Origin of the sequence: Bradyrhizobium cytisi (assembly GCF_008123515.1) — a bacterium.
In the GTDB taxonomy this organism is placed as follows: domain Bacteria; phylum Pseudomonadota; class Alphaproteobacteria; order Rhizobiales; family Xanthobacteraceae; genus Bradyrhizobium; species Bradyrhizobium cytisi.
On record NZ_VSSR01000064.1, the window covers coordinates 1 to 44562 of the forward strand.

The 44562-nt window shown below is 64.7% G+C and carries 46 protein-coding genes and 1 pseudogene; 27 read left to right on the forward strand and 20 right to left on the reverse strand.

Going from position 1 to position 44562, the window contains the following annotated elements:
* Positions 1-180 (forward strand): annotated as a pseudogene (locus FXB38_RS32505) (hypothetical protein); the annotation flags it as partial.
* Positions 181-305: 125 nt separating this feature from the next.
* The gene (locus tag FXB38_RS32510) at positions 306-566 is read left to right on the forward strand and encodes a hypothetical protein (RefSeq protein WP_148755058.1); all 261 of its coding nucleotides are present in this window, start codon (positions 306-308) and stop codon (positions 564-566) included.
* Positions 567-569: 3 nt separating this feature from the next.
* On the opposite strand, the gene FXB38_RS32515 is transcribed toward FXB38_RS32510, so the two are convergent.
* On the reverse strand, positions 570-752 hold the full coding sequence (locus tag FXB38_RS32515) for a hypothetical protein (RefSeq protein ID WP_148755059.1): 183 nt from the start codon (positions 750-752) through the stop codon (positions 570-572).
* Positions 753-1083: 331 nt separating this feature from the next.
* Between FXB38_RS32515 and FXB38_RS32520 the strand changes: the two genes are divergently transcribed.
* On the forward strand, positions 1084-2040 hold the full coding sequence (locus tag FXB38_RS32520; RefSeq protein WP_187435299.1) for an alpha/beta fold hydrolase: 957 nt from the start codon (positions 1084-1086) through the stop codon (positions 2038-2040).
* 18 nt (positions 2041-2058) lie between these two features.
* On the opposite strand, the gene cycA is transcribed toward FXB38_RS32520, so the two are convergent.
* On the reverse strand, positions 2059-2454 hold the full coding sequence (gene cycA, locus FXB38_RS32525; protein WP_148755061.1) for a cytochrome c-550 CycA: 396 nt from the start codon (positions 2452-2454) through the stop codon (positions 2059-2061).
* Between the two features lie 254 nt (positions 2455-2708).
* Between cycA and FXB38_RS32530 the strand changes: the two genes are divergently transcribed.
* A complete protein-coding gene (locus tag FXB38_RS32530; RefSeq protein ID WP_148755062.1) occupies positions 2709-4202 on the forward strand; it encodes an FAD-linked oxidase C-terminal domain-containing protein in 1494 nt (497 codons plus the stop codon).
* 51 nt (positions 4203-4253) lie between these two features.
* Here the strand turns inward: FXB38_RS32530 and FXB38_RS32535 are convergent, their stop codons facing one another.
* Complete coding sequence (locus FXB38_RS32535; protein ID WP_187435300.1) at positions 4254-4589, reverse strand: putative quinol monooxygenase; 336 nt, start codon at positions 4587-4589, stop codon at positions 4254-4256.
* A 334-nt stretch (positions 4590-4923) separates the two neighbouring features.
* Here FXB38_RS32535 and FXB38_RS32540 point away from each other — a divergent pair, with 334 nt between their 5' ends.
* The 5 genes from FXB38_RS32540 to FXB38_RS32560 all read left to right on the forward strand — a co-directional run bounded on the left by FXB38_RS32540 (position 4924) and on the right by FXB38_RS32560 (position 10123).
* Entirely contained in the window at positions 4924-5613 is a 690-nt protein-coding gene (locus FXB38_RS32540; RefSeq protein WP_148755064.1) for an ArsR/SmtB family transcription factor, read from the forward strand.
* Between the two features lie 33 nt (positions 5614-5646).
* Complete coding sequence (locus tag FXB38_RS32545; protein ID WP_148755065.1) at positions 5647-6885, forward strand: FAD-binding protein; 1239 nt, start codon at positions 5647-5649, stop codon at positions 6883-6885.
* A complete protein-coding gene (gene glcF, locus FXB38_RS32550) occupies positions 6882-8204 on the forward strand; it encodes a glycolate oxidase subunit GlcF (RefSeq protein ID WP_148755066.1) in 1323 nt (440 codons plus the stop codon). Before FXB38_RS32545 ends, glcF begins: the two co-directional genes overlap by 4 nt.
* 70 nt (positions 8205-8274) lie before the next feature.
* Positions 8275-8667: a histone gene (locus FXB38_RS32555; protein ID WP_148755067.1), complete on the forward strand. Its 393-nt coding sequence runs from the start codon at positions 8275-8277 to the stop codon at positions 8665-8667.
* 430 nt (positions 8668-9097) lie between these two features.
* Entirely contained in the window at positions 9098-10123 is a 1026-nt protein-coding gene (locus FXB38_RS32560; RefSeq protein WP_187435301.1) for a TorF family putative porin, read from the forward strand.
* Positions 10124-10199: 76 nt separating this feature from the next.
* Here the strand turns inward: FXB38_RS32560 and FXB38_RS32565 are convergent, their stop codons facing one another.
* Positions 10200-11963 carry an ABC transporter ATP-binding protein/permease gene (locus FXB38_RS32565; protein WP_148755069.1) on the reverse strand — a complete coding sequence of 588 codons (1764 nt, stop codon included), beginning with the start codon at positions 11961-11963 and terminating at the stop codon, positions 10200-10202.
* Positions 11964-12277: 314 nt separating this feature from the next.
* Here FXB38_RS32565 and FXB38_RS32570 point away from each other — a divergent pair, with 314 nt between their 5' ends.
* The gene (locus tag FXB38_RS32570) at positions 12278-13942 is read left to right on the forward strand and encodes an L-lactate permease (protein ID WP_148755070.1); all 1665 of its coding nucleotides are present in this window, start codon (positions 12278-12280) and stop codon (positions 13940-13942) included.
* Positions 13943-14077: 135 nt separating this feature from the next.
* The gene (locus tag FXB38_RS32575) at positions 14078-14476 is read left to right on the forward strand and encodes an META domain-containing protein (RefSeq protein ID WP_148755071.1); all 399 of its coding nucleotides are present in this window, start codon (positions 14078-14080) and stop codon (positions 14474-14476) included.
* Between the two features lie 132 nt (positions 14477-14608).
* Here the strand turns inward: FXB38_RS32575 and FXB38_RS32580 are convergent, their stop codons facing one another.
* The 3 genes from FXB38_RS32580 to FXB38_RS32590 form a co-directional block, all read right to left on the reverse strand.
* Entirely contained in the window at positions 14609-15820 is a 1212-nt protein-coding gene (locus tag FXB38_RS32580; RefSeq protein WP_187435302.1) for a hypothetical protein, read from the reverse strand.
* Between the two features lie 143 nt (positions 15821-15963).
* On the reverse strand, positions 15964-17592 hold the full coding sequence (gene groL, locus FXB38_RS32585; protein ID WP_148755073.1) for a chaperonin GroEL: 1629 nt from the start codon (positions 17590-17592) through the stop codon (positions 15964-15966).
* A 117-nt stretch (positions 17593-17709) separates the two neighbouring features.
* Positions 17710-18006, reverse strand: coding sequence for a co-chaperone GroES (locus tag FXB38_RS32590; protein ID WP_014491914.1), 297 nt, complete (start codon positions 18004-18006; stop codon positions 17710-17712).
* Positions 18007-18325: 319 nt separating this feature from the next.
* Here FXB38_RS32590 and FXB38_RS32595 point away from each other — a divergent pair, with 319 nt between their 5' ends.
* Positions 18326-18847, forward strand: a complete 522-nt coding sequence (locus FXB38_RS32595) for a hypothetical protein (protein ID WP_187435303.1) — start codon at positions 18326-18328, stop codon at positions 18845-18847.
* Between the two features lie 188 nt (positions 18848-19035).
* On the opposite strand, the gene FXB38_RS32600 is transcribed toward FXB38_RS32595, so the two are convergent.
* Positions 19036-19815 carry a protein phosphatase CheZ gene (locus FXB38_RS32600; protein WP_148755075.1) on the reverse strand — a complete coding sequence of 260 codons (780 nt, stop codon included), beginning with the start codon at positions 19813-19815 and terminating at the stop codon, positions 19036-19038.
* Between the two features lie 311 nt (positions 19816-20126).
* Here FXB38_RS32600 and FXB38_RS32605 point away from each other — a divergent pair, with 311 nt between their 5' ends.
* Positions 20127-20942 carry a L,D-transpeptidase gene (locus FXB38_RS32605; RefSeq protein WP_148755076.1) on the forward strand — a complete coding sequence of 272 codons (816 nt, stop codon included), beginning with the start codon at positions 20127-20129 and terminating at the stop codon, positions 20940-20942.
* Between the two features lie 65 nt (positions 20943-21007).
* Here FXB38_RS32605 and FXB38_RS32610 read toward each other — a convergent pair whose 3' ends face one another.
* The 9 genes from FXB38_RS32610 to FXB38_RS32650 all read right to left on the reverse strand — a co-directional run bounded on the left by FXB38_RS32610 (position 21008) and on the right by FXB38_RS32650 (position 30864).
* Complete coding sequence (locus FXB38_RS32610; RefSeq protein ID WP_148755077.1) at positions 21008-21826, reverse strand: DUF2076 domain-containing protein; 819 nt, start codon at positions 21824-21826, stop codon at positions 21008-21010.
* A gap of 125 nt (positions 21827-21951) precedes the next feature.
* Positions 21952-22797 (reverse strand): ChbG/HpnK family deacetylase, encoded by an 846-nt coding sequence (locus FXB38_RS32615; RefSeq protein ID WP_148755078.1) that lies wholly within the window; start codon positions 22795-22797, stop codon positions 21952-21954.
* Entirely contained in the window at positions 22794-23840 is a 1047-nt protein-coding gene (locus FXB38_RS32620) for a glycosyltransferase family 2 protein (protein WP_148755079.1), read from the reverse strand. Before FXB38_RS32620 ends, FXB38_RS32615 begins: the two co-directional genes overlap by 4 nt.
* Before the next feature lie 88 nt (positions 23841-23928).
* Positions 23929-24906: an ATP phosphoribosyltransferase gene (gene hisG / locus FXB38_RS32625; protein ID WP_148755080.1), complete on the reverse strand. Its 978-nt coding sequence runs from the start codon at positions 24904-24906 to the stop codon at positions 23929-23931.
* A 3-nt stretch (positions 24907-24909) separates the two neighbouring features.
* The gene (locus FXB38_RS32630; protein WP_148755081.1) at positions 24910-26061 is read right to left on the reverse strand and encodes an ATP phosphoribosyltransferase regulatory subunit; all 1152 of its coding nucleotides are present in this window, start codon (positions 26059-26061) and stop codon (positions 24910-24912) included.
* 205 nt (positions 26062-26266) lie between these two features.
* A complete protein-coding gene (locus FXB38_RS32635; protein WP_148755082.1) occupies positions 26267-26860 on the reverse strand; it encodes a DUF1349 domain-containing protein in 594 nt (197 codons plus the stop codon).
* A gap of 134 nt (positions 26861-26994) precedes the next feature.
* Complete coding sequence (locus FXB38_RS32640) at positions 26995-27918, reverse strand: substrate-binding domain-containing protein (RefSeq protein ID WP_430640200.1); 924 nt, start codon at positions 27916-27918, stop codon at positions 26995-26997.
* A 37-nt stretch (positions 27919-27955) separates the two neighbouring features.
* The gene (locus tag FXB38_RS32645) at positions 27956-29293 is read right to left on the reverse strand and encodes an ABC transporter permease (RefSeq protein WP_148755084.1); all 1338 of its coding nucleotides are present in this window, start codon (positions 29291-29293) and stop codon (positions 27956-27958) included.
* Complete coding sequence (locus FXB38_RS32650) at positions 29290-30864, reverse strand: sugar ABC transporter ATP-binding protein (RefSeq protein ID WP_148755101.1); 1575 nt, start codon at positions 30862-30864, stop codon at positions 29290-29292. Before FXB38_RS32650 ends, FXB38_RS32645 begins: the two co-directional genes overlap by 4 nt.
* A gap of 237 nt (positions 30865-31101) precedes the next feature.
* Here FXB38_RS32650 and FXB38_RS32655 point away from each other — a divergent pair, with 237 nt between their 5' ends.
* The 3 genes from FXB38_RS32655 (at position 31102) to FXB38_RS32665 (ending at position 33494) form a co-directional block, all read left to right on the forward strand.
* A complete protein-coding gene (locus tag FXB38_RS32655) occupies positions 31102-31809 on the forward strand; it encodes a GntR family transcriptional regulator (protein ID WP_148755085.1) in 708 nt (235 codons plus the stop codon).
* Positions 31810-31969: 160 nt separating this feature from the next.
* Entirely contained in the window at positions 31970-32476 is a 507-nt protein-coding gene (locus FXB38_RS32660; protein WP_148755086.1) for a hypothetical protein, read from the forward strand.
* Between the two features lie 172 nt (positions 32477-32648).
* Positions 32649-33494 carry a helix-turn-helix domain-containing protein gene (locus FXB38_RS32665; RefSeq protein ID WP_246230307.1) on the forward strand — a complete coding sequence of 282 codons (846 nt, stop codon included), beginning with the start codon at positions 32649-32651 and terminating at the stop codon, positions 33492-33494.
* A gap of 15 nt (positions 33495-33509) precedes the next feature.
* Here FXB38_RS32665 and FXB38_RS32670 read toward each other — a convergent pair whose 3' ends face one another.
* Complete coding sequence (locus FXB38_RS32670; protein ID WP_148755088.1) at positions 33510-34265, reverse strand: 16S rRNA (uracil(1498)-N(3))-methyltransferase; 756 nt, start codon at positions 34263-34265, stop codon at positions 33510-33512.
* A 211-nt stretch (positions 34266-34476) separates the two neighbouring features.
* Between FXB38_RS32670 and FXB38_RS32675 the strand changes: the two genes are divergently transcribed.
* Together FXB38_RS32675 and ubiA are read left to right on the forward strand one after the other, a co-directional pair.
* Complete coding sequence (locus FXB38_RS32675) at positions 34477-35136, forward strand: hypothetical protein (RefSeq protein ID WP_148755089.1); 660 nt, start codon at positions 34477-34479, stop codon at positions 35134-35136.
* A complete protein-coding gene (ubiA, locus tag FXB38_RS32680) occupies positions 35133-36065 on the forward strand; it encodes a 4-hydroxybenzoate octaprenyltransferase (protein ID WP_148755090.1) in 933 nt (310 codons plus the stop codon). Before FXB38_RS32675 ends, ubiA begins: the two co-directional genes overlap by 4 nt.
* Here ubiA and FXB38_RS32685 read toward each other — a convergent pair.
* A complete protein-coding gene (locus FXB38_RS32685; RefSeq protein WP_148755091.1) occupies positions 36062-36580 on the reverse strand; it encodes a DUF6101 family protein in 519 nt (172 codons plus the stop codon). The two genes, ubiA and FXB38_RS32685, sit on opposite strands and share 4 nt — an antisense overlap.
* Positions 36581-36858: 278 nt before the next feature.
* Between FXB38_RS32685 and FXB38_RS32690 the strand changes: the two genes are divergently transcribed.
* The 7 genes from FXB38_RS32690 to FXB38_RS32720 all read left to right on the forward strand — a co-directional run bounded on the left by FXB38_RS32690 (position 36859) and on the right by FXB38_RS32720 (position 42879).
* The gene (locus FXB38_RS32690; protein ID WP_148755092.1) at positions 36859-38262 is read left to right on the forward strand and encodes a TldD/PmbA family protein; all 1404 of its coding nucleotides are present in this window, start codon (positions 36859-36861) and stop codon (positions 38260-38262) included.
* The gene (locus tag FXB38_RS32695) at positions 38249-39061 is read left to right on the forward strand and encodes a 3'(2'),5'-bisphosphate nucleotidase CysQ (RefSeq protein WP_148755093.1); all 813 of its coding nucleotides are present in this window, start codon (positions 38249-38251) and stop codon (positions 39059-39061) included. The genes FXB38_RS32690 and FXB38_RS32695 overlap by 14 nt, the downstream gene beginning before the upstream one ends.
* Before the next feature lie 57 nt (positions 39062-39118).
* On the forward strand, positions 39119-39364 hold the full coding sequence (locus tag FXB38_RS32700) for a DUF4170 domain-containing protein (protein ID WP_128953976.1): 246 nt from the start codon (positions 39119-39121) through the stop codon (positions 39362-39364).
* A complete protein-coding gene (locus tag FXB38_RS32705) occupies positions 39361-40074 on the forward strand; it encodes a lysophospholipid acyltransferase family protein (RefSeq protein WP_148755094.1) in 714 nt (237 codons plus the stop codon). Before FXB38_RS32700 ends, FXB38_RS32705 begins: the two co-directional genes overlap by 4 nt.
* Entirely contained in the window at positions 40067-41383 is a 1317-nt protein-coding gene (locus FXB38_RS32710; RefSeq protein WP_246230309.1) for a 3-deoxy-D-manno-octulosonic acid transferase, read from the forward strand. The genes FXB38_RS32705 and FXB38_RS32710 overlap by 8 nt, the downstream gene beginning before the upstream one ends.
* On the forward strand, positions 41376-42392 hold the full coding sequence (gene lpxK / locus FXB38_RS32715) for a tetraacyldisaccharide 4'-kinase (RefSeq protein WP_148755096.1): 1017 nt from the start codon (positions 41376-41378) through the stop codon (positions 42390-42392). The genes FXB38_RS32710 and lpxK overlap by 8 nt, the downstream gene beginning before the upstream one ends.
* A 178-nt stretch (positions 42393-42570) precedes the next feature.
* On the forward strand, positions 42571-42879 hold the full coding sequence (locus FXB38_RS32720; protein ID WP_148755097.1) for a hypothetical protein: 309 nt from the start codon (positions 42571-42573) through the stop codon (positions 42877-42879).
* A 16-nt stretch (positions 42880-42895) separates the two neighbouring features.
* On the opposite strand, the gene FXB38_RS32725 is transcribed toward FXB38_RS32720, so the two are convergent.
* A complete protein-coding gene (locus FXB38_RS32725; protein ID WP_148755098.1) occupies positions 42896-43123 on the reverse strand; it encodes a DUF2093 domain-containing protein in 228 nt (75 codons plus the stop codon).
* A gap of 181 nt (positions 43124-43304) precedes the next feature.
* Between FXB38_RS32725 and FXB38_RS32730 the strand changes: the two genes are divergently transcribed.
* Both FXB38_RS32730 and FXB38_RS32735 read left to right on the forward strand, forming a co-directional pair.
* Complete coding sequence (locus tag FXB38_RS32730; RefSeq protein WP_187435304.1) at positions 43305-44135, forward strand: dienelactone hydrolase family protein; 831 nt, start codon at positions 43305-43307, stop codon at positions 44133-44135.
* A gap of 43 nt (positions 44136-44178) precedes the next feature.
* Complete coding sequence (locus FXB38_RS32735; protein ID WP_148755100.1) at positions 44179-44328, forward strand: hypothetical protein; 150 nt, start codon at positions 44179-44181, stop codon at positions 44326-44328.
* Positions 44329-44562 lie beyond the last annotated feature (234 nt).

Below are 44562 nucleotides of genomic sequence, written 5' to 3' on the forward strand. Positions count from 1 at the left end.
CTCAACCCGATCGAGAATGCATTCGCCAAGCTCAAAGCAAATTTGCGAAAGGCAGCCGAACGTACGGTCAATGGTCTCTGGGACGCTATTGGTCGCATCGTCGACACCTACACGCCCGCAGAATCCACAAACTACTTCGTGGCCGCAGGGTACTTGCAACCTGATCGGCTAACGCTCTAGCCTCTAACTCGATCATTTCTTGAGCGGTTGTGGCGCCCGCCGATTAACCACGATCGGAGGCGCAACGTCGCAAGGACTATTGCCGGCGCCGCCGCAGGCCTACCTGCATGGCAGGAGCAAAAGCCATGAAGCGTTTGATCTTTGCTTGCAGCTTGCTGCTGGCGTCAGGAACGATGGGCCTTGCCGACGGACTGTTCTGGGTGGTCGGCAATCGCGCCACCGGCAAATGCAACATCGTGACCAGCAATCCGGTCATCAACGGCGACATCTGGTTCGGCGACGGTCCTTACAAATCCAAGGACGATGCCAAGCTGGCACGCTCGACCATTCGCGCCTGTCCCGCACTCACGCCCGATGAGCAAAAGGCCGAGGACGGCGCAGGCTAGGCCTTAGTGCAGAACGCTGCCGCCGCGTTCGGCAAGACCGCGATCAACGGCCGCTGCGTAAGCCTTTGCAAGCTCCGTCTCGAGATGCTCATTGATCAGGAGCAGCGCCCGCACGGCACCGCGCAGGTCGCCGTTGCAGCTCGCGACGATCTCGTCGATTGCAGTATCGTTCGATCTCAAGCTCATCGAAAAATCCTCCGGTTCAAGCCAGGACAAATCCTGCCGGCCTTTCCCGCAGCCGTGAGGTTGCGAGGAGGATCGGCGCCCACCCGCGCCTAGATGGCGGAACCGACCGTGGCGATTATAAGGAAGCCGCCATGACGACTGCATGAAGCTGATCCGAGGCTTGTGGGTCGCCTGCGAAGGCCATTGATTTCATTCCGTTTTTGTAGATTGAGATTATGCACATATCCACAGCCCCGGCATTTCCGGTGGAAGCGCTGACGCCCACCGGGCGAAACTGCCGTGTGCTAAGACCCGTAGCTGCCATGTGCCCTGGATTGCCCGGACTTTCTCCATGATCGCGATGTCAATTGCGACCGCGCTGGTTCTGCTGGCGGTGGTCACGCAGGCCGGAATCGTCGCCGTGCAGCGTAGCTTTCCGCCGCAGGGCCGGATGATCGAGGTCGACGGTGCGACGCTCCATGTCGTCGACATCGGCCCGCGCGATGCCGGCCCTCCGATCGTGATGCTGCATGGCGCGAGCTCCAACCTCGAAGTGATGCGGCATCCGCTCGGCGACCTCCTGGCCAAGCAGCATCGCGTCATCCTGATCGACCGTCCTGGCCATGGCTGGAGCACGCGCGCGCGACGGCAGGATTCGACGCCGGACATCCAGGCGCGGATGATCGACGAGGCGCTTGGCAAGCTCGGGATCGATCGCGCCGTCTTCGTCGCGCATTCATGGAGCGGGGCGCTCGGCGCGCGGCTGGCGCTCGATCACGCAAGCCGCGTCGCCGGCCTCGTGATGCTGGCGCCGGTGACCCATCCCTGGCGCGGCGGCGTCGGCCGCTACAACGAGATCATCGCAATGCCGGTGATTGGGCCGCTGCTCGCCTACACCATCACGCTGCCACTGGGCTATTTCGTCGCCGAGTCTGGCGCGCGCAGCGTCTTCCTGCCGCAGACGATGCCGGACGGTTTCGTGAAGGAGTCCGCGACGCCGCTGTTGCTGCGTCCGCGCGAATTCATCGCCAATGCCTATGATCTGGTGACGCTGAAGGCGTCGGTGGCCGAGCAGGCTCCACGCTACGGCAAGATCAGGGTGCCGGTCACGATCATCGCCGGCGAGCCCGACAAGACGGTAAAGACCGACATCCACGCGCGCCCCTTCGCAGCGGCGGTGCCGAACGCAAAGCTGATCGTGCTGCCCGATCTCGGCCACATGGTGCAGAACGCGGTGCCGGATCTCGTGAAGACGGAGATCGAGACAATGATCGGTCAAGTCGCCGCGGCGCAGGCGGCCGCGGATTAGCGGCCGCCGCTCACCCGCTTACTGCTTGATCTTCCCGTCCTTGTCGAACTGCGACACATAGGTCCACAGATTGTTGATCTCGGTCTCGTTCTTGATGCCGGCGAACGCCATCTTGGTGCCGGGGATCTTGGCCTTGGGGTCCTTGATGTATTCCTTGAATTGCGCCTCGTTCCAGGTGATGCCGGAATTCTTGTTCGCGTCCGAATAGCTGTAATCCGGCGCGGTGCCGGACTTGCGGCCGTCGAGGCCGTTGAGCTCGGGGCCGACCTTGTTCTTGGCGCCTTCGCCGATGGCGTGGCAGGCCAGGCATTTGTTGAACGACGATTTGCCGGCCGCGGCATCCTGCGCCATCGCGCTGGTGGCCGTGGCAGTGACGGTGAGGATCATCAGCGCGCCAAAAGTCAGTTTTTTCATAGGGTGCTCTTCGTCTCTTTCCCGGTGGGGTCTTATTCGGTCGGCGATCGTCGAACCCTGCCGGTTTTGGCACGGCCCGCTCGGCTTGGACAAGCCGCGAAACCATGACAGGTTTCATGATTTCCCACTTGTCCCAGAGCGAACTCGCCGGAAGATCGTTGCTCCGACTTTCGGATGGCCTACCCAAACGGCCCCGGACGTGGTTGATTTGTCGCGACAAATCGACACTGCGGCGTGAGCCGGAAGGACAAGTCATGGCCATCATGATGCCTGCGAGCGATCAGGCCGTGCTCGCGCGCCGCGCCGAGATCGTTACTGCACTGCGCGCGATCGTGCCCGGCGAGGGCGTGATCGATACGCCTGCCGAGATGCGGGCCTATGAATCCGACGGGCTGACCGCCTATCGGCAGCCGCCGATGGTCGTGGTGCTGCCCGATACCACCGAGCAGGTCTCGCTCGTCCTGAAATATTGTGCCGCCCACGGCATCAAGGTGGTGCCGCGCGGCTCCGGCACCTCGCTATCCGGCGGCGCGTTGCCGCTGGAGGACGGCGTGCTGCTGGGTCTCGGCAAGTTCAAGCGCATCCGCGAGATCGATTTCGACAATCGCGTCGTCGTCACCGAGCCCGGTGTCACCAATCTCGCGATCAGCCAGGCGGTCGCGCATGCCGGCTTCTATTACGCGCCCGATCCGTCCTCGCAGATCGCCTGCTCGATCGGTGGCAATGTCGCGGAAAATTCCGGCGGCGTGCATTGCCTCAAATACGGCATGACCACCAACAACGTGCTCGGTTGCGAATTTGTCCTGATGAGCGGCGAGATCCTGCGCATCGGCGGCAAGGGGTGCGAAAATTCCGGCTACGACCTGATGGGCGTCATTACCGGCTCAGAAGGTCTGCTCGGCGTCATCACCGAGATCACGGTGCGCATCCTGCAGAAGCCGGAGACGGCGCGCGCGCTGATGGTCGGTTTCGCGCAGGTCGAGGCGGCCGGCGAATGCGTGGCGCGCATCATCGGCGCCGGCATCATTCCCGGCGGCATGGAGATGATGGACAAGCCCGCGATCCATGCCGCCGAAGCCTTCGTCCATGCCGGCTATCCGCTCGACGTCGAGGCGCTGCTCATCATCGAGCTCGACGGTCCCAAGATCGAGGTCGACGAGCTGATCACGCACGTCGAGACCATTGCGAATGGCTGCGGCTCGACCACCTGCCAGATCTCGACCTCGGAGGCCGAGCGCAATCTGTTCTGGGCCGGCCGCAAGGCTGCGTTTCCCGCGGTGGGGCGCATCTCGCCCGACTATCTCTGCATGGACGGCACGATCCCGCGCGGCGCGCTGCCGAAGGCGCTCGCCCGCATCCGCGCGCTCTCGGAAAAATACCAGCTCGGCTGCGCCAACGTGTTCCACGCCGGTGACGGCAATCTGCATCCGCTGATCCTCTACGATGCCAACAAGCCCGGCGAGATCGAGCGCGCCGAAGCCTTCGGTGCCGACATCCTGCGCGCCTGCGTCGAGTTCGGCGGCGTGCTCACCGGCGAGCATGGCGTCGGCATCGAGAAGCGTGATCTCATGCCCGACATGTTCACCGAGATCGACCTCAACCAGCAGCAGCGGCTGAAATGCGCCTTCGACTCCCAGGGCCTGCTCAACCCAGGAAAAGTGTTTCCGACCCTGCACCGCTGCGCCGAGCTCGGCCGCATGCATGTGCATGCCGGTAAAGTTGCGTTCCCGGACATTCCGCGGTTCTAGGATCTTATGGAGGGAAGAGCTTGCGACGCGAGCGCTTCCCTCCACGAGCGTTTACAGCAGCCCGTATTGCGCGCGCTCACGCTTCGCCAGCAGCGGCAGCGCTTCGCCGGCGATGTAGGTCTTGAAATGCGCGCTCTCCTGGTGGGTCTTGAACGCGGCTTCGTCGCGGAACAGCTCGTAGAACAGGAACTGCGCCGGATTGTCCGTAGCCCGCGAGATCAGGAACAGCTTGACGCCGTCCTCGCGCTGTGCCTCCGGCAGGAAGCGATCGAGGATGGCTGCGATCCTGTCGGCCTCGCCGGGCTTGGCCTCCCATTGCGCGACCACGAGCAGGCCGCCGCCGTCGACGGCGTCGCTGATCGATTTCTGTGTTGCATAGTGGTTCATTGTCTTTGCTCCTTGCTCCTGTGCCTGAGATGATGCCGCCGTCCATGGCGAGAGATGGATCGCCAGGACGGTGCCGCAGGCGCGGATCACTGACCTGCGGCTGAACGCTCCATGTGCGCGCGGTGCCGGCCGCGCATGTCTCGATCGCTCCATCTGTGCCTCCCTTGCTTCGTCTTCGATCGCGATCGCTGCGACCATCTCGCGATGTCTTGCCGGTTGGCTTCGCCGGTGATCGAAGTGTCGATGTCGTGAACATTTCGATCCTGATCGAAACGTTGCGGCGACGTCCAGTGCGACAAGCAGGATGGGTTTTCGTCACATGCCGGAGCCGGCCATGCCGACCATCGCACGCGAGCTCGCCGACCTGGCGGCCCTGATCGCCGATCCCGGCCGGGCCCTGATCCTGTCGCGGCTGATGGACGGACGCGCGCAGACCGCGGGCGAGCTGGCGCTGGTCGCCGGCGTCACGCCGCAGACGGCGAGCTGGCATCTCGGCCGGCTGGTGCAGCACGCGCTTCTGAAAGTCGAGCGGCGGGGGCCGCGCCGGTTGTACCGGCTGGCCACACCGCTCGTCGCGCAGGTCCTGGAGGGCATGATGACGGTCGCCGTAACAGGTCCGCAAGCCACGCGGCCGCCGGCACGGATCGATGCCGCGATGCGGCAAGCGAGGACCTGCTACGATCACCTCGCGGGCGAGCTCGGTGTCGCCCTCGCGGACGCGCTGCGGGAGCGCGAATATCTGGTTCTCGACCAGGAGGTTGGTGGGCTGACGGAAGCGGGCACGGCGTTCCTCGGCAGTTTCGGTATTGATCTCCGCCCGTCGTCGCGGCATCGGCGGGTGCTGTGCCGGCCCTGTCTTGACTGGAGCGAACGCCGGCCGCATCTGGCAGGGCGGGCAGGTGCGGCACTCGCTGAGCTGGCGTTCCAGCGGGATTGGATCCGCCGCAGGCCGCAGGGGCGCTCGGTCGAGATCACCGATACCGGGCTTGACGCATTCCGCTCCCTGTTCGGTGTCCGCATTTGATTTTGGGGCCAAATTTCGTTACCCGCTAGACGCGTGGATACGCTCAGGGTCAGAGACGCCAAAGACGTCGAAGAGGTGGTGCGCGCGGCGATTGCCAATGAGCAGCCGCTCGAGATCATCGGTCATGGCTCCAAGCGCAGCATCGGGCATGCGATGGCGACCAACGCCGTGCTCGATGTCTCCGCGCTCAACGCCATCACCTCCTACGAGCCCAATGAATTGATCGTGACGCTCCAGGCCGGCGCACCGCTGGCCGACGTGCTGTCGCTGATCGATGCCAAGAACCAGCAATTCGCCTTCGAGCCGATCAACACGGCGCCGCTGCTCGGCACGCCCGTATCAGGCACCATCGGCGGCATGATCGCGGCCGGGCTGGCCGGCCCGCGCCGGATCAAGGCGGGCGGGGCGCGCGACCATCTCCTGGGGGCGCATGCGGTCTCGGGTTTCGGCGACAGCTTCAAGACCGGCGGCAAGGTGGTGAAGAACGTCACAGGTTACGACCTCTGCAAGCTGCTTGCTGGCTCCTGGGGCACGCTGTCGGTGATGACCGAAGTGACGCTGAAGGTAATGCCAAAGCCCGAGGCCGAGCGGACGCTGCTGCTGCGCGGGCTCGACGATGCCGCCGCTAACAAGGCGATGATTGCGGCCCTCGGCTCGCCCTTCGACGTCTCCGCCGCCGCGCATCTGCCGAAATCGGCCTACCGCGCCAAGACCGACGGGCTTGGCGATATCGCCGGCCAGGGCGAGGCGTTGACGGTGCTGCGGCTCGAGGGCATCACGGCCTCCGCCGCCCATCGCGCCGGCTCGCTCCTCGAATTGCTGGCGCCGTTCGGAACCGCAACGCTGATCGAGGACGCAGCGTCATCCACGCTGTGGGCCACCATCCGCGACGTGCTGCCGTTCGCGGCCGGCGGCGCGCTTGGCGGCTGGCCGGTGTGGCGGATCGTCTGTCCGCCGGCTTCGGGCGCGGCGCTCGGCACGCAATTGGCGCGCGAGACCGGCGGCGACGTGATCTACGATTGGGGCGGCGGCCTGATCTGGGCCGCGCTTCCGCCGAAGAGCGACGCGCACGCCCCGGCGGTGCGCCAGCGCGCCAACGCCGTCGGCGGGCACGCCACGCTGATCCGGGCGGCCGAGGACGTGAGGCGGACGATCGACGTGTTCCATCCGCAGGCGCCCGGCATTGCCGCGCTGAGCGATAGGGTCCGCACCAGTTTCGATCCAAAATCCATTTTGAACCGGGGACGGCTGACGCGGGGCACTGCGGCATGAAGACCGAATTCTCACTCGCGCAGCTCGCCGACCCCGACATCGCGGAAGCCGACAAGATCCTGCGCGCCTGCGTTCATTGCGGCTTCTGCACCGCGACCTGTCCGACCTATGTGCTGCTCGGCGACGAGCTCGATAGCCCGCGCGGCCGCATCTATCTGATCAAGGAGATGCTGGAGAAGGACCAGGCGCCGACGGCCGAGGTGGTCAAGCATGTCGACCGCTGCCTGTCGTGCCTGGCCTGCATGACGACCTGTCCCTCCGGGGTGAACTACATGCACCTCGTCGATCAGGCCCGTGTCAGGATCGAGCAGCGCTATCAGCGGCCGCTGACCGAGCGGCTGCTGCGCCAGGTGCTGGCCTTCGTGCTGCCCGACCCGCAGCGGTTTCGCATCAGCATGCGGCTGGCGCAGTTGGCCCGGCCCTTTGCCGTCTTCCTGCCGACCCCGCGGCCCTCGGCCACGCCCGGCCTGATCCAGCGCCTCAAGGCGATGCTGGCGCTGGCCCCAGGGCGGCTGCCGGCGCCGGGCGCGCGTCCGGGCAGCGTGTTCGCTGCGCTTGGCAAGAAGCGCGGCCGGGTCGCGCTGCTCCAAGGCTGCGCCCAGCAGGTGCTGGCGCCGCGCATCAACCAGGCCGCCATCAGCCTGCTGACCCGTCACGGCATCGAGGTCGTCCTGGTCAGGGACGAGCAATGCTGCGGCGCGCTGACCCATCACCTCGGTCACGACGATGACGCGCTGGGCCGGGCCCGGGCCAACGTCACGGCATGGCAGAAGGAAGCCGCTGGCGAGGGGCTCGACGCCATCCTGGTGACTGCGTCCGGCTGCGGCACGGTGATCAAGGACTACGGCTATCTGCTGCGCGAGGACGGCGCGTTCGCAGCCGATGCTGCAAAAGTGTCCGCGCTTGCGAAGGACATCACCGAATACGTCGCGGGCCTCGGATTGCAAACGACTGCACGGCAAGACGACATCGTCGTCGCCTATCATTCCGCGTGTTCGTTGCAGCACGGGCAGAAAATCACGGGGCTTCCGAAAGAATTGCTTTCCAAGAATGGATTCGTGGTGAAAGATGTCCCGGAGAGCCATTTGTGTTGCGGTTCGGCGGGGACCTACAACATTCTCCAGCCTGAGCTTGCGGGCCGGTTGCGCGATCGCAAGGTTGCCAACATCGCGAGTGTCAAGCCGGACATGATTGCCGCGGGCAATATCGGTTGCATGGTGCAGATTGCCAGTGGCACGTCAGTCCCGGTCGTACACACGATTGAGCTTCTCGATTGGGCTACGGGCGGGGCGCGACCGGCACTGGATGCGTCGCGCTGAGCTTTCGTCCGGAGGTGACGGCTGAAGGGCGCCCGATCGACCATTGTACGGCGGCAACAGGAGGATCACGATGGCGAAATCGAGTAAGAAAAAAAGCAAGAAGGCCAAAAAGGCCAAGAAGGTTGTAGCGGCGAAGAAGGCGACGAAGAAGAAGGCGGCCAAGAAGTCCGCCAAGAAGTCTGCCAAGAAATCCGCTAAGAAGTCTGCGAAGAAATCGGCCAAGAAGGCTGCGCCGAGGAAGGCCGCCAGGAAGACGGCAAAGAAGGCTGCGGCCAAGAAGGCCGTGAAGAAGGCCGCGCCGAAGAAGGCCGCCAAGAAAGCCGCACCGAAGAAGGCGAAGGCAGCTCCCGCGCCGAAGCCGGCAGCTCCAGTGGCAGCACCGGCACCCGAGCCTGCCGCCGAGACAAGCTGGGCGATGCCTTCGTCTTCTGCGGAACCGACGCCGGCCGAAGGACAAGGTTAGGCCTCAAGGTTGGGCCCAAGCTCAGCCCAAGGGCCGACTTCATTCCCCGACCATGATCGACAACAGGAAGGCCGCGGCGGTAACGCTGCGGCCTTTTTGCATCGCCGCTCCGGCTGCGGCCGGAGGCTGCCCTTTTTTGAGTCAGCTGATTCGTGGCACGCGCGCCACGGTGCCGCGGACCTACGTAGTATCCCGGACGGCTCTGTGCACTTTGGAGTGAAAATAATGTGATCGGGAAGCAACACCGGCCAACAACCTTTCGTGGAATCGTCAGAACGCCCAAAAAGTCGGCAGATGCCCGTGTTTTTTGCTTCACGGTTCACATCCCTCAATCCAGATTGCGGCGGTAACGAAATTTGCAATCAGGTCGGGTGGCCCCGGGGGGCTTCCGGAACTCGACCGGGGTCTAGAACTGGTGATGGGGATCGAAATGAAAAAAGTGACTTTGTTAGCAACGGCGCTGGCAATGGTGACGGGTTCGGCTTTCGCGGCAGATCTGCATGTGAAGGCACTGAAGGCTCCGCCGCCGCCCGCGTTTGATCCCTGGGATATCGCCTTCGGCGGCGCGATCATGAGCGACTACATCTTCCGCGGCGTGACCCAGTCGAACCACAAGCCGTCGGTCGCCGCCTATTTCGAGCCCCGCTACAACATCAACAAGGACCTCCAGCTCTATATCGGCGTGTCCGGGGAGAGCATCTCCTTCGCCAACCGCGCTGCGGCCGAAATCGACGTCTATGGCGGTATCCGCCCGACCTTCGGCGCGTTCGCCTTCGACATCGGCGTCTGGGGCTACCTGTATCCGGGCGGAACCTGCTACAACGGCGGCAACGGCGGCCTGGCTGTCGACGCGGGCGGTAACCCGATTAGCGCGGAATGCTTCGCGAACTTCCTTCCCAACGGCAACGTCATGAAGAAGGATGTCAGCTTCTTCGAAGTCTACGGCAAGGTCACTTACACCATCAACGACAACTGGTCGGTCGGCTTGAACGAGTACTACTCGCCGAACTTCCTGAACTCCGGCGCATGGGGCGACTACGCCTCGATCACCGCCAAGTACACTGCGCCCAGCACGATCTTCGGTTCGAGCGGCGTCGGCATGTATGTGTCGGGCGAGTTCGGTCGCCAGTTCCTCGGCACCAGCGACTCCTTCTACGGCACGACCTTCACCAATCCCGGCTTTGCCGGGCCGTTCCCGAACGGCATCAAGTACGCCGACTACAACACCTGGAACGTCGGCATCGGCTTCACCTACAAGGTGTTCACGCTGGACCTGCGTTACTCCGACACCGACCTGAACAAGGGCAATTGCAACGCCTTCACCAGCGCCTTCAACGGCTCCGGTACCACCAACGTCACTGCGATCAACCCGACCGGCGTCGGCTCCAACTGGTGCGGCACGGCCGGTATCGCCAAGCTGTCCTTCGACCTGACGGCGATGACCAACCTGAAGTAAGTTTGTCCCGAGACGACTAACGGGGGCGGCAGAGCAATCTGCCGCCCTTTTGTTTTGGGCGCCGCTTCCTGCGCGCTCAGCGCGCCGCGCTCGGCTCTGGCTCGGCCGGCGCACTGCCATTGCCCAGCACATGGATCGCGCCGTCCTTTGCCATCGCCACCTTGCGGGTGTGGAAGGCGTCGAGCGTCGAGCGATGGCCGATCGAGACGATGGTGGCCTGCGGCAGCTTCTCCGCCAGCAGCCGGTAGAGCCGCGCCTCGGATGCCTCGTCGAGCGAGGCGGTGGCTTCGTCGAGGAAGAGATAGTCCGGCCCATGCAGCAGCGCGCGGGCGAGCCCGAGGCGCTGCTGCTCACCGAGCGACAGCATCCGGTTCCAGTGGCCGTCCTCAGTGAGCCGTTCGGCGAGGTCGGGCAGGCCGACCGCGATCAACGCGTCCCGGATCTGGGTGGCCTGGAATGCGCCGGGTGCTGCGGGATAGATCACGGCGTCACCCAGCGCGCCGACCGGGAAATAGGGGCGTTGCGGCAGCATCATCAGCTTCGCCTGCGCGGGGATGGCGATGGTGCCTGTGCCGAACGGCCAGATGCCGGCGATGGCGCGAAATAGGGTCGACTTGCCGGAGCCCGACGGCCCGGTCACGAGCACGCGCTCCGGCGCCTGGATGGCGAAGCCGTCGGCTGCGACCAGCGGCGTGCCGTTGGGGAGATACACGCAGAGCTTCTCGAGGCCGATATTGCGGCTGCCGCCTGCCGCTCTGAGTTCGATCGTCGCCTCATGCGCCGGCAGGTTTGCCGCGGCATCGACCGACATCTCGAAGCCGTCGAGACGCGCGACGATCGCGCGCCATTCCGCGATTGTTCGATAGGCCGTGACGAAGAAGGACAGCGCATCCTGCACCTGGCCAAACGCCGAGCCGGTCTGCATCATGTCGCCGAGCTGGATGCTCTTGGCGAAGTAGGCGGGCGAGACCACCACATAGGGAAAGATCGTCGCAGCCTGACCGTAGCTCGCCGTGAAGGCGGTGAGGCGCTTGGTCCGGCTCATGATCGCATACCAGTTGCCGATGACGTAGCCGAAGCGCTGAAGGAGATGACCTCGCTCCGCGCTCTCTCCCTTCAAGAGTGCAATCTGCTCGGAATTTTCGCGCACGCGGATCAGGTTGAAGCGGAAGTCGGCCTCGTAGCGCTGCTTCTCGAAATAAAGATTGATGAGCGGCGCGCCGATCCAGTGCGTCAGTGCCGTACCCAGGAGCGCGTAGGCCAGCGCGCACCAGACCAGGAAACCCGGGATGACGATATCGGTGCCGTAAATATGCAGGGGCGCCCTGTTGGACAGACCCCAGAGGATGACGATGAACGATGCCAGCGTCACGATCGACGACAGCAGGCCGAGACCGAGGACGAGCGTTTGCTCGACGAAGTTGGTGACGTCCTCGGTGAGACGCTGGTCCGGGTTATCGGCGGCGTCGCCCTTCAGCTGCATGCGATAATGCGTGGCGCCGTCGAGCCATTCGCCGAGATAATGTTGGGTCAGCCATCGCCGCCAGCGGATCTGCAGCCACTGGTTCAGGTAGAGCTTGTAGACGGCCAGCGCCACGTAGGTGAAGGCAAGGCCGAGGAAGATCCAGACCTGCATGACGAACTCATTCAGATCGTAGGCCTGGAGCGCGCTGTAGAACCGGTTCTGCCACTGATTGAGCAGCACATTGATCGCGACGAGCGCCAGCTCCATTGCGACGACGACGCCGAGCAGGCCGCAGCCGGCCCATTTGTCCTCCGATCGGAAATAGGGGCCGGCGATTCGCCAGACGGTCGCGAGCGTGGCGCTGATGTTTCTCACAGAGGGCGATCTCCTGACGGATATGCACAGCGGCGCCAAAGCCAAGCGGCTGAGGGCATGGCAGAAAGTGGGTGCGCTTAGACTAAAGTCGCAAGTTCTGCAATTTGCGTTGGCTAGCCGCGGCTTGCAACCCTAGCATGGGCATAACGGCGTGGGGTGGGGGCTGCCAGATTTTCGCGAGCTTGTGAGCAGGCGGGAACCGCGGCTTTCGCGAGGAATTCGCGTCCAACTCGGGGGTTATCGCTTCCAACGTCGAGCAGGCCCGCCGCCCACGCTGGCCGGCCTGCCACATAAACGCGTGGGGGAGGAAGACCATGTGGAATCAAATCTATGATCCGCTGCACAGCCCCGTGCTGTCGACGATCGCGGCGGCGATACCCGTCGTCACGCTGCTGGTCCTGATCGCGAGCGGGCGCGTCAAGGCCCATATCGCAGCTGTTATCGCCGTGATCGTGACCAACCTGATCACGATCTTCATCTTCACCATGCCGGTGAACATGTCGATCCGCGCCTCGATCCTCGGCATTGTGACCGGCTTCTTTCCGATCGGCTGGATCGTTCTCAACGTCATCTTCCTCTACCAGGTGACGGTGACGACCGGGCGGTTCGAGCTGTTGAAGCGCGCGGTCGGCGGCGTCACCGAGGACCGGCGGCTGCAATTGCTGCTGATTGCCTTCTCGTTCGGCGCCTTCTTCGAGTGGGCCTCGGGCTTCGGCACACCGGTCGCAATCACCGGCGCCGTGCTGATCGGGCTCGGCTTCTCGCCGCTCGCGGCGTCCGGCCTGTCGCTGATCGCCAACACGGCGCCGGTCGCCTATGGCGCGCTGGGCACGCCGATCCAGGGCCTTGCCTCGGTCACGGGGCTCGATCCCTACATCCTCGGCGCCATGGTCGGACGGCAATTGCCATTCTTCTCGCTGATCGTACCGTTCTGGGTGGTGTGGGCGTTCGCGGGCTGGAAGGGCATGAAGGACATCTGGCCGGCGATCCTCGTCACCGGCGTGTCGTTCGCGGTCCCGCAATTCGTGATCTCGAACTACATCAATCCCTGGATCGTCGACATCGGGGCGTCGCTGATCTCGATGGGCGCGCTGATCCTGTTCCTGAAGGTGTGGCAGCCGAAGCAGCTGTGGCTCTCGGCTGCGCTGCGCGGCCGCGACGAATCGGTATCGCATATGGGCACGACAACGCCGCTCGACAAAACTCCGCTCACGCAGGCCGAGCTGTGGAGCGCGCTGTTGCCGTGGATCATCGTCTGCATCGTCATGCTGATCTGGGGTAATGGCGCCTTCAAGACCTGGGCGAACGGGATCTTCACCTGGAACTACGCCGTTCCCGAACTGCACCAGATGATCAACAAGATGCCGCCGGTCGCGCCAGGGCCGACCAAGGAGAGTGCGGTGTTCAGCTTCACCTACCTGTCGTTCACCGGCACTGGCATGCTGATCGCGGCGATCATTTCCGGCTTCCTGATGGGCGTGGGTCCTGGCAGGTTGCTGACCGAGTACGGCCGCACCATCCGGCTGTGTGCGATCTCGTTGATCACGATCTCAGCGATGCTCGCGATCGGCACGCTCACCCGCCTGTCCGGTGTCGACGCCACGCTCGGTCTCGCCTTCGCCGCGACCGGTGTGCTCTATCCCTTCTTCGGCACGCTGCTCGGCTGGTTGGGCGTGGCGCTGACCGGATCGGATACCGCATCGAACATCCTGTTCGGCAACCTCCAGAAAATCACCTCGCAGCAGATCGGCCTGTCGCCGATCCTGATGGCGGCGGCGAACTCGTCCGGCGGCGTGATGGGCAAGATGATCGACGCGCAATCGATCGTTGTCGCCTCCACCGCCACCAGATGGTACGGCCACGAAGGCACGATCCTGCGCTTCGTGTTCTGGCACTCGATCGTGCTGGCCTGCCTGGTCGGCGTGCTCGTGACGTTGCAGGCCTACGTCTGGCCGTTCACCGCGCTGGTGCTGAAGTAACGGGGAGGCGTGTTACAATGAAATCCCCGCGGGTCTCGGCTCGCGGGGATTTTTTGTGTCTTGGATCGACGAATCTTCTCAAAGGCTTCGCTGTCTTATAGAAGACCCGGTGAGTCAGGTCGATCGAGAGGTCTCATGGTTTCGTTCAAGCGGATGGTATGTGCGGCGGCCGCGGTGCTTGCGATGTCCACAGTCGCGCGTGCGCAGGAGGGCTTTCCCTTCGGTGCCGAGATGACGTTGGAGGCCGTGCCGCAGCCCGGTTCGAAACGAATTCCGAACATCGAGATCGGTGACAATGGCGAGGTCGTGATCGAGCTCTGGTGCAAGGGCGGCAAGGGACAGTTCTCGGTGGCCGGCAACACCGTGATTTTCGTTCCCGGCGCAATTCAGGATCGCTCCTGTCCGCCGGCAAAGGCCCAGGCCGATGACGATCTCGTCGCCGCTCTCGCCGCTGCCGAGACCTGGAAGCGTCAGGGCGACGTGCTCACGCTGATCGGCCCGAAGCCACTGCGTTTTCGTACCAACGGGAATTGAGGCCCGCTCTGGTCATTCCCCGCGAAGGCGGGGAATCCAGTATGCCGCGGCCTATCTATTCAATCACAATCGTCTCGGAGTACTGGATCGCCCGGCCAAGCCGGGCGATGACAGCGCGTTGTTGTGTGCGCCCTACTTCCACACCGACTTGTCGGCGTCCCAGCGCTGGCCCTTCAGCTCCCTGGCGAGCGCCTCGATCGAGCCGTTGTCGTCGGGCTGGTCGCCTTCCTCATCGGCGCTCGCCTCATCCGACACGTTGAGCTTCGCGCCGCTGCTCTCATCGGCGGTCGTGGTCGAAGGGCTGCCGATCCAGACCATCAGTCTGTCGGTCGGCCCCGGCTTGTCGGCGGAGACGAGGCCCGAGACCTCGATCGTGTCGGTGAGATCGAGCGCGGGGAAATCCTGGTTCGGACGCTTGAAGACGAGCTTGAGCTTGCCGGTGGCGGCGTTGAAGCTCTGCGAGACCGGCTTTGCCGCAAGCGTCTTGCCCAGCACGCCAGCCACCGCGGTGGCAAGCTTGTCGCGGTTGATCTTGTCGCCGTCGCGCCAGTCGGCGGCGGGGATGCGGATGGTGCGGTCCATCTCCGCCAGCCCTGCGGTCCAGCCGGCGGCGGTGACACCCGGCATCGCCTTGAATTTCGCGAGCAGTGCGGCCGAGCGCTCCGGATCGACCGACATGTTGATGGTCTGCTCGCCGGCGCGCAGCGCATCGCAGCCGACGCTGAGACTTGCCAGCGTCACCTCGACGTCCTGGCCCCTGAGGCTCTTCAGGAAGTCGGTCGCGTTATCCAGCTTGACCTTGACCGCGATCGCTTCGGGCGAGACTTCGGTAAAATCCTTCGGCTGGGGCGTAATGCCGTCGTCGGTGGTCTGGTTGTCCAAAAATTCCTTCTCGCTGAGATCGGCATTGTCAGGCGAGGTCACTTCGGTCACGGCCTGGCCGATGCCGATCTGGCCGCGGAACTCGAAGGTGTCGCCGGTCGGCTTGCGCGTCAGCTTGACGGTGACCGGCGCCTTGGCGCCGAGGCTCGAGGTCGTGCCGCTCAGCGTCTGGCCTGCGATCTGGAGATTAACGACGAAGCGGTCCTTGCGGTCGGAGTTCTTGGCGACGGGGTAGCAGACGTCGAGCACGGCTGCGGTGACCGTCTTGCCCTGCCGCGTCTCCTTCAGGATCACGTCGGCATTGCCATCCATCAGGCCGTCGATCGAGGTGAAATAGCGCGTCTCCATGCCGCCGGGCGCCGTGGCCTTCGGCGACAGCTTCATCTGGGCGGAGGCGACCTCGGGAGAGACGGCGAGCAGGGCCGCCAAAAGGGCGGTCGAACAAACCAGAAGCGCGCGCATTGACGAAATCCTCGAACGAATGGAATCGGGCGCCACCGTAGTGGGTTTTGGCCGCCGGTTGAATCGGAAAGCGTGCAGCATGATCGGCAAAAAAGAAGGCCGCCCGGAGGCGGCCTTCGCAACGCTATCGGGTGAGGATGGGCTCAGAAGCCGCCCATGCCGCCGCCGGCCGGCGCGGGCGGGGCTTCCTTCTTCGGCGCTTCGGCGACCATGGCCTCGGTGGTCACCAGCAGGCCGGCCACGGAGGAGGCGTCCTGCAGCGCGGTGCGCACCACCTTGGCGGGATCGATGATGCCCTTCTCGATCATGTCGACATAGTCCTCGGTCTGGGCGTCGAAGCCGAAGGTCTCGGACTTGTTCTCGAGGATCTTGCCGACCACGATCGAGCCCTCCACGCCGGCATTCTCCGAGATCTGGCGGATCGGAGCTTCCAGCGCCTTCAGCACGATGTTGATGCCCGCCTGCACGTCGGCATTGGCGTTGGTGAGACGCCCCACAGCCTTCTTGGCGCGCAGCAGCGTCACGCCGCCGCCGGGGACGATGCCTTCCTGCACCGCGGCGCGGGTGGCGTTGAGCGCGTCCTCGACGCGGTCCTTCTTCTCCTTGACCTCGATCTCGGTCGCGCCGCCGACGCGGATCACCGCGACGCCGCCGGCGAGTTTGGCGAGACGCTCCTGAAGCTTCTCACGGTCGTAGTCCGAGGTGGTCTCCTCGATCTGGGCCTTGATCTGGCCGACGCGGGCCTCGATCTCCGGCTTCTTGCCGGCGCCCTTGACGATCGTGGTGTTCTCCTTGTCGATCACGACCTTGCCGGCACGACCGAGCATCTTCACCGTGACGTTCTCGAGCTTCATGCCGAGATCTTCGGAGATCAGCTGGCCACCGGTCAGGATCGCGAGGTCTTCCAGCATGGCCTTGCGGCGGTCACCGAAGCCCGGCGCCTTGACGGCCGCAACCTTGAGGCCGCCACGCAGGCGGTTGACGACCAGGGTCGCCAGCGCCTCGCCCTCGACGTCCTCGGCGATGATGACGAGCGGCTTGCCCGACTGCACCACGGCTTCCAGCACCGGCAGCATGGCCTGCAGGCCCGAGAGCTTCTTCTCGTGCAGGAGGATGTAGGCGTCCTCGAGCTCGGCGGTCATCTTCTCGGGGTTGGTGACGAAGTAGGGGCTGAGATAGCCGCGGTCGAACTTCATGCCCTCGACGATGTCGACTTCGGTGTCGAGTGACTTGTTTTCCTCGACGGTGATGACGCCCTCGTTGCCGACCTTCTGCATCGCCTGCGCGATCATCTTGCCGATGGCGGCGTCGCCGTTGGCCGAGATGGTGCCGACCTGGGCGACCTCGGAGGAAGCGGCGACCGGCTTGGCGCGCTTCTCGATGTCCTTGACCACGGCCGTCACCGCAATATCGATCCCGCGCTTGAGATCCATCGGGTTCATGCCGGCAGCAACCGCCTTGGCGCCTTCGCGCACGATGGCCTGGGCCAGCACGGTCGCGGTGGTGGTGCCGTCGCCGGCGAGATCGTTGGTCTTGGAGGCGACCTCACGCACCATCTGGGCGCCCATGTTCTCGAACTTGTCCTCGAGCTCGATCTCCTTGGCGACGGTGACGCCGTCCTTGGTGATGCGCGGCGCGCCGAACGACTTCTCGATGACGACGTTGCGGCCCTTGGGGCCGAGCGTCACCTTGACGGCGTTGGCGAGAATGTCGACACCGCGCAGCATGCGATCGCGCGCGTCTCCGGAAAACTTGACTTCCTTGGCAGCCATGGTCTGCAATCCCTGTTATGTCGTGATGTGTCTTGTTTGATGCTGTGCTGCGGAATGATGGATGCCCGGACCTGATGATCCGGGCATGGCATTCAGCGGCTGTTCAGGCGTCTGGCCTTAGGCCATCACACCCATGATGTCCGACTCCTTCATGATCAGGAGCTCCTCGTTGTCGATCTTGACCTCGGTGCCCGACCACTTGCCGAACAGCACGCGGTCGCCGACCTTGAGGTCGATCGGGATCAGCTTGCCAGCCTCGTCACGACCGCCGGGGCCGACGGCGACGACTTCGCCCTGGGACGGCTTTTCCTTGGCGGTGTCGGGGATGATGATGCCGCCCTTGGTCTTTTCCTCGGCATCGATACGTTTGACCACGACACGGTCATGCAGCGGACGAAATTTGGACTTAGCCATGACGTTTCCCTTTGGAGGCTCAGTTTTCCGAAAGTAGCGGAGGTGGGTGAGGGCGGCGCTCCCGTCCATCCTCTGCCCGAGGATCAAACGGCGCCCCTTAGCAATCGGTCTTTCCGAGTGCTAATAGTGCGCAGGGGATATGGCTTGACTGCGATCCTGTCAAGCAAAGGTGGTTAAGCGATTGGTGAGGCGGATATAGGATGGTGTCTACGGAAACTCGATTCCGGCGCGGGCGTATATTAAGACGTCATTGCTACGGCTGCGGTTTTGCGCTTGGCTGCGGGAGGGATGCGGCCATGGTCTTGTTCGGGGGAATGCCATGATCAGTTCAGCTCACGCGCGCACGGTTGCCAATCTGGCGGCGGCCTCTTGCTTGGCGCTGCTGCTCGGCGCCTGCGGCGGCGGCATGAGCCTGCCGTCCTTTTCCTCGTCCCAGCCGGCGCCCGAGGCCGAGCCGGGCACCGGGCCGGAAATGCCAGCCTCGATCCGCGGCGACGAGATCGTCGGCCGCTGGGGTCTCGCCTCGTTCCAGAACCCGGCCGACCGCGCCCGCACCGAGGCGGCCGCGCGCGCCCAGTGCAAGAATCCCTACGTGATCGGCGCCGGCACCTCCGGCGGCGTGGTCATGCATCTCGCCGACCAGGCCACGCCGCAGGAATTGCGGCTGAAGGGCTCGGCGGGCGGCAAGAATTATATCGGCCCCCCCGGCCCGACGCCGGGCGAGCAGGACCGCGAGATCGTCTCCTTCGACGGCCGCGTCATGATCACCCGCTTCGTCGACAAGGACGCCGCCACCCGCTACGGCAACATGGTCTACGTCCGCTGCGCGCCGAGGGCGTGAGGCGGGCCGAGCTCTAACCGCTCGTCATTGCGAGGAGCCCGCGACAAAATTGCGAAGCAATTTTGCGCTGGTGCGACGAAGCAATCCAGACTGCTTCCGCGGAGGGACTCTGGATTGCTTCGCTGCGCTCGCAATGACGAAAAAACGCCGGCTTCTCGCCGGCGTTTGCTTTCCGTCTGTCGCGTCGCTTAGTCGAACAGCGCGTCGATGTCGTCCTGCGAGGCGTGGCCGACGTCGCCGGCGAGCTTCGGGCCGTTGAGCAGTTTGTCGTCGTCGCTGCGGGTGTCCACCTGCGCCGGCACGTGGGCCTTGATCGCGTCGACGCCGCCCCAGATTTCCATCATCGCATTGATGTGCTGCTCGATGAACTTCATCGTGCCCATGACCTTGCTGATGCGCTGGCCGGTCAGGTCCTGGAAGTTGCAGGCCTCGAAGATCGAGATGACGCGTTCCTGGATGTCGTCGGCGAGCCGCTTCTGTTGATCGGCCGATTGCACCTTGGACATCGCGCTGGCCGCCTGGTCGATCGACTCCGCGGCTTCGAGGATCTGCTGGGTCGCCTGTTCGGTGCCGCCGACCACCGCGCCGAGCTCGCCATTGACCTTGGCCATTTCGCCGCCGTCAAAGCTCTTGCCGTGCAGCGTCGCGATCTCGCGCTTGGTGCGGTCGATGGCGTCATGGATGAGGTCGAGCTCGACCTTCAGCTTCTCGCACTGCTCGATCTGGGCCCGATAGGTCTCGAGCATCGTGCGTGCGTCGGAAAGCTCCTGGTTCGTGGAGGCGTCGATCGCCGCCATGGCTGCGCTGCCGGACATGGGCACAGTGCCCCTTGCCATCTGTGCGCGGATTGCGCGCAGCTCCGCCATAATCTCGGTATGCATCGGGCCTGCCTCTTCTGCTACGTCAAGAATTGGCATCTCGCCACCGGCGATATCCTCGACACGAAAACGCTTGCGGTGAACAGCCATCAGGAACTCCCCCACCTCACTCACGCGTCTTTGTAGGCAGAAGCAATTTAACACGAGGTTCACGGCAGGAACTGTCGTGCGGCCGCGCGCGACGACATGCAAACGGGCGATTAACCATGAGGCTCCGCCCTTCATCGAAAATAAACGCTGACCGCCAAATTGTCCCGCCGCGCGCGACGTGGTGAATCGAAACGTCGTTTCTGTTTACCAAACGAAACGGAGTTTGCTCTTTATTGACCACGTCGAGGACGCGGACAGCAAGCCGCGTTCGGCGGCAAATGCAACTAGACGAAACAGTACAGAGTACGTCGATGTTCAAGAAAATGTCTGTCGCGCTGCTCGGCAGCGCTTGCGCCTTCCTTGTCGGCGCCGATCGCGCCAGCGCGTTCGACAATACAGTGCCGAACGATCCGCCCGCGGTGCTCTACCAGCCGCATGTGCCGCCGGCGCCGGTGCGCGTCGCCTCCAATGCCAATATGGGCGGCGGCTTCATCGAGTTCCTGTTCGGCGATGGGCCCGGCCGCGGTCCGGCCTATGCGCCGCAGCAGCCGATCTATCAGCAGCAGCCCGCCTACAACGATCCACGCCGCCTGCCGCCGATGGGCGAGCCGCAGATGCAGGGCGGATATCAGCAAGGCGCAGGTCTCCAGCAGGAGGCAATCGATCCGCGGCAGCGTTCGTTCGATCCGAAATTCGAGAAACAGCTTGTTGACTATAGCGGCAAGGAAAGCGCTGGCACGATCGTGGTCGATTCCAACAACAAGTTTCTCTATCTCGTCGAGGGCAACGGTCGGGCGATGCGCTACGGCATCGGCGTCGGACGCGAGGGGTTCACCTGGAGCGGCGTGAAGTCGATCACGGCCAAGCGCGAATGGCCGGATTGGACGCCGCCGGCGGAGATGATCGCACGCCGCCCCGATCTGCCGCGGCACATGGAAGGCGGCCCGGAAAACCCGCTCGGCGCGCGCGCGATGTATCTGGGCTCGACGCTCTACCGCATCCATGGCTCCAACGAGCCCTGGACCATCGGCACCAACGTCTCCTCTGGCTGCATCCGCATGCGCAATGAGGACGTCATCGATCTCTACGGCCGCGTCAATGTCGGCACCAAGGTCGTGGTGATGTGAGCGCCTGGCATTCGAAATGAAAACGGCCACCCTTTAGGTGGCCGTTTTGGCTTGAAGGAGCAGCCTTACGCGTAATCGCTGCCGCCATCGTCTCCGCCGCCGAAGTCACTGTCGTCGGCGAGGTCGACATTGCTGTCGCTATTGTCGTCGTCGCTTTGATCGTTGTTATCCCGATCGTTCGACGCCTGGTCGAGGAAGCCCTGACGCGAGTCGTCGCGATCACGGTTCGAGCCGATGTCGTTGAGGCCGGCATCGCGGGCAAGTGAGCCGCCCGACTGGTCGCTGCCGCCCCACGGGCTGCGGTCACCTAGGGCGTTGGTGTCGCCAAACGCCTGCTGATGCGGTCCGCCCATCATGCCGCGGATGCTGGAGAGCAGCAGCGAGCCGCCGACCACACCGGCCGCGGCCGCGGCTGCCGTGCCCAGGAAGGAGCCGCCGCCACCACCGACCGGCGGGGCGCCATAGCCTTGCCCTGGTCCCTGTCCGTAGGCCTGACCATAAGGTGGCTGGCCGTAGCCCGGCTGGGCCTGCTGCATCGCCTGGCCGCTGTTCCAGACCGGCCGCGCGTCACGCGGCGGCACGTTCGGAACCGAGCCGCGCGACGGGCTCGAGCCGAACAGCGTGTCCCGCATGGTGTCGAGGAAGCCGCCGGACTGGGACTGCTCCGGCGCATGGGCCGCTTCCAGCTCCTGGATGCGGTTATGCGCGCGCTTCAGCGCTTCGTCCTGTAACAGCGTGGTTTGCACCAGCGCATAAACTGCGCCCGGCGCCTTGCGGAGGCCGTCCGAAATCGCGGCGATCGCGTCGGGATCGCGCGGTGCATTTTCCAGTTTCGAAAGTCGATCGAAGAGGTCGTCGACGAGCTGGCGTTCCTGCGGCGTCATGGTCTGTCTCCCTCGCGCGAAACAAGCGCAAGCGGAATGTAGGGTTCCATTGTGGCCCCAACAGTGGCGGCCGGATTAAATTTCGGTATGCGACAGACTGCCCCGCGGGCTCGATTTCGCCGGTTTCATTGCAATGTCACGTGGCTGGTCGCGAGAAGCTGCGCAAAGGCGTCGCTAGCGAGATAGGCATGCTCGCGCTCCCTGACATCCGTCATCGGGTCGAGGCCGGTGAGGACCTCGTCGACGAAGCCGGGATGGCACATCACGAGGCCGCCCTCGGGAAGACCTTCCAGGAACTGCCGCACCAGATCGCCGAAATCGGCCGCGCGTGTGAAATCGTAGGCGCCCGCAAATGCGGGATTGAACGCAAGACCGGCGCGCCTGGCCCGGCGGCGGAATTGCGCGCTGAGGACATCGAGCACCATCGCTTTCGGCGACGCCAGCCGTTGCGCCAGCGGCAGGTCGCGTCCGCCCTGGCGCACCCACGCGTTGGGCGCCGCTTCGCTGACGGCATCGAGGAAGCCGTCGCGCACCTGCGGAAACAGCTGCACATGCTGATGGCCGTCGACGAAATCGGGCGCGCGGCCGAAGGCTTCTGCGAAAGCGGCGAGCTGCGCTCTCACCTCGTTGCGAAAGAATTCGCGGTCGAGCCGCCGCAGGAATCCGGCGCGCAGCAGTTTTGGAAAGGCCATGAACATGTCGCCATCGAGCGGCCGGAAATGCATGGTGAGGGGGCGGAACGGCGCCGACAGCGTCACATGCAATCCGATCGCGCAGCGCGGGCTCGTCTTCGCTGCGGCCTGGAGCGTATCGATCTCGCCACGCTCGATCGCGGGGCCCACCATCATCACCGAGGCCGCGTTGAGGCGGCCGCGCGCGACCAGGTCGCGGATGGCGCGATTGACACCGGGGCTGATGCCGTAATCGTCGGCGCAGAGCCAGATCGGCCGCGGCGCTGCCGCCGCACTCATTCGGCCGCCGTCCTCTTCGACGCGTCGTCGGCCTTGCCGGTCTCGAAATGCTTTTCACTGTGCTCGGCGACGAAGTAGATCGGACGCGCCTTCAGCTCTGAGAGGATCTTGCCGATATATTCGCCGACGATGCCGATCATGATGAGCTGCACGCCACCGATCGTCATCAGGCCGATCACGAGGGAAGGATAGCCGGGTACCTGCTTGCCGGTGGTCCAGACCTCCCACAGGATCGACAGGCCGAACAGGAAGGCGCCGCCGGCGAGGATCACACCGAGCAGGCTCGCAAAACGCAGCGGCGCCACCGAGAACGAGGTCACGCCTTCGATCGACAGGCCAAGCAGACGCGCCGCGCTGAAGGTCGTCACGCCATGGGTGCGCGGCGCCGGCTCGTAGTCGACGCGGATCTGGCGGAAGCCGATCCAGCTTGCCAGGCCCTTGAAGAAGCGGTTGCGCTCCGGCAGCTGCCGCAGCGCTGCGACCGCGCGCGGCGACAGCAGGCGGAAGTCGCCGGCATCCTCCGGGATCTTCTGACGCGCGCCCCAGTTGATCAGCGCGTAGAAGCCGTGCACGGCGACCCGGCGCAGGAAGGGCTCGTTGTCGCGATGGGCCTTGGCGGTGTAGACGACATCATAGCCGTCCTCGATCCAGTGCCGCACGAGCTGCTCGACGAGCGTCGGCGGGTGCTGGCCGTCGCCGTCCATGAACAAAACCGCGCCGAGCCGGGCGTGGTCGAGGCCGGCCATCAGCGCAGCCTCCTTGCCGAAATTGCGCGACAGCGACACCACCTGGACATCGACCGCATCGGCCGGCAGGCTGCGGGCGATCGACAGCGTCGCGTCCGCGCTGCCGTCGTCGACGTAGATGACCTCGCAGGATAGCCGGTAGCGTTGCCGCAAGGTCTTGGCGATATCGCAGATGCGCTGATGCAGGACGGCGAGGCCCGCCGCCTCGTTATAGACGGGGACGACAATCGACAGCCCCTTCGCAGCGGCACTCGCTGCGGTGGCGGTCAGGCCGGAAACGTCAGAGCCCAGCGTCATCGATCAAGGTTCCAGAGGGCGTTCAAAGTCATCTCAACAGCATATGGTAGCTGCTGCTTGCTGTCGCTACGCTGAACGGACCTGAGGCTCACTGCCGCAGGAACGTTTCGAGCTTGGCGAACAGCGGGTTCTCCCGGTCGAACACGTAGTCGAGCGAGACCACCGAGACGGTCTCGGCGCCATGTTCGCGCAGGAAGCTCGCGAGCGCGTAGAGCTGTCCGGGTGGGCAGTGCAGCGTGAGCATGCCCGACGAGGTCGGCCCGCCGAACGGAGCCTCGACGCCGAAACGGCTGTGGGCCTCGGTGAGCAGGGTGGCGTCGCATTGCCGGAAGCGGGTCCGGACCTCGCGATATTTGTTGGCCCGGGCCCGGGCGGCGATGTGGTCGAGGATGACGCGGGCGGTCTCGCGGGCCTGCGGCGACCAGTCGGCCTCCTTTGAGGCGACCAGATTGGCCTGGCTGCGCAGGATCACGCCGTCGTCGAGCACCCGCAAGCCATTGGCGGCGAGCGTCGCACCTGTCGTGGTGATGTCGACGATCAGCTCGGCGCTGCCGGCCGCCGGCGCGCCCTCGGTCGCGCCGGTGCTCTCGACGATGCGGTAATCGGTGATGCCGTGGCTCTGGAAGAAGCTGCGCGTGAGGTTGACGAACTTGGTCGCGACCCGCATCCGCATGTGATGCTGCTCGCGGAAGCCGGTGGTGACGTCGTCGAGATCCGCCATGGTGCGGACGTCGATCCAGGCCTGCGGCACCGCGACCACGACGTCGGCATAGCCGAAGCCGAGCCCGTCGATCAGCGACACGCGCTTGTCGGCGTCGGCGATATTCTCGCGCACCAGGTCTTCGCCGGTGACGCCGAGATGCGCGACGCCGCGCGCGAGCTGCGATGCGATCTCGCTCGCCGAGAGATAGGCGACCTCGACATTGTCGAGCCCTGCAAGCGTGCCGCGATAGTCGCGGGCGCCGCCGGCCTTCGACAGCTTGAGCCCGGCGCGGGCGAAGAAGGCCTCGGTGTTTTCCTGGAGGCGACCCTTGGAGGGAACGGCCAGAACGAATGGCGCGCTCATGACTTAAGCTCCCACCTTGCGGCCGATCCTGGTCAGCGCGTCCACCCAGACCGAGAAGCCGACGGCCGGGATCGGCGCCGGCGATCCGAGCTGGGTCATCAGTCCATCATAGCGGCCACCGGCAACCAGTGGCTCGGCGCCGTTGCCTTTGTGATGCAGCTCGAATTCGAAGCCGGTGTAGTAATCGAGGCCGCGCCCGAACGCGGTCGAGAAGCGCGTGGCCTTCACGTCGATGCCGCGCGCCGCCATGAAGCCGATCCGGCTCTCGAACTGGTCGATTGCGCCGGCAAGGTCGAGCTTTGCGTCGGCGGTCAGCGCGCGCAGCGCGGCAATGACATCGTCCGGATTGCCTGAGATCGACAGGAAGCGCTTCAGCACGGTGACCGCCTCGCGCGGCAGTGCACCGCCCTTCAGCGTCGACTGCTCGAGGAAGCGGTCGGCGATCTCGGCCGTGGTGCGGCCACCGACATTGGTGGTGCCGGCGATCGACATCAGATCGGTGACGAAGGCCAGCGCCGCCTTGCGATCGGAGCCCGCCAGCGCGGCCAGCACGCCCTCATATTCGCTGCGCGTGGTTGCGGTCGTGCGGGCCAGCCCTTCCAGATCCTGCTCCAGGCTGATCCTGCGATGGAAGTCCTTGACTAGGCGGCGGCGCCAGACCGGATAAAGGTCGAGCGCGTCGAGCAATGCGTTGAACAGCGCAACGTCGCCGGTGCGGATCTCGACGTCGCGCACGCCGAAAGCCGCGGTCGCCTCCAGCGCCAGCGCCAGCGTCTCGGCATCCGAGGCGGCACGATCCTGGCGGCCGAACGACTCGATCCCGGCCTGGAGGAATTCACTGGCCTGTCCGCTGCGGTAGCGGAACACGGGACCCAGATAGCTGAACCCGGCCGGCTGGCCGGCGCGGCTGGAGGCGAGATAGTCGCGCGCCACGGGGATCGTCAGGTCGGGGCGCAGGCAGAGCTCGTCGCCGGACAGGTCGGTCGTCAGATAGAGGCTTTTGCGGATGTCCTCGCCGGACAGGTCGAGGAACGGCTCGGCCGGCTGCAGGATGGCGGGCTCGGCCCTGACATAGCCGGCCTGCGCAAAGGACAACAGCAGCGTATCCGCCCAGGCGGCGGAGCCGGCAGCATTTGAGGTGGCAGTCGCGGTCATCTCGGGGTCCATCGTCCCGGCGGAACCGGGCGGGGCAAGGGGAGGCCAAAGGGAGGCAAGCAGTTGGCGCAGCCCTTAGCATGGCCTGAAAGCGGTTTCGACCTCCAAAGGATCAATCGCTTAACGGTCTTCTGTCGTGCCCCAGATGTCCTGGGAAAGCCACTGGTGGCCGGGATGCGCATACGACAGAGCTGATGCTCGCGCCTCAGCCGAGATCATGCAGATCCTTGCCGAGCGGCGGCGTCAGGCGAAACGCCGAAAAAACGACCTTCAATCCGGCCCGCTCGGGCGTGCAGGCCATCGGCCCCACAAGGTACGAGTCTGCCTTGGCGAATGGCGCCAATCGCACAAGCGGCCAAAGCTTGCCATCGGCCGAAACCTGCAAGCGAAGGACACCATTGGTCACGGTTGCGCGCATCCAGAAGTCGCCGGCGTCGTGCCCATAGGGGGCTGTCGCCCAGTCCGATCGTCCGTCGGTCAGAACGCTGCCAAGCATGGCGCGGCCGTCGGAGAATTCGATTCCGGCCTTGACCCAACGTTGCGCGTCGATACGGACCATGATGCCCGCCTGGTCGTAGAGCGCCCGAAAGTCGCCCTGGACGCGCAATTCGGCGGTGAATGCCTCGGCGGTGCGGAAGCCCAGGAAATGTCCGCTGTCCCGACTGAAGCCGTAATGGGTTTCGCGCCAGAAATCGGTGGCTCGATCAGTGACCATCTCGAGGCCGTCGCCGCGCGCGGTCCACCGTTCCGGTTCATTCAGCCACACGCCGTCGCTTCTACGGAAGATCGGATCGCTCATGTCAAACCTCGATCAGCATTGGCTGCCGGTCCAGCGCCATCCCACAAGGAGGACAACCCAAACGAATGCAGAGTCCGGTTCGACCAGGTCGAACCAGACTCTGTCACTCCTGCGTCAGCCTGAAGATCAGGAGGTCAAAGCAGCCCGTTCTTCTTCAGGATATCCGATGCGTTGTCCTTCGTAATCAGCATTGTGGGCAAGGTGATGACCGGCTCCAGTTTCTCGCCCTTCAAGAGTTTGACAGCTTGCCGCAGCCCTTCGGCTCCGGGCGTTGCATAGAGGAACGTCGCCGTGAGCTGCCCCTTGCTGACCCAGGTCACGCCTTCATCCGGCAGGCCATCGATGCCAAGAATGAACTTGATATCCTTGTCGCGGCCGGCGTCCTTGGCCGCGAGATAGGCGCCGTAGGCCATCGGATCGTTATGGCCATAGACCAGGTCGATCTTCTCGTTGTTGCGCAGCGCGGTCGTCATGATGTTGTAGGCCTTATCCTGCTTCCAGTCGCCCGACTGGTTGTTGAGCAGGTTCTTGATGCCCGGCTCCTTGTCGGTGAAAGCATGGAAGCCGTCGTGCCGGTCGTGGGCGGGCTGCGTGCCCATGCCGCCCCAGATTTCGACGACGTTGCCGGCCGCCTTGCCGGGACCGCCGAGCAGCTTCACTGCATATTCGCCGGCGGCCTTGCCGATCGCGACATTGTCGCCGCCGATGAACTGTGTGATCCGCTTGGTGTCGACGTTGCGATCCAGCACGATGACCGGAATCTTGGCGTCGATCGCCTTCTCGACGACGCCGGTCAGGCCCGCCGATTCCTTGGGTGAGATCAACAGGACGTTGACCTGCTGGACAACGAGGTTCTCGCAATCGGCGACCTGCTTCTCGGTCTTGTCCTGGCCGTCGGTGATGACGAGCTCGACATCGGGCTGCTTCTTTGCCTCGGCCTGGATGTCCTTGTTGAACTGAACGCGCCACGGCTCGAGCGTGGTGCATTGGCTGAAGCCCACCTTCCATTTCGCGGCGGCCTTGGCGGGACTCCAGCCGGCCGGTACGTAGATCGTCATCGCGGCGCCGGCCATGGTGGTCGACAATTTTAGGAATTCACGACGCTTCATCGAAATCCTCCCTTGCAAATTGCGCCTTGGCGGCGCTTGGCAGCCGACAGGATTCGGCTGTTTTCGGATCGGCGCTGGCTTCCGGCGATCGGCTGAACCGCCATCGCGCGATGAGCTGGCCGAGATTCTGCTCCTGCACCAGCACGGTGCAGACGATGATCAACCCCTTCATCAGCAGCTGGACGTTGGAGTCGATGTTCTGAAGCTGCAGGATGTCCGAGAGCAAACCGAAGATCAGGACGCCGACGAAGGTGCCGGCGAGACCGCCTCGGCCGCCCATCAGGCTGGTGCCGCCGATCACGACCGCGGCGATGGCGTCGAGCTCGAGCCCGGCGCCGGCATCGGGCTTGCCTTGCCGGTACTGCGCGACGAACAGGACCCCTGCAATTCCCGCCAGGAGCCCGGACAGCAGATAGGCGGTGAGCTGGACCTGGGCGACCTTGATGCCCGAAAGCTTGGCGGCCTCGATGTTGCCGCCGATCGCATAGGCGTAGCGTCCAAAGGTCGTGAAACGCAGGATCGCGCCGAACAGGACGATCGCCGCGAGGAAGAAAACACTCGGCACCGGCAGCACGCCCCACAGCATCGAGCGGAGCAGCTCGAATGATTCGGTGGCGTTGGTGCCGGTGTAGACCGGCACGACGGCATTGTCCTGGCCGGCGGTGAGACGGGCGATGCCGAGCGCACTGACCATCATCGCCAGCGTGACGATGAAGGGCTGCAATCGACCGGTGACGATCAGGACGCCGTTGATCGCCCCGAGCATCAAGGCGAGGCAGGGCGCGACGAGGAGAACGCCGAGAACGCCGAATTTGGTCGCGACCTGGTTCCCCGTCCACCATGCCACCGCGATCGCGACGACAAGGCCGAGCAATCCTGGAAGCCCCGTGCTGCGCCATGACGATAGCGCGATCTCGCGGCGTCGCCCCGCGCTGACATCACGGCCACGGGCGAGACCGGCAAAGATGAAGCGCGCAGCAAGGGCAACGGCAACACCACTGACAAGCGTCGCCGCCGGAACGCCGATCACAGCGGCCGTGGTCCAGCCGGGCTTGGTGAGCAGCATCGCGCAGATCACCGTCGAAAAGCCCATGACCGAGCCGACCGACAAATCGATGCCGCCGAGCAGAATGACCATCGTCATGCCGGTGGCGACCAGGCCCGTAATCGAGACCTGCCGCAGGACATCGGTCAGGTTGCCGTAGGACAGGAAGATATTGTTACCGGACGACGTATGCGGCGAGGTGAGGGCGCCGACCAGGCAGATGAGCAGCAAGCCCCAGTAAAGCTTGGTCCGGGACAACAGCCGAAGAAGCGCCTTCATGACAATGTTTCCTGCGACCAGGCTGCCATGCCCGGCGCTGCAAGGCGCATCACCGTCTCTTGCGTCGCGCTTTCGCGCCGCAGGATTCCGGTCTGCCGCCCCTCACACATCACCAGGATGCGGTCGGATAGCAGAAGAAGCTCCGGCATCTCGGAGGTGACCACGACGATGCCGAGGCCTTGCGCGGCGAGATCAAAGATCAGCCGGTAGATATCCTGCTTGGCGCCGATATCGATGCCGCGGGTCGGCTCGTCGAGCAGCAGAATCCGTGGTTCGGTGGCGAGCCATTTGCCGATCACGACCTTCTGCTGATTGCCGCCGGAGAGCGCAGCTGCCGTCTGATCGATGCCGGTGCAGCGGACCGAGAGCCGGCCTACCATGTCGGCCGCCAGCGCGCGTTCACGCGCGACGGCGCGCAGGCCGAAGCGCGATAGCGCGCCGATCGAGGGCAGGGCGATATTGTCGCAGATCGAGGCCGCGAGGTGCAGGCCGCGCTCTTTGCGATCCTCGCTCACGAGCGCGACACCGAGGCGGTAGGCCTCCGCTGGCGAGCTGATATCGACGGTCGCGCCATCGATCGCGATGGCGCCGCCCCGCCAACCGTTCGCGACACCAAAGATAGACTCCAGGATCTCCGTCCTGCCGGAACCGAGCAGGCCGCCGATGCCCAGGACCTCGCCGCGCCCGAGCTGAAAGCTGACGCCGTGCAACATCCGGCGCCAGCCATGCGGACCAAGCGTGTCCAGCGTCAGGTCATCCACCGAAAGGACGTTCGCGCCGTCTTGCACGGCCGCCCCGCGATCGCTTGTGACCATGTCGCGGCCGACCATCGCCGAGATGATCGCGCCCCGCGACAAGTCACCGATCGGAGCCGTGACAACGTGCCTGCCGTCGCGCAGCACCGTCACCCGGTCGGCGAGATCGAGCACCTCCTCGATACGATGCGAGGTGTAGATGATCGCGACGCCTTCGCTCGCGAGTTGTCGCACGATCTTGAACAGGGTCTCGCATTCCGACGACGACAATGCAGAGGTCGGCTCGTCCATGATGAGGATGCGGGCGTCGAGCGATAGCGCCTTGGCGATTTCCACCAATTGCTGCTCGCCGACGCGCAAGTCGGCGAGTCGACTTTCGGGAGCGATCCGGACGCCGAGGCGGTGCAGCAGGCGCTCCGCCGCCTTGACCATGCGGCGGCGGTTGATGAGCACGCCGCCGATCAGCGGCTCGCGACCCAGAAAGATATTGTCGGCGATGCTCAGCTCGGGAACGAGATTGAGCTCCTGGTGGATGATCGCGACGCCGGCCTCTTCAGCATCGCGCACACCGGCAAATGCGGCGGCCCGGCCACCGACCTCGATCGTCCCCAGGTAACTCGTATGCACGCCCGCAAGAATTTTCATCAAGGTGCTCTTGCCGGCACCGTTCTCGCCCATCAGTGCGTGCACCTCGCCGCAGCGCAGATCGAAGTCGACGCTACTGAGCGCCTTTACACCGGCAAAAGACTTCGAGACGCGCTCCGCAGAAAGCACAATTTGCCCGGTCGGCGCGCAGGCCCGGCCCAGCTCGACCATACGCGGGGAGCGGTGCGCGGCCCGATCATCCTCTTCTCCGAGGGCGCCGAAGCGTGTCTCCATCGGGCTACTCTCCTCCCAGCGCGCTCAAAGTCTCAGGAGACGTCGCGCGCCAGCTGTTCGTTCGTCATTTTTCTGATATGCTAGTTATATCAGTTGCCGCTCGTCAAGCCTCTTGCTGTCAACAATTGGCTTCCGCACCACTGGAAATGTGAACGTCAGCCAAAGGACCAGAGCATGCATTCAGTCGGCGGATTCGGCGGAGGAACGACCGCCGCGCGTCGGGCGGGCGGGTCGAAAGTCGACCAGGCCTATTTGGCGCTCAAGCGTGCCATCGTTTCGGGTGCGCTCGCGCCGGACGCGCCAATCGACAAGAACGAGTGGTGTGCCATTTTCGAAGTGTCTCGACTCTCCATAACGACCGCGATCAATCGGCTGGCTTTTGAGGGGCTTGTCGTGGTTGAGCCGCAGCGCGGCTCTTACGTGGCCAAGATCCACCTTGAGGATGTCAGGCAATGGATGTTGATGAGGCGTGCGCTGGAGATAGAGGTGGTCGGGGTCTGCGCGGCCGACATGCCGGACGATGCGATTGCTGCGCTTGGTCAGAACGTCGCCTACCAAATGGCCGCCATCACCAGCGGTGATCTCCAGGGTTTCCACGAACTCGACACCCGATTTCATCGCCAGATGACTGAGGGCTTGCGTCTGGGGCGGGTTGGTGAGGTTCTCGATCCGATCCGAACTCATCTGGAGCGCGTTCGCCGGACGCTTCTGCCGGAGCCGGGACGGCCCGAGGGAACCTTCCGCGAGCACGAAGCGATATTTCGAGCCATTGCTGCCCATCAGCCTGATCAGGCAAAAAACGAAATGGCGAACCATCTCGATCGCGTATCGCGCGAGCTGCAGTCTTTTGTCGTGAAGCATCCCGGCTTCTTCGAAGACTAGCACCCGGAATCAGAGCTTTCGCGATCCGACGCGCCTGCACCCCCTGACGTCACAATGCGATTGAGTCCGGCGGACAAGTCGTCGCATACTCATTTTGGGTATGGCGGATGAGACGTTCGCTGCTGCCTTCGTTTACAAGATGAATGTTGGCTTCCGATTCATGCGCAATGCTTCTGATATTATCCGGACGGTCTCGCGACACACGCTGGCCTATATGCTGTTTTCGATCAGCGAGATGTTCCGGAATTACGACGAATTCGATCCGATGGACCTTCTGATCGTGCACGCGATTCTCAATGCGAACGTCATCAATGTGATGAACGATCCGTCACTGGACGAGAGGTTTTCCAGCATTCACACGGTCGAGCCGGATACGATCAAGCAGGGCGTGTCCCGCGCGGCACTGTCTCGCTTCCTCCGCCTGCCGCTGGAGACGGTTCGTCGTCGCGTGGCGGGACTGAAGAGGCGGAAGGTTCTCGCCGAGACCAAGGCCGGGCTGATCGTGACCGAGCAGAATGCATTCAAGTTTGGCAACAACCACGAGCTACAGAAGACCAACATGCTGCTGCTGACGAAGCTGCTTCGCGATCTCAAGCGCGCCGGCATCAACGGACCGGATGATCTGAGTGCCGCCAAACTGGTCGTGGCGACGAAGAAGGCGAAGTAAGCGGCAAGACATGGATCAAAGCCATCTCAACATTGCTGGCGATGGAGTTCAAAAAAGCGCTGCTGAGCGCTTGTTGTCGTTCCAGGGTCTCAAGCCATCCGCGGCGCTCGAGCTCCGGTCGTATGACATCGATCATTTCGGCGACAGCGAGAGATATGCCGGTGCGTCCAGCATGCCGTTGTCTGCCGGGTCGACCGCGATCATGCGCGCGCGGCTCAGTCTGCCGACCCTGAGCCTGTCGCTGGTGAGGACCTTCCCGCGGATCATTCGCGGCTATCAGCTGGCGCATGCCGCCGCCGTGGTGGTGCCGATGGATCATGTGACCTCGACCCGCATCAATGGGCAGTCAATCGGTAGTTCGATTGTCATCTTGAAGGGCGCGTCCGATTGCCTGGTCTATGAGCCGGTCGGCCGTCTGATCGGTGTGGTCTACTTCACGCCGCCCGCGTGCGGGCCCTGGTCTCGACTGGATGGCTATCATTTGCTGAGCCCGGCAGCGGACGTGCTCGCCTCGCTGCAGTGCCTGATCTCGGCAACGCTTGAAACCGCCGCCAACGATCCGGACTTCCTGAACGGGCCGATTTCGCGAGCGGCTGTCGAACAATCCCTGCTCGGCGCGATCGACGGCGCCATCCGGACCAGCGTGGACAGCAGGTCTGTGCATGCCACGACAGAGAGCTATCTGCGGATCGTCGCCGACATGGAAAGATCGATCCGGCACGATCTGACGATCTGGCTCAAGACGACCGAAATGGCCGAGCGGGTGGGCGTGTCGGTTCGGACCCTGCAGAGTGCGACGCAGGCCATCTGCGGCATGAGCCCGAATCGCTATAGCCGGGTCCTGCGTCTCTGGTCGGTGCGCCGGCAACTGCGCACCGGCCCGGGACGGCGCAGCGTGAAGGCCTGCGCCATTGCCCATGGCTTCTGGCATTTGAGCGAGTTCGCGGCGAGCTACAGGGCGGCGTTCGGCGAGCTGCCGTCCGAGACCCTGCATCGAGCTGTGCGGGAGCACAGCTAGAAGGGAGATCGCGACCTAACCGGCCGTAGCGCCCCAATCGCCCAGCACGGCCTGCACCAGCGCCAGCGCCGCCACCGCGGCCGTGTCGGCCCGCAGGATCCGCGGGCCCAGCGCCAGCCGCAGAACCCTGGGCTGGCGCAGCAGCAGGGCCCGCTCTTCTTCGGCGAAGCCGCCCTCGGGGCCGATCAGGACGTCGATACCATGCCCGGATGCGCGCGCCTGTTGCAGGCTCTGGATCGGATTCTCGACCTCGGCCGCCTCGTCGCAGAACACCAGCAGGCGATCGGCGGGGCGCTGGCTGAGGTAGCGCTCGAGCGGTGCGGGCTCGGCCACGGTGGCGAGGCTCAGGATCCCGCATTGCTCGGCGGCCTCGATGACATTGGCGCGCATGCGCTCGGTGTTGACGCGCGAGGCCTGGGTGAACCGGGTCTGGACCGGTTGCAGGATGGCGGCGCCCATCTCCACGGCCTTCTGGACCGTGTAATCGAGCCGGGCATGCTTGAGCGGGGCGAAGACGTAAGCGAGGTCGGGCAGCCGATCCTGGGGGCGGACTTGCTGCAGGATGACGAGGTTGTCGGGCCGCTTGCGGCCTTCGATCGCGGCCTGCCATTCGCCGTCGCGGCCGTTGAAGGCCAAAACCTCCGCCCCGGCGGCAAGCCGCAGCACATTGCCGAGGTAGTTGCTCTGGTCACGGTCAAGCGGAACCCTGGCATCCAGGGCCAGGGAGGGCTCGACGAACAGGCGGGGGGAGCGAAAATCGTGGGAGGGCATTGGTCAAAAGTCCGATTTGCCGCCGTTCTTAACCGAAAGCAGCCGTTTCAGGGGTAATTATTGCCGAATTGGTGCGTCGGCGCGCCGCGCTCTTGCCCTATTCGACGGGTTGTTAAGCGCCGGCGGGAATCGTAAAATCGCGGGCGCGCTGGTTGCGCTTCAATTGGGAAGACGCCGAACCCCGTAAGCTCCTGCCGGAGAGACTATCTTGATGATCCGTCGATTGATGGTTCCGATCACTGCCGCCATGCTGACCATGGGTGCTGCTGGCGCCTACGCCCAGGGGTTCCCGGCGCCGCTGCCGGGCCGGTCCGCACCCGATCCCGCGTTTCCGCCAGTGAACGGTTCGGCGCCGGTCGCCTCCGTCGGCGGTGCACCGCAAGCCTCGTTCCCGACCAACGGCGCAGCTCCCATCGGCGGTGCCGGCGCCTTCAGCGCGGCGCCGCCGACGCAAGGCGGTTCCGGCGAGGACTGCATGAAGGCCTTCATGCCGCTCCGCGAGGAGGCCGAGAAGCGCGGCAAGCTGATCCAGGCCGCGAGCAGCCGTCATGCGCCGCCGGATGAGGCCTGCAAGCTGATCCGCAATTTCAGCCAGGCTGAGACCAAGATGATCAAATACATCGAGGTTCATGCCGCCAAATGCGGAATCCCGCCGAACGTCGGCGCCCAGATGAAGGACGGCCACAAGAACACCGAGGCCATGGCGACGAAGGTCTGCAACGTTGCGCAGCAGATGCAGAACCAGCCCCGCGGTCCGGCCGGTCCGTCGCTCAGCGAGGTGGTGGGTTCGGGCTCGGCGCCGGAAGCCAATGCAGGCAAGAAGGGCGGCAGCACCTTCGATACGCTCAACGGCAACGTCCTCACCCGATGAGTGACACATCCGCCCGCGTTGCCGATTCCACCGGCAACTGGGTCGATACGCTCGCGCCGCAATGGGCGCGGCCTTATTTGCGCTTGTCTCGCTTCGATCGTCCGATCGGCTCCTGGCTTCTGTTGATGCCGTGCTGGTGGTCGGCCGCGCTCGCCAGCGGCATGGCGCATGATGTCCATCGCCTGCCGCTTGTCATCGTGCTGTTCTTGATCGGCGCCTTCGTGATGCGCGGCGCCGGCTGCACCTGGAACGACATCACCGACCGCGACCTCGACGACAAGGTCGAGCGCACCCGCTCGCGGCCGCTGCCGTCGGGGCAGGTGACCACCAGGCAGGCGCTCGCCTTCATGGTCGCGCAGGCCCTGATCGGGCTCGTCGTGCTGCTGCAGTTCAACCGCTTCGCGGTTCTGACCGGCATCGCCTCGCTTCTGATCGTTGCGATCTATCCCTTCATGAAGCGCATCACCTGGTGGCCGCAGATCGTGCTCGGGCTCGCCTTCTCCTGGGGCGCCCTGATGGGATTCGCCGTCACCTTCGGGCGCATCGACGTCACCGCACTGGTGCTCTACGCCGGCGCGATTTCCTGGGTGATCGGCTATGACACCATCTATGCACATCAGGACGCCGAGGACGATGCGCTGATCGGCATCAAGTCCACCGCGCGCCTGTTCGGCGCACATACGCACCAGGCGCTGATCCTGTTCTATGGTCTTGCAGTCATGCTGATCGGTGTCGCACTCGCCTCAGGCGATGCGCGCTGGCCAGCCTGGCTCGGGCTTGCCGCCTTCGCCGTGCATCTGGGCTGGCAGATCGCGCGGCTCCGGATCGAGGATCCCGAGCTCTGCAGGCGGCTGTTCTATTCGAACAAATATGCGGGGGCGCTGCTGTTCGCGGGATTGCTGGCCGACGCGGTGATCCGCGCGGCTTAGTTCCTTGCAGTGATCTCGCGTTCTCCGCGATGAACCGGCAGCTCGCGCGCCATGGCGGTGCGGCGGCGCATCAGGAATGTCGGACGGCGGTCGCGGATCGCGTTGCGGCGGCGACGGCGCGGTGCGGGCTTGCGGGCACCTTCGTCGAGCTGCGGCAGCGCAAATATCTCGCTCCAGATCGCCCAGGCCTCAGCGAGATCGTCGCCATCGGCACTGACCAGCAGTGGAACGGAGAGCGAGGGATCGCGATGCACCAGGACGAGGGTCTGCGCCTCGTCATTGCCGCGCAGCGCGACGCCGGTGAAGTCGCTGACGCGGACGTTGATCGCCATCTGCATGCCGCGGACGGCACGGCGCAGCACGACACGCTCGCGATGAAGCTCGATTTGCCTGGTGTAGCCGTCGGCACGCGGATCATGCGCATCGAAGCGGACCGGAAGGGAAAGAGGGTCGAGCCGCAAGCTGCGGCTCGACCCGGCGGGGTTGGCCCCGCATGTTGCTGTTTGACGCCTCACGGCTTTAGTTCTCCCCGCCAGGATTATGTTCCCGGTCGATGCGAGGACCTTAGCGCGCTCGTTTCCGAAACCGCTTAAAAAGCCTGGTTAATCCGGCGTCACCGCCCGCCATGATTGACAAGACCTTGGCGCGCATGATTGACGAGACGTTGCGCAGAAGCCGCGAATCTGAGCCTTCTGCAGGCTGATAATGCTTGAAGTCCGCACCATTTGGGCACATCTGGTGTTCAGGGCCCCGATCGCCCCGAAACCTCCCGCGTCCCAACAGGATTTCGTTTGTGAACCCTTCACCAAGCTCGACGCTTTTGCCCCAGGAAACGTCCAAAGCCAATCGCGACCTGTTCGATCAGTCCGCGCTCTCGGATCTTGCTCAGCGTCTGGTCGAGGCGGCGAAGCGCGCCGGCGCGGATGCGGCCGACGCGGTCGCGGTGCGCGGCATCTCGCAGGGCGTCGAGGTGCGCGACGGCCGTGTCGAGGAGTCCGAGCGGTCTGAGGGCGACGATGTCGGCCTGCGCGTGCTGGTCGGCCGGCGCCAGGCCGTGGTGTCGACCAATGACGCCAGCGGCGATGCCGTGACCAAGCTTGCCGAGCGTGCGGTGGCGATGGCGCGTGTTGCGCCCGACGACAAATATGTCGGGCTCGCCGATCCCGCGCTGCTCGCGCGCGATTTCCCCGATCTCGATCTGCTCGATCCCGATGTTCCCGCGACATCAGAGCTCGAGCGCCGCGCACTCGAAGCCGAGGCCGCAGCACTTGCCGTCAAGGGCGTGTCGAAATCCGGCGGCGCCTCGGCCTCCGCCGGCATGGGCGGCATGGTGCTCGTCACCTCGACCGGTTTCCACGGCTCCTATCTGCGCTCGAGCCAGGGCATCTCGGCGACCGCGATCGTCGGCGAAGGCACCGGCATGGAGCGCGACTACGACTTCACCTCGGCGCCGCACGGTGCCGATTTGCTGTCGCCGGAAATCGTCGGCCGTTCCGCCGGCGAGCGCACCGTGGCGCGCTACAATCCGCGCAAGGTCGAGACCTGCAAGGTGCCCGTCGTGTTCGATCCGCGCGTTGCGGGCTCGCTGGTCGGCCATGTCGTCGGCGCCATCAACGGCGCCTCGATCGCGCGCAAGACCAGCTTCCTGAAGGACAAGCTCGGTCAGCAGCTGTTTGCGAAAAACATCCGCATCATCGACGACCCCCTGCGCAAGCGCGGCCTGCGCTCGCAGACGTTTGACGCCGAGGGCGTCGCCGTGAAGCAGACCGCGCTGATCGACGAGGGCGTGCTGACGACCTGGCTGCTCGATTGCGCCACCGCGCGCGAGCTCGGCCTCACCACCACCGGCCACGCCCATCGCGGCGTGTCGTCCTCGCCGTCGCCCGGGCCGTACAATCTGCATCTCGAACCGGGCACGCCGACGCCGGCCGAGCTGATCTCGGACATCAAGCAGGGCTTTTACGTCACCGATCTGATCGGCTCGGGCGTCAACGGCGTCACCGGCGATTACAGCCGCGGCGCCTCCGGCTTCTGGATCGAGAACGGCGAGCTCACCTATCCCGTGAGCGAGGTGACGATCGCGGGCCATCTGTTCGAGATCTTCAAGTCGATGCAGCCGGCCAACAATCTCGAGTTCCGCTACGGCATCAATGCGCCGACGGTGCGCATCGAAGGACTGACGCTTGGCGGACGCTGACAGTCTCGACGCAAACGTTCTGACGCGCGACGCGGCGCTGCTGCAGGACACGGTGCGGGAGGCAGGTCGCCTCGCGCAGTCGATGTTCCGCACCGAGCTGAAGAAGTGGATCAAGGGCGCGTCCTCGCCGGTCTCGGAAGCCGACATCGCCGTCAACGACCTCCTGGAAGCGCGCCTGCGCGGCGCCACGCCCGACTATGGCTGGCTGTCGGAGGAGAGCGCCGACGATGCCACGCGGCTGTCGCGGCGGCTGACCTGGGTGGTCGATCCCATCGACGGCACCCGCAACTATCTCAACGGCCATGACGAATGGTGCGTCAGCGTCGCGCTGGTCGAGGATGCCTTCCCCGTGCTGGCCGCGGTGTTCGCGCCTGTTAGCAACGAGTTCTTTTTCGCCGTCCGCGGCCAGGGCACGATCCTCAACGGCAAGCCGGTCCGGGCGACGGGGGGGACCGCGCTCGACTTCGCTCGGGTCGCCGGCCCGAAGCCGATGGTCGAGCGACTCAATACAAGCGGCGGCGAGATCAAGCTGCATCCGCGAATCGGGTCGCTGGCGCTCCGGCTCTGCCGGGTCGCTAATGGCGGGCTGGATGCGGCTTTTGCGGGGGGCAACAGCCATGATTGGGACCTTGCGGCGGCCGATTTGATCGTGCAGGAAGCGGATGGTAGGATGAGCGACCTCTCCGGAGATCCCATCCTCTATAATCGTCGGGAAGTGACGCACGGGGTGCTGGTGGCAGCGGGACGCGATCGTCATGCGAGCATTGTCGCGCATTTTCGAAATCGCCCCTTGCCCTGAGCGCGTCCTTTATGCTTTTCGAACACTGCTTTGCCGGGCAGCCCGTTAGGAGAACCCATGTCTGATAGTGCCCCGCAACAACTGCTCCATCTCGTCATCGGTGGCGAGCTGCTCGACCTCGAGCACAACACCTTCAAGAATCTCGACGACGTCGAGATCGTCGGCCTCTATCCGAACTATGCGTCCGCCCACGCCGCCTGGCGCGCCAAGGCGCAGAGCACGGTCGACAACGCGCAGATGCGCTATTTCATCGTCCATCTCCACCGGCTGCTCGACCCGAATCAAGAAACGAAGGCGCGTTGAAAAAACTGCTTCGCAATACGCTACGAAGCAGCTGGTTTCAGCGTGCCGTCGGGGTCCTGGCGGCCGAATATCTGCGTCTGGTCTGGCGGACCAACAGGTTCACGTTCGATCCGCCCGACGTCTATGACATCGTCGAGCCGCAGATCCCGGCGATCTTCGCATTCTGGCACGGCCAGCATTTCCTCACCCCGTTCATCAAGAACAAGGATTCCTACCGGGCCAAGGTGCTGATCTCCCGGCATCGCGACGGCGAGTTCAACGCGATCGCCGTCGAGCGGCTCGGCATCGGCCTGATCCGGGGTTCCGGGGATCACGGCGGCGCTTTCCACCGCAAAGGCGGCGTCGGCGCCTTCAGGGAAATGGTGTACACGCTCCAGGACGGTTGTAATGTCGCGCTGACCGCCGATGTCCCCAAGCGTTCGCGCGTGGCCGGCCTCGGCATCATCATGCTGGCACGGGAATCGGGGCGGCCGATCATGCCTTTCGCAATGGCGACCAGCCGCTTCATCCGGCTCAAGAACTGGGACCGCACCACCATCAACCTGCCGTTCGGGCGGGGCGCTCTGGTCGGCATCAAGGAGATCCACGTGCCGCCGGATGCCGATGCCGCCACCATGGAAGCGCTGCGGCAGGAGCTGGAAGACACGCTGAACGAAGCGACCCGCCGCGCCTATGCGCAGCTTGGTCGTCCGGGACCTGCAGATGGCTAATTCGCTGCCTCATGGGCTGCCGATGACGCTGCGGATGTATCGGCGCCTGGCCACGGGCCTGGTGCCGCTCGCGCCTGCGCTGATCAAGCGGCGGCTGAAGCAGGGCAAGGAAGATCCCGCGCGCGTCGGCGAGCGGCGGGGGCTCAGCCGGGACGTGCGTCCGCATGGCCCGCTGGTCTGGATCCACGGCGCCAGCGTCGGCGAGGTTTTGGCCGCGGCCGCGCTGATCGAGCGGTTGCGCGACCTCAATTTGCGCATCCTGCTCACCTCCGGCACGGTCACCTCGGCCGCCGTTGTGGCAAAGCGTTTTGCGCCCGACGTCATCCATCAATACGTGCCGTATGATTCCCCGCGCTACGTCGCGCGCTTCCTCGACCATTGGAAGCCCTCGCTGGCACTGTTCATCGAATCCGACCTGTGGCCGAACCTGATTTTGGCAGGCGCGGCGCGCCGGGTGCCGATGGTGCTGATCAACGGGCGGATGTCGCAGCGCTCCTTCCCGCGCTGGCGCCGGATGCACGGCACCATCTCGGCGCTGCTGTCGCGGTTCGACATTTGTCTCGCACAGTCCAACACCGATGCCGAACGCTTCTCTGCGCTCGGCAGCCGCGACGTCGTCACCACGGGCAATCTCAAGCTCGACGTTCCGGCGCCGCCGGCCGATCCCGCAAGGCTCGAACGGCTGATGACGATGACGCGGGGGCGTCCGATCATCGTCGCAGCCTCGACCCATCCGGGCGAGGACGAGATGCTGGTCACCGCGCATCGCAACCTCGTCGGTTTCTTCCCGCAGCTTCTGACCGTGATCGTGCCGCGGCATCCCGATCGCGGCTCGTCGATATCGGGTCTGATCACGGCGTCGGGCCTGAAGCCGGCCCTGCGCTCGCGCGAGGAGCTGCCGACGGCCGCGACCGACATCTATGTCGCCGACACCATGGGCGAGCTCGGCCTGTTCTACCGTCTCTCGCCGATCGTCTTCATGGGCGGATCGCTGATCCGCCATGGCGGCCAGAATCCGATCGAGGCGATCAAGCTCGGTGCGGCCATCGTCCATGGTCCGCACGTCTTCAACTTCGCCGACGTCTATGAGGCACTCGACGGCTGCGGCGGTGCACGCCAGGCCGACACGCAGGAGCTCCTCGTCAAGCAGCTTGGCCAGCTGCTGGCCGATCCGGCCGTGCGCAACAAGATGCAGCAGGCAAGTCACGGCGTGGTCGAGCAGCTCGGCGGCGCGCTCGATCGCACCATGACGGCGCTCGAGCCGTATTTGATGCAGTTGCGGATCGAGATGGGAGCCGCCAATGCGTGAGCCGGCCTTCTGGTACCGGCCGCGTTCCCCGAACTCATATCTCCTCAGCCCGTTGGGCGCGCTCTATGGCGCCATCGCTGCGCGCCGCATGGCGCGCAGTGGATTTGATGCCGGCATCCCCGTGCTCTGCGTCGGCAATTACCACGTCGGCGGCGCCGGCAAGACGCCGACCGTGCTGGCGCTGGCCAAGCTGCTGCGCGAGCTCGGCGAGACGCCGGTGGTGCTCAGTCGTGGCTATGGCGGACGCTTGCACGGCCCGGTGATGGTCAATCGCGAACGTCATACCGCTGCCGATATCGGCGACGAGCCGCTGATGATGGTGCGCGACGTCCCCGTCGCCGTCGCACGCGACCGCCTCGACGGCGTCGCCCTGGCCAAATCCCAAGGCGCCACCGTGATCCTGATGGACGACGGCTTCCAGAACCCGCTTCTGTTGAAGGACGCTTCGTTGATCGTGATCGACAGCGCGCGCGGCCTCGGCAACGGCAAGGTGTTTCCTGCCGGTCCGCTGCGCGCGCCGCTGAAGGCTCAGCTTGCGCGCACCGACGCGCTGGTGCTGATCGGCGACGGCCATGCCGCCGACGATGTCGCAGCGGAGATCTCCGCGCGCGGCAAGCCGGTGCTACGCGCGCGGCTGAAGCCGGACGCGGCTGCCGTCGCGCAACTGTTCGGCAAACGGGTTTTGGCCTTCGCCGGCATCGGCGATCCCGAGCGCTTCTTCCGCAGCTTGCGCGCCAGCGGTATCGAGGTTGCACGCACGCGCCCCTTTGCCGATCACCACATGTTTTCGCGAGGCGAGCTCGCCGCGCTCGCAGCCGATGCCCGGCGCGAGCAGCTCATCCCAGTGACGACGGAAAAGGATCTCGCGCGCCTGCGCGGCCGCGACGGCGTGCCTGACGGCATCGTGCCGTTCGCGGTCCAGCTCGAGTTCGGCGACCCGGCCAAGCTCAAGCAATTGATCAGCGACCATCTCTACACGGCCCGCGAGCGGCGCTTTTCAAGCCGCTGAAATTTCCGCGAACGATCGTCTCGTAGGGGTGGGCAAAGCGAAGCGTGCCCACCATCTATGTTCGCGTCCGGAGTGAGGTGGTGGGCACGCTGCGCTTTGCCCACCCTACAGCAGTTTGCCATTCAGCCAACGTTCATCGCAAAACCTATATCGATCCCACGCGATCTCGGAGAATGCGATGAAACTGCTTCTCGCGGCCCTTGCCGCCGGCCTTGTGTGTCTGATCGTTGCGCCCATGTTTGCACAGACGACGCCGGCGCCTGCGGCTCCAACCGCCACGGTGCCGGTTCCCGCGACCAAGCGCGTGACCTGTCTCGCAACGACGCAGAACCTCAAGGGGCAGGACAAGCGCGACCAGATGCAGCTCTGCATGGCGCAGGCGCGGCTCGATTGCCTGAAACAGGCGATCGATCAGAAGGTGGTCGGCGAAGCGCGCAAGAGTGCGATCAAGACCTGCGTGGGCACGGATGGTCCCGAGCAGGAATAGCCGCGCGGGTGAGGCCTCACGCCTGCGGCTTCGGTGCGCTCGGAAAATGCCGCTGCAGCACGGCGGTGGGCGTGGCGTAGGCTTCCTGCAGGTCCACGCTCCAGTATTTCAATTCGTCGAGCGGGATCCGCGTGTCGGTGATGGCGCAGCGCACGAAAGTCCCCGGCGAGATCACGCGGAAATCGCCGTCGAGATATTGCACCTGCGCTTCGCCATGGCCCGAAGGGCCGAACTTGTTGAGCACGGTCGAAAGTCTCCGTGGATGGCCCCGTTTGGAAAACCTTGCGGGGCACGATGTGTTGGACTGGATGTAGCATAAATAGGGTGGCTTGTCCGCCCGTTAAACCCACCGGTTTGTGATGTTTTGCCGCCGTTACCGCATGATAGTGCTTGAGGCCGTGCGGCACCTCCTGCGACAGAGTCCGATGCGCCTTCGACTGACCGCCCTGTTCCTGACGCTCTTGATGTCGGCCGCGCATGCCGCGCCGGCGCCTGCGCCTGCGCAGATCGAGATTCCGCTGTCGTCAGGCGTCCTGCATGCGCAACTGTTCAAGCCCGAGGGCGAGGGGCCGTTTCCGACCGTGATCGCGCTGCATGGCTGCGGCGGCCTCGGCAGCCATTCCGATTCCGTGCAGCCGCGCTATCGCGACTGGGCAGAGCGCCTGCTCAAGGACGGCAATGCGGTGCTGCTGCCGGACAGCTACGGCTCGCGCGAGCTCGGGCCGCAATGCCGCGTCAAGGAGACGCACGTCAAGGCGCGGCGCGAGCGCGTCACCGACATCGCGGCATCGCGGGCGTGGCTGATGAAGCAGAACTGGGTGGCGCGTAACCGTGTCAGCCTGATGGGCTGGGCCAACGGCGCCAGCGCGCTGCTCTGGGCGGTGCGTCCGCAGAGCGTGGCGCGCGATGCGGGACCGGATTTCCGCGCCGCGATCGCGTTCTACCCGGATTGCCGGATCTCCGCCGGTCTCGGCTGGAGCACGCGGGTGCCGACGCTGGTGCTGATCGGCGCCAATGACGACGTCTCGTCGCCGCCCGCCTGCCGCCAGATGGTGGATGGCGCCCACGGCCGCAGCGCGCTCGCGCGCATCGTGGTCTATCCCGGCGCCTATCACGATTTCGACCGCGCCAACACGCCGCTGCACGCGGCCGCCAGCACCGCCGATGCCGCCGTACCCGAGCACGGCCATCTCGGCACCGATTCCGAAGCGCGTGCGGACTCGCAGAAGGAAGTCGCGGAGTGGCTGGCGCGATAGCGGTGCCTTAGTTCGACCATGATGTCGGCTAAACGCATCTCTCATGCGCAATCGCTTCGCCCTCTTCTCCTCCGCACTGGTGATCTTCACCGTCGTGATCTTCCTGTTCGAAGCCCACGCCGGCTCGACCCAGCTCGCCCCGGAACATTGCGGCTTCTGGACCACGATCGACGCGGGCTTGTCCTGCCGGTAGGGGCGGGGGGAACTACGCACTGCCTCCACATCGTCATTGCGAGCGCAGCGAAGATTCCATGGGGGGTGGATAGCGACCGAGTCTGGAGCCAGACTGGAGTTGCAAAACCACCCAACCTGGAGACACCGATGTTGCTCGATCATCCTTCCGACGGACCGACCGCTATCCGCACGCAGTTTGGCGCAATTTTTGTGTCTTTGGAACTGAGCCGTTCGACGTGGCTGATCACGTCAC

Bases quoted from the DNA above. Each gene is read 5' to 3' on its own strand.
- FXB38_RS32510 (WP_148755058.1), top strand. From the start codon at position 306: ATGAAGCGTTTGATCTTTGCTTGCAGCTTGCTGCTGGCGTCAGGAACG.
- FXB38_RS32515 (WP_148755059.1), bottom strand. From the start codon at position 752: ATGAGCTTGAGATCGAACGATACTGCAATCGACGAGATCGTCGCGAGC.
- FXB38_RS32520 (WP_187435299.1), top strand. From the start codon at position 1,084: ATGATCGCGATGTCAATTGCGACCGCGCTGGTTCTGCTGGCGGTGGTC.
- cycA (WP_148755061.1), bottom strand. From the start codon at position 2,454: ATGAAAAAACTGACTTTTGGCGCGCTGATGATCCTCACCGTCACTGCC.
- FXB38_RS32530 (WP_148755062.1), top strand. From the start codon at position 2,709: ATGGCCATCATGATGCCTGCGAGCGATCAGGCCGTGCTCGCGCGCCGC.
- FXB38_RS32535 (WP_187435300.1), bottom strand. From the start codon at position 4,589: ATGAACCACTATGCAACACAGAAATCGATCAGCGACGCCGTCGACGGC.
- FXB38_RS32540 (WP_148755064.1), top strand. From the start codon at position 4,924: ATGCCGACCATCGCACGCGAGCTCGCCGACCTGGCGGCCCTGATCGCC.
- glcF (WP_148755066.1), top strand. From the start codon at position 6,882: ATGAAGACCGAATTCTCACTCGCGCAGCTCGCCGACCCCGACATCGCG.
- FXB38_RS32555 (WP_148755067.1), top strand. From the start codon at position 8,275: ATGGCGAAATCGAGTAAGAAAAAAAGCAAGAAGGCCAAAAAGGCCAAG.
- FXB38_RS32560 (WP_187435301.1), top strand. From the start codon at position 9,098: ATGAAAAAAGTGACTTTGTTAGCAACGGCGCTGGCAATGGTGACGGGT.
- FXB38_RS32570 (WP_148755070.1), top strand. From the start codon at position 12,278: ATGTGGAATCAAATCTATGATCCGCTGCACAGCCCCGTGCTGTCGACG.
- FXB38_RS32575 (WP_148755071.1), top strand. From the start codon at position 14,078: ATGGTTTCGTTCAAGCGGATGGTATGTGCGGCGGCCGCGGTGCTTGCG.
- FXB38_RS32580 (WP_187435302.1), bottom strand. From the start codon at position 15,820: ATGCGCGCGCTTCTGGTTTGTTCGACCGCCCTTTTGGCGGCCCTGCTC.
- groL (WP_148755073.1), bottom strand. From the start codon at position 17,592: ATGGCTGCCAAGGAAGTCAAGTTTTCCGGAGACGCGCGCGATCGCATG.
- FXB38_RS32590 (WP_014491914.1), bottom strand. From the start codon at position 18,006: ATGGCTAAGTCCAAATTTCGTCCGCTGCATGACCGTGTCGTGGTCAAA.
- FXB38_RS32595 (WP_187435303.1), top strand. From the start codon at position 18,326: ATGATCAGTTCAGCTCACGCGCGCACGGTTGCCAATCTGGCGGCGGCC.
- FXB38_RS32600 (WP_148755075.1), bottom strand. From the start codon at position 19,815: ATGGCTGTTCACCGCAAGCGTTTTCGTGTCGAGGATATCGCCGGTGGC.
- FXB38_RS32605 (WP_148755076.1), top strand. From the start codon at position 20,127: ATGTTCAAGAAAATGTCTGTCGCGCTGCTCGGCAGCGCTTGCGCCTTC.
- FXB38_RS32610 (WP_148755077.1), bottom strand. From the start codon at position 21,826: ATGACGCCGCAGGAACGCCAGCTCGTCGACGACCTCTTCGATCGACTT.
- FXB38_RS32615 (WP_148755078.1), bottom strand. From the start codon at position 22,797: ATGAGTGCGGCGGCAGCGCCGCGGCCGATCTGGCTCTGCGCCGACGAT.
- FXB38_RS32620 (WP_148755079.1), bottom strand. From the start codon at position 23,840: ATGACGCTGGGCTCTGACGTTTCCGGCCTGACCGCCACCGCAGCGAGT.
- hisG (WP_148755080.1), bottom strand. From the start codon at position 24,906: ATGAGCGCGCCATTCGTTCTGGCCGTTCCCTCCAAGGGTCGCCTCCAG.
- FXB38_RS32630 (WP_148755081.1), bottom strand. From the start codon at position 26,061: ATGACCGCGACTGCCACCTCAAATGCTGCCGGCTCCGCCGCCTGGGCG.
- FXB38_RS32635 (WP_148755082.1), bottom strand. From the start codon at position 26,860: ATGAGCGATCCGATCTTCCGTAGAAGCGACGGCGTGTGGCTGAATGAA.
- FXB38_RS32640 (WP_430640200.1), bottom strand. From the start codon at position 27,918: ATGACGATCTACGTACCGGCCGGCTGGAGTCCCGCCAAGGCCGCCGCG.
- FXB38_RS32645 (WP_148755084.1), bottom strand. From the start codon at position 29,293: ATGAAGGCGCTTCTTCGGCTGTTGTCCCGGACCAAGCTTTACTGGGGC.
- FXB38_RS32650 (WP_148755101.1), bottom strand. From the start codon at position 30,864: ATGGTCGAGCTGGGCCGGGCCTGCGCGCCGACCGGGCAAATTGTGCTT.
- FXB38_RS32655 (WP_148755085.1), top strand. From the start codon at position 31,102: ATGCATTCAGTCGGCGGATTCGGCGGAGGAACGACCGCCGCGCGTCGG.
- FXB38_RS32660 (WP_148755086.1), top strand. From the start codon at position 31,970: ATGCGCAATGCTTCTGATATTATCCGGACGGTCTCGCGACACACGCTG.
- FXB38_RS32665 (WP_246230307.1), top strand. From the start codon at position 32,649: ATGCCGTTGTCTGCCGGGTCGACCGCGATCATGCGCGCGCGGCTCAGT.
- FXB38_RS32670 (WP_148755088.1), bottom strand. From the start codon at position 34,265: ATGCCCTCCCACGATTTTCGCTCCCCCCGCCTGTTCGTCGAGCCCTCC.
- FXB38_RS32675 (WP_148755089.1), top strand. From the start codon at position 34,477: ATGATCCGTCGATTGATGGTTCCGATCACTGCCGCCATGCTGACCATG.
- ubiA (WP_148755090.1), top strand. From the start codon at position 35,133: ATGAGTGACACATCCGCCCGCGTTGCCGATTCCACCGGCAACTGGGTC.
- FXB38_RS32700 (WP_128953976.1), top strand. From the start codon at position 39,119: ATGTCTGATAGTGCCCCGCAACAACTGCTCCATCTCGTCATCGGTGGC.
- FXB38_RS32710 (WP_246230309.1), top strand. From the start codon at position 40,067: ATGGCTAATTCGCTGCCTCATGGGCTGCCGATGACGCTGCGGATGTAT.
- lpxK (WP_148755096.1), top strand. From the start codon at position 41,376: ATGCGTGAGCCGGCCTTCTGGTACCGGCCGCGTTCCCCGAACTCATAT.
- FXB38_RS32720 (WP_148755097.1), top strand. From the start codon at position 42,571: ATGAAACTGCTTCTCGCGGCCCTTGCCGCCGGCCTTGTGTGTCTGATC.
- FXB38_RS32730 (WP_187435304.1), top strand. From the start codon at position 43,305: ATGCGCCTTCGACTGACCGCCCTGTTCCTGACGCTCTTGATGTCGGCC.
- FXB38_RS32735 (WP_148755100.1), top strand. From the start codon at position 44,179: ATGCGCAATCGCTTCGCCCTCTTCTCCTCCGCACTGGTGATCTTCACC.